The 44,789-nt window shown below is 44.0% G+C and carries 32 protein-coding genes and 1 pseudogene; 11 read left to right on the top strand and 22 right to left on the bottom strand.

The annotated features are described in order from the left end of the window. Positions 1-197: 197 nt before the first annotated feature. The 13 genes from F6K63_RS29050 to hemC form a co-directional block, all read right to left on the bottom strand. Positions 198-812 (bottom strand): class I SAM-dependent DNA methyltransferase, encoded by a 615-nt coding sequence (locus F6K63_RS29050; RefSeq protein WP_008180862.1) that lies wholly within the window; start codon positions 810-812, stop codon positions 198-200. Positions 813-863: 51 nt separating this feature from the next. After that, a complete protein-coding gene (locus tag F6K63_RS29045) occupies positions 864-1,775 on the bottom strand; it encodes a phytanoyl-CoA dioxygenase family protein (RefSeq protein ID WP_008180863.1) in 912 nt (303 codons plus the stop codon). Positions 1,776-1,911: 136 nt separating this feature from the next. After that, the gene (locus tag F6K63_RS29040) at positions 1,912-3,321 is read right to left on the bottom strand and encodes a flavocytochrome c (RefSeq protein WP_287293871.1); all 1,410 of its coding nucleotides are present in this window, start codon (positions 3,319-3,321) and stop codon (positions 1,912-1,914) included. Positions 3,322-3,336: 15 nt separating this feature from the next. Continuing rightward, positions 3,337-3,726 carry a pyridoxal phosphate-dependent aminotransferase family protein gene (locus tag F6K63_RS29035; RefSeq protein WP_008180867.1) on the bottom strand — a complete coding sequence of 130 codons (390 nt, stop codon included), beginning with the start codon at positions 3,724-3,726 and terminating at the stop codon, positions 3,337-3,339. Positions 3,727-3,978: 252 nt separating this feature from the next. Then, positions 3,979-4,650, bottom strand: a complete 672-nt coding sequence (locus F6K63_RS29030) for an HAD-IA family hydrolase (RefSeq protein ID WP_287313866.1) — start codon at positions 4,648-4,650, stop codon at positions 3,979-3,981. 74 nt (positions 4,651-4,724) lie between these two features. Next, positions 4,725-5,678, bottom strand: coding sequence for a tRNA epoxyqueuosine(34) reductase QueG (gene queG, locus F6K63_RS29025; protein WP_287313865.1), 954 nt, complete (start codon positions 5,676-5,678; stop codon positions 4,725-4,727). A gap of 66 nt (positions 5,679-5,744) precedes the next feature. Further along, on the bottom strand, positions 5,745-6,488 hold the full coding sequence (locus F6K63_RS29020; RefSeq protein WP_287293875.1) for a Stp1/IreP family PP2C-type Ser/Thr phosphatase: 744 nt from the start codon (positions 6,486-6,488) through the stop codon (positions 5,745-5,747). Positions 6,489-6,782: 294 nt separating this feature from the next. Then, a complete protein-coding gene (locus tag F6K63_RS29015; RefSeq protein WP_353813116.1) occupies positions 6,783-8,486 on the bottom strand; it encodes an ABC1 kinase family protein in 1,704 nt (567 codons plus the stop codon). Between the two features lie 169 nt (positions 8,487-8,655). Then, positions 8,656-9,012, bottom strand: a complete 357-nt coding sequence (locus tag F6K63_RS29010) for a DUF6825 family protein (RefSeq protein WP_287249223.1) — start codon at positions 9,010-9,012, stop codon at positions 8,656-8,658. 292 nt (positions 9,013-9,304) lie between these two features. Continuing rightward, complete coding sequence (locus F6K63_RS29005) at positions 9,305-10,594, bottom strand: serine/threonine protein kinase (protein ID WP_287263747.1); 1,290 nt, start codon at positions 10,592-10,594, stop codon at positions 9,305-9,307. Between the two features lie 166 nt (positions 10,595-10,760). Continuing rightward, positions 10,761-14,855: a CHAT domain-containing protein gene (locus F6K63_RS29000; protein WP_287313863.1), complete on the bottom strand. Its 4,095-nt coding sequence runs from the start codon at positions 14,853-14,855 to the stop codon at positions 10,761-10,763. Positions 14,856-15,038: 183 nt separating this feature from the next. Further along, complete coding sequence (glgA, locus tag F6K63_RS28995) at positions 15,039-16,466, bottom strand: glycogen synthase GlgA (protein ID WP_008180891.1); 1,428 nt, start codon at positions 16,464-16,466, stop codon at positions 15,039-15,041. Positions 16,467-16,789: 323 nt separating this feature from the next. Further along, complete coding sequence (hemC, locus tag F6K63_RS28990) at positions 16,790-17,758, bottom strand: hydroxymethylbilane synthase (RefSeq protein ID WP_287249229.1); 969 nt, start codon at positions 17,756-17,758, stop codon at positions 16,790-16,792. Positions 17,759-19,570: 1,812 nt separating this feature from the next. Between hemC and urtA the strand changes: the two genes are divergently transcribed. Continuing rightward, positions 19,571-23,833, top strand: coding sequence for an urea ABC transporter substrate-binding protein (gene urtA / locus F6K63_RS28985; RefSeq protein ID WP_287313861.1), 4,263 nt, complete (start codon positions 19,571-19,573; stop codon positions 23,831-23,833). Here urtA and F6K63_RS28980 read toward each other — a convergent pair. Both F6K63_RS28980 and F6K63_RS28975 read right to left on the bottom strand, forming a co-directional pair. Continuing rightward, positions 23,805-24,074, bottom strand: coding sequence for a hypothetical protein (locus F6K63_RS28980; RefSeq protein WP_287313859.1), 270 nt, complete (start codon positions 24,072-24,074; stop codon positions 23,805-23,807). The genes urtA and F6K63_RS28980 overlap by 29 nt on opposite strands. An 85-nt stretch (positions 24,075-24,159) precedes the next feature. Continuing rightward, positions 24,160-24,288, bottom strand: coding sequence for a hypothetical protein (locus F6K63_RS28975; protein WP_008180894.1), 129 nt, complete (start codon positions 24,286-24,288; stop codon positions 24,160-24,162). On the opposite strand from F6K63_RS28975, the gene F6K63_RS28970 reads away from it, so the two are divergent. From F6K63_RS28970 to F6K63_RS28960, 3 genes are all read left to right on the top strand, one after another. Beyond that, entirely contained in the window at positions 24,287-24,700 is a 414-nt protein-coding gene (locus F6K63_RS28970) for a hypothetical protein (protein WP_287295579.1), read from the top strand. The two genes, F6K63_RS28975 and F6K63_RS28970, sit on opposite strands and share 2 nt — an antisense overlap. Positions 24,701-24,853: 153 nt before the next feature. Continuing rightward, positions 24,854-26,080: a SpoIID/LytB domain-containing protein gene (locus F6K63_RS28965; RefSeq protein ID WP_287313858.1), complete on the top strand. Its 1,227-nt coding sequence runs from the start codon at positions 24,854-24,856 to the stop codon at positions 26,078-26,080. An 84-nt stretch (positions 26,081-26,164) separates the two neighbouring features. Continuing rightward, a complete protein-coding gene (locus F6K63_RS28960; RefSeq protein WP_008180902.1) occupies positions 26,165-27,367 on the top strand; it encodes an argininosuccinate synthase in 1,203 nt (400 codons plus the stop codon). A 73-nt stretch (positions 27,368-27,440) separates the two neighbouring features. Here the strand turns inward: F6K63_RS28960 and F6K63_RS28955 are convergent, their stop codons facing one another. Together F6K63_RS28955 and F6K63_RS28950 are read right to left on the bottom strand one after the other, a co-directional pair. Next, complete coding sequence (locus F6K63_RS28955) at positions 27,441-28,070, bottom strand: DedA family protein (RefSeq protein WP_287249241.1); 630 nt, start codon at positions 28,068-28,070, stop codon at positions 27,441-27,443. A gap of 226 nt (positions 28,071-28,296) precedes the next feature. After that, positions 28,297-28,545, bottom strand: coding sequence for a Ycf34 family protein (locus F6K63_RS28950; RefSeq protein WP_044492409.1), 249 nt, complete (start codon positions 28,543-28,545; stop codon positions 28,297-28,299). A gap of 212 nt (positions 28,546-28,757) precedes the next feature. On the opposite strand from F6K63_RS28950, the gene F6K63_RS28945 reads away from it, so the two are divergent. Continuing rightward, positions 28,758-30,035, top strand: coding sequence for a tRNA nucleotidyltransferase/poly(A) polymerase-related protein (locus F6K63_RS28945; protein ID WP_008180908.1), 1,278 nt, complete (start codon positions 28,758-28,760; stop codon positions 30,033-30,035). Positions 30,036-30,177: 142 nt separating this feature from the next. On the opposite strand, the gene F6K63_RS28940 is transcribed toward F6K63_RS28945, so the two are convergent. The 3 genes from F6K63_RS28940 to F6K63_RS28930 all read right to left on the bottom strand — a co-directional run bounded on the left by F6K63_RS28940 (position 30,178) and on the right by F6K63_RS28930 (position 35,486). Continuing rightward, positions 30,178-31,857: a hypothetical protein gene (locus F6K63_RS28940; RefSeq protein ID WP_287313857.1), complete on the bottom strand. Its 1,680-nt coding sequence runs from the start codon at positions 31,855-31,857 to the stop codon at positions 30,178-30,180. A 135-nt stretch (positions 31,858-31,992) separates the two neighbouring features. Continuing rightward, positions 31,993-32,331, bottom strand: a complete 339-nt coding sequence (locus F6K63_RS28935; protein WP_287313855.1) for a hypothetical protein — start codon at positions 32,329-32,331, stop codon at positions 31,993-31,995. Between the two features lie 20 nt (positions 32,332-32,351). Continuing rightward, positions 32,352-35,486 (bottom strand): CHAT domain-containing tetratricopeptide repeat protein, encoded by a 3,135-nt coding sequence (locus F6K63_RS28930; protein WP_502708374.1) that lies wholly within the window; start codon positions 35,484-35,486, stop codon positions 32,352-32,354. 284 nt (positions 35,487-35,770) lie between these two features. On the opposite strand from F6K63_RS28930, the gene vapB reads away from it, so the two are divergent. The 4 genes from vapB to F6K63_RS28910 all read left to right on the top strand — a co-directional run bounded on the left by vapB (position 35,771) and on the right by F6K63_RS28910 (position 37,088). Further along, positions 35,771-35,998: a type II toxin-antitoxin system VapB family antitoxin gene (gene vapB / locus F6K63_RS28925; protein WP_008180922.1), complete on the top strand. Its 228-nt coding sequence runs from the start codon at positions 35,771-35,773 to the stop codon at positions 35,996-35,998. Then, positions 35,998-36,387 carry a type II toxin-antitoxin system VapC family toxin gene (locus F6K63_RS28920; protein WP_008180924.1) on the top strand — a complete coding sequence of 130 codons (390 nt, stop codon included), beginning with the start codon at positions 35,998-36,000 and terminating at the stop codon, positions 36,385-36,387. The genes vapB and F6K63_RS28920 overlap by 1 nt, the downstream gene beginning before the upstream one ends. A gap of 183 nt (positions 36,388-36,570) precedes the next feature. After that, positions 36,571-36,771, top strand: coding sequence for a hypothetical protein (locus tag F6K63_RS28915; RefSeq protein WP_008180926.1), 201 nt, complete (start codon positions 36,571-36,573; stop codon positions 36,769-36,771). 167 nt (positions 36,772-36,938) lie between these two features. Continuing rightward, a complete protein-coding gene (locus F6K63_RS28910; protein WP_154659699.1) occupies positions 36,939-37,088 on the top strand; it encodes a hypothetical protein in 150 nt (49 codons plus the stop codon). 242 nt (positions 37,089-37,330) lie between these two features. On the opposite strand, the pseudogene F6K63_RS38070 reads toward F6K63_RS28910, so the two are convergent. Next, positions 37,331-37,534: pseudogene (locus F6K63_RS38070) on the bottom strand (type II toxin-antitoxin system HicB family antitoxin). Positions 37,535-37,590: 56 nt separating this feature from the next. On the opposite strand from F6K63_RS38070, the gene F6K63_RS28905 reads away from it, so the two are divergent. Further along, positions 37,591-37,725, top strand: coding sequence for a hypothetical protein (locus F6K63_RS28905; RefSeq protein WP_287251481.1), 135 nt, complete (start codon positions 37,591-37,593; stop codon positions 37,723-37,725). Between the two features lie 4 nt (positions 37,726-37,729). Here F6K63_RS28905 and F6K63_RS28900 read toward each other — a convergent pair whose 3' ends face one another. Beyond that, entirely contained in the window at positions 37,730-44,098 is a 6,369-nt protein-coding gene (locus tag F6K63_RS28900) for an ATP-binding response regulator (protein WP_287263872.1), read from the bottom strand. Between the two features lie 194 nt (positions 44,099-44,292). On the opposite strand from F6K63_RS28900, the gene F6K63_RS28895 reads away from it, so the two are divergent. After that, positions 44,293-44,535 (top strand): hypothetical protein, encoded by a 243-nt coding sequence (locus F6K63_RS28895; protein ID WP_287313852.1) that lies wholly within the window; start codon positions 44,293-44,295, stop codon positions 44,533-44,535. Positions 44,536-44,789: the final 254 nt, after the last annotated feature.

The raw sequence follows: 44,789 nt of genomic DNA, 5'->3' as shown, positions 1-44,789 counted from the left end.
ATCAATTGAAGAATTAGAATGTTTGTTAAATCATCTTTTAAATGAAGGAGGGTTAATTATAAAATGGGTACGAAAAATAAAAAACAAAGGCAATGCTGTTATCACAGTTTAAATGCGCAACAGCTTACAACCTATTGGATTGGCTATATATAGACTCCAAGCTTGATATGACAAGCATTTAGTCCTCCACAGTCACCTCATGACGCGCCGTTTACCGAAAAGATCCAGTAATGGCCGTCGGCTTCAGTTCCCAAATAAGGCTGATCCATACGGCAATCAACGAGTTTAATCTTATCCTCAGATTGCAACTGTTTGTAGTAACCCTCAAAGTCGTAGGTGTTGTAATACGTTGTTTTGGTACTCATGATAATAGTTCCTCCTGGCTTTGTGACCTGTGCTAACCATTTCAGAGATTGAGGTTCAACAAAGTCCAGGGCAAACACACCACAGCAGAGGGTTAGGTCATACTGTCCATGCAGAAAAAATGGCAGTGGATGGTTTAAATCAACCCATCCAATTAAGGTTTGGTAGGCTCCAGTTTTATGGGCTTCTACAATCATGCCCTGGGATAAATCTGTCCCATCAATATGCCGAAAACCCTGCTCCTGTAAGCCTTTGCCAACCAACCCTGAGCCGCATCCCACATCAATGACCTTAAAATCAGGATTTGTTGGATTGATCAACACTTTGCCACTGTTGACTATTTCCATCAGATAACGAACGATGTATTCTGGCCCATCGTAGTTTCTGGCTGCAACATCTCGGTTGTAGTCCGGTGCCCATTGATCATAGCGTTCTTGGTGAGTCTGCATAACGGTAGACCTGCTTATCTAGAGAACAATCAAAATTGGTATCAAACATCCCTATTGCTTAACTGGGATCAGTCTTTGAGCTTTTGTCGTATTAAACAATGGACTCTCCATAATCAATTCACCCTCTTCCTTACAGACATCTAGGGCAAAAGTAGTGAAAAAGCCGTAGCCCAAAATGTCGATAAAGGGTTTAAGTTTTTGAACCCTATCTAAATCATAGGTTGAATCTGCTGCGATAAATCTCATCACAAAGGCTCTTCTCCTATTAATGGGACCCTCGGTCAATAGACAAGTCCGATGCATCACCTCCTTGTCAAACAAAAGTGCATCGCCTAATTCAAAGTCATCCGTTTCAGCCTGAGTTCTGAGAATTGTATCAACCTCAGGTGAGTTAACCATCAAAGATTCTAAACGCCCCATTTCCTCTTTCGATGGAGCTGCATCTTGTGCTTGCAAGCCTTGTACATAAGAAGAAAGGATTAATGCATAGTCATAAAGAAATCTTCCAGAAAATTTTTCCTTTGAGACATAGCTCATCCCTCCTGCTTGTGCATTTGTATCTATCTTGGTTAAGGGAATCCAAAGGGTACAGCCAAAATCTTCTAATTGCTGGCAGGCAAAACTCAACATATCGGCGTGCCACTCGAATCCTGAATTGGTGTTTTTCTCTATTTCATAGGCCATGTGTTGAGTAGAGAATAACGAGCATTCGCAAAGCTTCGCGAATGTTGATTGAAATAGAGGATGCTGAATTATTTCGATATCTTCATTGTTTTCCATATCAAATTTATACTTTGAAAATGCATCTTCATAGGCTATTTTTGCATCTTCAAGCTCCTGTGATAAGATTCCATCAAGACATTTTATTGCCTCTGGTGCAAGAAAACCTTTCAGCTTGACAAATCCTTTTTTTTTAAAATTGGCAATATCTTGCTCTGTTAATTTGAAGGATGAAGAAATCATTTTTGGTTCTGTTTAAATTCAAAAAAAACCATCAATATCTTACAAAGATTGAGAGGAAAAGTCAATCATTTTTACCATTAGGTAAAGTTAATTATTATTACGATTGAAAAATGGATCTGATTGGTCACTGAGGCTTCTAGGAAGGGACTTGAGTGTGGCTTGCAGCTTCTCTACCCGCGATTCGCCCAAAAACCAGACATTCCGTGATGGCACACCCCCCTAGACGGCAGGCTCCGTGAATACCGCCTGTGACTTCTCCTGCGGCATACAGCCCGATAATCGGGCGATCGCCTTTCCCCAGAACCCGCCCGCGAACATCAATTTTAAGGCCTCCCATAGTGTAATGCACTTTAGGCCATAATCGAACGCCATAAAAGGGGGAACTCAAGGGCTTGGCATAATCCCGTATAAATTTACCAAACTCTGGGTCTTGATGCTGTTCCACAAAGGAGTTATATCGACTGATGGTTTGGTTGAGTTTCTCTAAGGGAATCTGATACGTGCTTGCTAAAGACGATAGGGTCTCAAATTTTTTCACCACGCCTCGATCTAAATCAGGTTCGATCTCAATGCCAGAATTTTGCATTCCCGCAGTATCCGCAATACCAATACAAGGATGACCAATTTCTAACCACTTATCTGTCCACCTTTTGCGATCAGCGAGTTCATTAATAAAGCGTTTTCCAGTAGCCGGATCAACCGCTAATCCATAGGCTAGCACCGTATAGCTAGCAAAGAGTGGAGCAATGCCATAGCCTGTTTCATCTGGAGAGACCCAGGGAGCAAGCTGAATCTGATCCAAATCGAGGCACTGGGCACCAATTCTGATGGCTTCTACCAAGGCTTCTGCGCTGGTATTGGGGACATTGGTGTGATCCAGATTGGGGGGGAGATGGGGAGCGTATTGCTGCCGAAAACCGGTATCTCCGGAGAAGCCCCCTGTTGCTAAAACGACTCCCTGGTTAACGTTAATCTGCTGGATCGGAGCTGATGGCTTGGTTGTTTGCACTTCTACTCCTGTGAGGATCGGATGGGTATCTCTCTGGGAGTTTACCAGTAATTTGCTCAGGCGAGTTTGGGTTCTAATTTCGACCCCGAGTTGCTTGGCTTTAGTCAACAGTGCAGTGATCATGGCGGCACCTGACACGTCTTCTGGTGTGTGGTTGCGAGGTACAGAGTGGCCACCATACTGATCCACTCGATCCTTGAATTTCACACCAAGTTCATTCGTGAGCCACTCAAAAGTGGGGTAGGATTGCTCGATCACCTGTTGAACCAAGCGCGGATTGTTTCTCTGTTGTCCTGCCTGGCACATATCTGATTTCAACAGGCTGAAAGAGTCTTGGATGCCTTCTCTGGCTTGAATCGGAGAACCCACAACGGTCACAGTTCCTCCACTAACAACTGAGTTACCGCCGAGGCTGTTTTCCTTCTCCAAGACAATGACTGATGCGCCAGCTTGGGACGCGGAGATCGCCGCACTCAGACCAGCAAAGCCACTCCCTACCACTACAACATCAGCGATCGCGTTACTAGTATCAGCCATATCATTCACTTGCTCTCAATATATGACTTTTGCCCAAGGTTTTGCTCCATGACTTGCATTGACTGCCGCACTCTTTCTGCCTGGCTGCTGTAGGGATAGTTCTGATTCCAGCACATAGCCTGCTAGCCGGGTTAAACCGGTTTCAATTTGATGGGCAGGGCAGGCAAAATTTAATCGTAAAAAGGCATGATCGTGCTCATGAAAATCAATGCCAGGAGTGGAACTCAGAGCATAATTCTGAGCCAGATGCAGCGATAATTCCATGGCATCTTGTTCTGCCTCTGCCACATCTACTAGCGCAAAAAAGCCAGCTTGAGGGTGAGTTCGCAGTTTTAATCCAAGGCGTTTGGCTGTGCGCTCAAACAGCAACCAATTGTAGCGCAACAGATATCGGTGTTTGCTCACCAATTCATCCCAGTGTTGTATCAGGTTCTCCGCAATCAGTTGGCTGGGTCAAAATGCAAGCACAGTAAGCTTTTAGGGATTGATAGTACACCTGTATGGGGTAACTTCAGTCTTGACAGGACTTGATTTACTCGCGGTGGGATTTTCATCCCTGGCTGACTATGGTTAGTAGTGCAAGATGTGATTTAAAATTGGCTGATATCAAATTATCATTGGTAAATTAACAAGTAATAAGTAACCAGTAAATAATTACTAATAACAAAATACTTTTGATTTAACTTTTGAGTTATCTAAATTAGATACTACTTCAGATAACTCCTGGGGTTCGTCGATCAAAAAATCGGGTTGATATTGAGCTAGGGCTTCTTTATAATTAAATCCCCAACTCACAGCAACTACTTTAATAGTATTTTTATTAGCTGCCTCAATATCCCTAGTTTCATCTCCGACATAGATCACATCAGCAGGATTTAAATTATGTTTTTTGAGGAATTTACGAATAACTTTTTCTTTCCCCAATATGGGACTCCCTGAGTCAACAAAATCAAAAAGCTTTACCCAAGAATTATGGGTCAGAAAAAGGTTAACGTTTTCTGCCGAGTTAGATGTCAATATCCCTAATTGGTAACCTTCAGATTTTAAATCATTTAAAACGTCAATTATTCCAGGAATAGGAGTTAAACTTTGAATATCTTGGCGTAATAGTTTTTGCACCTTTTTTAACAAAAACGGTATTTTAAACCTCGAAATACCCGATTGCTTAATAATTTCCCTAGAGCTTAAATGTCTAACTTGCTCCAATTTTTCAGCTGATGTGGGCTGATATCCAAATTCTTCCGCTAAGTTATTGGTAATCTTGACAATGGCAGTAAGGGTATCAGCCAGAGTCCCATCAAAATCAAAAAGAATTACTTTTACACTCATTGAGCAATTAACAATTAACAATTAGCAATTCGCAATTCGCAATTCGCCACCCAAGTCATCAATGACTAGTCAGACTAGTCAACGGATTTTTGAGATGCATCAATATTAGCTTGGGCATTGCGCCTTAGCATATTTGGCTTAATACGCCGCAGCGCCGAAGCTGGAAACCGTCGATTCCACTCCTGATCAGATATAGTAGCTAATTCCGTGAGTCGAGGAGCCACATTCCAAGGGTAGGGCTGAAACTCTACCACATCAGTTTCTTTAGCAAAACGTTGGTTCCAGGGGCAAACATCTTGACAGATGTCACAACCAGCAACCCAGCCTTCTAAATGGGGTTTAATCGATTCCGGCAAGTTTGCAGCCCGATTCTCAATGGTATGATAGGCGATGCAGCGGTTGGCATCAACGACAAACGGTTTGGTAATAGCACCCGTTGGACAGGCTTGAATACAGCGGGTACAGCTACCACAGTGTGAAGTGTGAGGGGTATCTGGGGTCAAGGCTAGGTTAGTCAACACTTCCCCTAAAAATACCCAACTGCCATACTCCCGCGTAATTACATTACCATTTTTAGCAATCCAACCAATACCGGAGCGCTGCGCCCAGACTTTATCTTGTACTGGCCCTGTATCAGCATAGTAACGCACCTGGATTTCTTCTGCTTGTGCTTGTAACCAAAAGGTCAATTGTTTCAATTTTTTATGCATGACCTTATGGTAATCTCGCCCCCAACCGTAACGGGAGATTTTCCCATACTCAGGGCTTTCCGGACGCTGGTGAGGGGTGTAGTAGTTGAGAGCAACAGAAATTACTGACTCCACCTCTGGCATACAGGCACGAATATCCAAGCGTCGAGGATTTGCCATCCAAGCCATGTCTGCTTGATACCCTAACCCTAGCCAAGCATTCAAGTTTTGCTCTGCTGAGTCATGATGATCAATATCCACAGCTGCAATTCCCACCTTATGAAAGCCCAGCGAGCGAGCTTTCTGTTTTACCTCAGTGCTAGTAACTGGTATATCCAACAGCTGTATTTACCAAGTAACTCTACCTCTAGGGTGTGTTAATAAGGCACCTTCACCCAAGATCCTTCATCCAACAGTTTTCATCCTTTCCCCAATCTCTACTATAACCACAGTAATGTTATCCCTACCGCCTTGGTCTTTAGCCGCTTCAACCAGGATAACCAGAGCCTGATCAATACTTGAACTCTCTTGGAGAGAGGAAGCAATCAATTCATCGGAAAGTTCTTCGGTAAGTCCATCGCTACAAAGCAAAAGGCGATCGCATAATTTAACCTCTATCGGATAGACATCGACTTTAGGTAAATCCTTTCTGCCTAGACATTGAGACAGAACATGACGCCAGGGATGCATCCGAGCCTGTTTAGCTGTCAGTTCTCCCAACTTAACGGCTCTGGCTACCCAGGTGTGGTCTTCTGTAATCTTCTCTAACTTAGAATTTCGGAACCGATAGAGGCGAGAATCTCCTACATGAGAAAACCAACACTGGTCTTGACGGAACATCACCACTACGGCAGTGGTTCCCATATCTGACCGTTCTGGATGAGTTTGCTGATCGTTGAGGATAGCCTGATTGGCTTGATAGATCGCTTGTTCTAGTAACTCATCAGAAGGGGTTTGAGAGTTCCAATCCTTATTCAAATAAGTCTTAATCGCCTCAGTGGCGATTTTACTTGCCTCTTGTCCACCGGCATGACCACCCATGCCGTCGGCAACAATAAAGAAGCGACCGTCCGGGTCTATGTAGTAGTCATCTTGGTTAACTGTACGTAGTAAGCCCGGATCTGTAATACCGGCGAAGCAACTTTTCATCACATCGGTTGTTTACTGGCTTGATGCTTTAGACATCTCCAGAAACTCGGTTTTGACCCAGGCAGTGCAAGGGTTTGAGGTTAATTTTTGGAGATGTCTTTTCTGCTCGTCCGTGAGCTTCAGTTTGGTTTTGATGGATAGAAGCATAATTATTATCGACCTAATTCAGTTTAATTAAGGAAATGTCCAAAGATGTCCGGATAAATGCCGAAATATCCAACGATTTAGCCTCCTAGTACTTGCTAGTACAGTGGATAGATCGTGGGATAAGCAGTTAATACGACTTTACAACAACTAGAACATCCGATCAAACCGGTCAAGCCGTCGGAGCAACCTAATTAAGGCAAATCCTAACATAGCTGCCACCAAAACGACTACCAAGGCTAGTACAACATTACCATTGACAAATAAAATAGTAGCCGAAAGGGTGAACGCACTGATTAATAAAGTATAGTTGGTTCCCAACTGAATACCACTCAGCCGTCGTAAAACCCGGTCTGATTCAATAGAGCGCACTCGAATGCGCAGGTCTCCTCTTTCTAATTTATCAAGAGTACTTTCAATGCGCTGGGGCAAACCTAATGCTGTACTACTCATCTGTGCGGCTTGGCGTCCCAGTTCATTAATAAAGCTATTGTTGTCGGGAGTGTTGCCGTTGGTCATAATCTCTAGTGCGAAAGGTTTTGCAACTTCCATAAAATTAAATTCGGGGTCTAAGCCTTTACCCACTCCTTCCAGTGTAGAAAAGGCTCGCATGACAAATGTGAACGTTGCTGGGAATCGAAAAGGCTGGCCATAGGCAATTTCGTAGAGGTCATCGCTGATGTTACTGACCGATTGCTCCTCAAAGGGCTTATCCATGAAATTATCCAGCATGTACTGAACTGAGCGCCTTACCGGTCCCATATCACTCACTGGTGAGAGCGCACCCAATTCAATTAGGGAAGTCACCACTCGGTCGCCGTCTTTTTGGGCAATGCCAAACAGGGTTTCCATCAGTTGCTCGCGCACATTGGCCTTAATCTGCCCCATCATGCCAAAGTCGTAAAATATCAGGGAACCTTGATGACTAACCGCAATATTTCCCGGATGGGGGTCAGCATGGAAGAAGCCATCATTTAGCAACTGCTGTAGGTAAGCTTCTGCTCCCAGACGAGCGATTAATTTGCGGTCTAGACCAGCTGCTTCTAGAGCTTCGTAACTACTAATCTTAATCCCTGGTAAAAATTCTAGGGTCAAAACTCGTGATGAGGTATAGCGCCAGTAGACACGGGGTACCTTCACCCAGTCATAGCTGCGGAAGTTGCGCCGAAATGTATCTGCATTTCGACCTTCATTGAGATAATCAATTTCTTGCCAAAGAATGCGACAGCACTCTTCATAAATCCCGCTCCAGTCCCGACCACGCCCCCAGTCTGGATGGTTTTGAAAGTAATAGGCGATCCCCTTGAGAATTTGTAAATCAATGGTAAACAGTTTTTTTAAGCCTGGTCTTTGGACCTTAATCGCTACCTCTTCACCACTGCGAAGTTGAGCTTTGTGAACTTGCCCTAAGCTAGCCGCCGCCAGAGGAATTGGGTCAAAACCACTGAACAGTTCCTTGATGGGCTTGCCTAAATCTTCCTGGATGATCTGCTCAACTTGCTCGTAACTAAAGGCAGGAACCCGGTCTTGTAGTTTGCTAAGTTCTTCTACGTACTCACTGGGGAATAAATCGGCACGAGTGGAGAATAACTGTCCAACTTTGATAAACGTTGGTCCGAGATCTAAGAATGTATCTCGAATCCAGATAGCTTGTGTTTTGCGTCTATATGCCTGCTTTTGCTCCGTATATCCTCCCCGATAACTCCAAGGTTTCCCATCAAGCCACAACCCAGTCATGAGGGTCAAAACAAAACGCCAAATATCAATAAAACGCCTTTGACGGGAGTAATTTTCTTGATTCCACCGATAAGCTTTTTCGCTGTATGGCTTACCTATAGAACTTTGGCTAGACACATTGCGTTCCTGATCTAGTGTAAGGTTAATAGAGTTTTGAGAAAGAGCAGACACTCGGATTTCTCTGTAAGGTTTTTATCAAAAAAATAGCAGGTTATTAAAAAAAGATTAAAAAGCCTCGAAACTACTCCCTTTTGTAAATAATTTAGGGCAGTAACGATTAATCTTATCAAGATTGCTTGCGATAGTTTTTTAATTCAGTACGCAAGCTGGCAATTTCTGCTCGCAGCTCATCAATCATCGCTTGCAGATCAGCTGGCTTGGATCCTGTTTTCCCTGTGTTACTACCTGTGTTACTACCTGTGTTACTACCTGTGTTACTAATAGTAGAATCAGCTGCTGCTCCGGCTTCCCGATTGGCACTTTCTATTACCTGATCGGTAAACTGCCGCAGTCGATCACGCTGCTCAGCATCAAACTTGCCTAACTCACTCAGGGCATTGGTCAGAGCATCCTCGAGCTGCCGATTAATGGCTTGAGCTGCAGCCCTACCCAGAAAAAAGGCATGAATTACAGAGTTACTCATTGATAAGTTTCTTTAGCTTACGTAACAAATTATAACGTACTTGCCCAGGATTATGACTGAATTCAAATCTAGTTACTTGCCTCGTATATCCTCAGTTTGTCCAATCTGCCATGTCCTTTTAATTTAAAAATTTATTATTATATCACTTTATGTATTTAAATCTAACAGGACTTAGGAAGTAACTTTTCCTTAGTCGCCCTACTACTTATTAAGCGCGTTTGGTGGCCAGTGTGCTGTAAGTCCTGTACAAGTATGAATATGAATAAACCACCTTGATGAGGTTGAAGGTGTTTCAGAGTTGGGGTTCTGACAAAGGCCAATTGCTGCGAGGAGGGAAGGATTGATCGGTGTGGAAGATGGTAGAACCAGGTTCTTTTTGAGAGTTCATTCGCAGTGCGAAACCAAATCCTAATCCGGCTGAGGCGGCAAGAGCACCGGTCATCAGTAGGGCTTTCAGTGGGAATCCAGCTTTGGTAGTTTTGAGTTTTGAGGTTTGAGTTTTGAGCTTGGCGTGGACAGTTTTGAGAACAGCTAAGGTCTGAGTGCTCAGTTTTGAAGGCTGAGTGCTCAGTTTTGAAGTCTGAGTCTTCAGTTTTGAAGGCTGAGTGCTCAGTTTTGAGGGCTGAGTCTTCAGTTTTGAGGGCTGAGTCTTCAGTTTTGAGGGCTGAGTGCTGAGTTTTGGGGAAATTAATGACTTTTGCTGAGGACTCAGCACTTTCAATTGAGAACTGCTTTGAGGAACTTTCTCCTGAGTTGGCAGCAGCGATAACCAAGCTTCTACAGTTTGAGGACGTTGATTGGTGACCATGTGCAAGCCACGCCAGACTGCTTGTTTAACTACTGGAGTTAGGTTTTGTGGACATGGTGGTAAGTCCGGCAGGAAAAGAATATAGAAACCTTCCTGGGCATGCAATACTTCCCTGACTGGTGCGGGTAAGGGTGGGGTTCCAGTTAGCAAGCAGTAAAAGGTTGCGGTTAAAGAGTAGACATCGGTTGCCTGGGAAAGTTGCCCTTTAGAAATGTACTGTTCTGGGGCGCTATACCCAGCAGCAATTAAACTGGCGTGGGTTTGCCTGACTCCTAGGGTGAGTTGACTAGTAATCCCAAACTCACATAGCACTAGTTTATCGGTATCTTGACGCAGAATTATATTTTCCGGTCTAACATCTAGATGCAGCAAACCCTTTTGATGTAATATGCTAAGGGCATCGCCAATTTGACGAATGTATGCAATAGCTTGAGCTTCTGGAACCAAATTGGCTTGGATGAGTTCAGCTAACGTCTGCCCCGGAATATATTCCATGACTAGGTAAGGTCGTCCGGCAGCTTCAAAGGATTCGATTACCCTGACTAAATGCTGATGCTGACAGCCGCTCAAGAGCCTACCAAGGGCAATAAATTGCCGCTTGAACTGGTCACCATGGGGATGGTGGCACAGATTGTCGCTGAGGGTTTTGATCACCACGGTTTGACCAGACTCAGCGTTGATAGCTAGGTAGGTTATGCTAAAGACACCTTTGCCGAGCTGGCTATGAAGAACATATTTGCCGTTGTGCAAGACTGTGCCTGCCTTTAAGTCCATGAAAGTTCAGTTCAACTCCCACCTATGCTAACCTTAAGTGGTGCAGAATGGTTGACACGCCCTAGGTTTTTGAGCAATCTTGGATCAAGGAAAAACCAGGATAACTATCAGCTAAATTATTCAGCTTCATTATTCTATGCTAGGAGTCGTTAATCAGGAGCAAAGATTACCAAGGGTTCCCAATTAGGGTAAAAGCGCTCCAATAGTAGGGATGTCGTAACTCCACATCTGGCAACTTGGCTAAGGCTGGTGGTAAAGGAAAACTGCCCTGATCCGTTACCAACTGCCCTCTCTCCAGACGGACTGTACCCCTGAGCAGATTTAACTGAGCTTTCCGTATCGCCTCGGCTTTCACTGGGACTTCCTGTAATTTTTCGTAAAACGTTGTCATTAGCCCCAGGGTACCCTCATCGCTGACATACCAGAGACTTCCCAATGCGGACTTGACCCCCGCTAGCACTGCTAGACCGGCAAATCCTAATTCGGCTTGCTCGTCTCCTAAGGCAGTACGACAGGCACTTAAGACCAACAACTCTACCTTAGGCTTACTTAAGCCTAGTTTATGGAGCTGGTTAAGTTGCAGCTTGGTATCCCACAGCTGGATGTAGGAATTACTGGGCTTACCGGCTAGGAATTCACTATGGGTAGCCAAATGAACGATCCCAAAGGGTTGTGAGGCACGAGCTTTTCTCAAATTTGCTACGGTGAACGCTTCGTTAAGTAATGCCTTTCCTGACCAGAGTTTTTCTGTAACCATCGATAACTCTACAGGAACGGCTGGTAATGGGTTTTTGTTCTTAAAGTAGGATGCTCCCATGGCCAAGACTTGAAATTTCCTAATGTCTACATAGTTCATGTTGGTTAATGATAGAGTTGGCATTAAACCAAGGCTATATCGTTCTACAATAAAACCAGTGCCATCATGGAGTGCTGCCATGGGTAAGGAGCGCAAACCAACGTCCATGATAAAGGCAAGATTATTTATTTTTTGGGCTTTTAGCTCCTGCTCTACCGGACTAATCAACCAACGATACAACTGCTGAGCCAAGGGTAGGTAGACATTTGCGCTTTCGAAATTGGTGATACTCTTTTGGAATTCCCGAGCAACAGAGAGAACTTGCGATCGCGTTGCTCCCTGCACCTGTTTTCTAATTACTGTTCCCGAAGCCGTAACGACTAGTAATTCGAGCTGTGTATCGAGATTTTCTTCCCAGTGTGACCTAGTCTTTTGCCGATTTTCCGTTGTCTCTCGTTCCGGTTTGGTTGACGTCAATCCCTTGGAATTAAATGGCTTTCCCTTGGTAGTTTCCGCTTTAAATCCCGGTTTAAAGAACAGGTAAATTAGGGCAGGTTTGAGTCCAGTAATAGTTTCAATTTTGCCTAGGTGGGCTTGGGCTTCTTCCAGGGTAACTATGGGAGTTTTGCTAATGCCTAGATGTTTTTCAAACGCATAGGTGAAGCCTCCCTCAAGTTGTTTAACATCAGCTTCTGCTTCTAGGGTAGAGTTAGATAATTTCCTGGTAACTAGCCGTGGTTCCGATTGTGCCGGGGATTGACTACTATTAGTATTAGGAATCTCTGCTTCTAGGGTAGAGTTAGATAATTTCCTGGTAACTAGCCGTGGTTCCGATTGTGCCAGGGATTGACTACTATTAGTATTAGGAATCTCTACTTCTAGATTAGAGTTATATAATTTCCTGGTAACTAGCTGTGGGTCCGATTGTTCCAGGGATTGAATACTATTAGTATTAGGAATTTCTGCTATAGGATTTGTTTCTATTGGATTGAAATTCATTTTGTTTAAATTCAGATCAGCTTCTCTTTTAGTAGACTGCTCTTCTATTTCATTGGAGTCGGTTTGAGTTGGCCTATTGGAATTTGGAATCAAATTGGTAGCCATTGCTTGACCTTGGCTAGTCAAATTTGAAGATGGCTCCCCAGTCTTAATTTCTATATCACCTGAATCTGAGATCGTCGAAGTCAAAAAGGATCCTGGGGGAAGAATGGTAGAATCACCTGTAGAAATAGCTCCCTCTGTACCATTAGTACTGCTATTTCCCACCTCAAAGGGGGTTTGCCCGTTTCCCCCATGACCGATGGTGATTTTTCCTCCACCATCTCCCCCAACTGTAGCAATGCTCACTGCTGTTTCTTTGCCCTCGATTAAGGTATTAAAGGTATCAGTGGCTGTAAACATATCTTCTGTGGTAATTTCCACATTCCCGCCTTTGCGATCGCTACCACCTTGGGCATTGATCCAGCTAACCTGAATATTACCGCCATCGAGGGTAACATCCCCTCCCTTGCCAACTGTTGCTGATGAGTTAAGCTCTTCCGTGCTCAGAGTCTCAGACGCTGTGATTGTAATCGCTCCACCATCTGTGTTGATATCACCTACAGTGACATTAACGCCATCAATGGTGATCTCTCTACCCAAAGTAGTGATCGATTGGGTAGGATCCATTGAAAAATCCCCACCGTCAATGCCATCAGCATTAGCAGTAAACTTTAGGGATAGGGGATTAGCACCACTAACCCCTTGATCAGAGAAGTTCAGAGAGACGTTAGGGGCAATGGTAATATCATTACTAGCGTTGAGAACAATGTTGCCCAAGACTTGTTCTAGGGCATTCGCGCTAAGGCCAGGTGTCCCCCCATCCCCGGACAAAATTTCCATCACATCAAAACCAAGGGGATTATCCCCTAGCTGCTGACCAGCAATCCCTGTCCCAGGTACAATAGTAATGTTATTGTGGTCGAATGTAATCGTGCCGTTTTGACCAACAGGGGCGGTGAGATCAACTTTTTTGCCATCAAAGATTAAAGTCTGTTGGCTAGATATCTCAACTGTCCCACCATCTGGTGTTTTATCACTTCCGGCCTGTGAAGTTTGCTCTTGAGCGCCACGGGCAGTAATATCCCCGTAGAATGCTGTAGTTTCCTCTGACCAGACAGTAACTCGACCTCCGTCTCTATCTGCCGCTTGTCCATCAACCTTAATCACGGAATCACGGCTGACAAAGGTGCGATTGGCATTTAATTTCACATTGTCTGGATTGTCTTGGGGGTTCTTCCCAATCCACACCTGGCCACCATTACTACCGGAAGAGTTAATCGTGGCATCAATTAGAGCAATGCGATCGCCTAATACTGTTACACTGCGTCGCCTAAGTTTTTGGTTGGAAACATCTAGGGTACCGGACACAATGGTTGTTCCTGTCTCAGTGGGAACTATGGTGCCAGAATCCGTCAGCTGTACTGTTCCATTGGAATTGGCACTGAGTCCGGTCTCAACGCCTTGGGCTGGTCCTGTGAGTAGCTCTGGTATATCTAGTGCGGTAATTAATGGTTGCCCATCTAGTGTACGAGGGGGGTCAATCTCTAGATTCAACAAATTTCCAGATTGAGAAATCTTAACCAAACTTTGCCCTGGTACAGCAGCGATAGTAATATTGCCTCCCGGTGCGTTCAGTTGCCCAGTGTTAATCACACTACCCCCGATCAAGGCGATCCGTTGATTGTCTGGCACTTCCAGGTCACCAGCGTTAATGATACTTCCAGGTTGGGCTAAATCAAAGGCAAAGCTAGTGGGCTCACCAATTAAGTCCTGGTACCTCTTATTGTCACCAAAGGCATCAAACCAATTCCCGTCCTCAAAGCCAATCCCAGTTGCTGTGGTTGCTGTAAAGGAAGCAGGGACATTCAGTCGAGCATCAGCCCCAAAAATAATCCCTGCTGGGTTCATTAAGTATAAGTTAGGGCTCCCATTACCGCTTATGATTTGAATTAGACCATTAATAATTGAGGGATTACCGCCTACGACTCGCCCCAAAATATTCCTAACCTGGGGATTATTAGAGATAAAATTGGCAATCTGACCGGAATCGAGTCCAAATTCCTCAAAACTGTGGAACAGATTCGGTTGATTGCTATTAGAGAGGCTACCACCAGTGATCTCGAAGCTTTGACCATTAGGAGTTACAATTGTCCCTGCACTGTCTTCTGCTGAAGTGATTTGTGCTATTGCTGGTAGCCCACTTGGGGAGAGCAACATGGCTACCCCCCAGGGCATGACTTGAGCTAGAGATAAGCGGTTGAGGAATGAAGGAGAGATTTTTCCCTTAGAGCCTTGAGGGGGGAAAATCTTGCCCTCTAGGGGACTGCACCGCCCTTGGTACTTAGAATTGCTGGGCTTGGGTCTTACTACCGGTTTCCCCATAATCTTCATAGCAACCCCTAACGTTCTCTGTCTATTAGTCATGCAGTGTAGTGTTCATGCACCTAGTTGGAAACAGCTGTAGCACCGATCCACTAGGGTAAGGCCATGGTAATTTTACTAATTTAAAACTAAAATAGCCATGGTAAAATAGCCATGGTAGGATAGCCATCCTTAGTGATCACTGATCACAGTAACAGAATAGGTGTAACTTATGGGATATTCTGTCTAGCTGACAACAGCTAAATGGTTGTCTTGTGGTACCTGCTGAGGTGCTTCTGCAGGTAATCCTACAATATCTTGGTACATATTGATATATTCCCTGGCTGACTTCTCCCAACTAAAGTCTTGGCTCATAGCTCGTTGCTGCAAACTTCGCCATTCTTTCTTGTAGCGGAAACCTTCCCAAGCCCGAACCATACAAGTATATAAATCTAACGGTTCGTAGCGGTCAAAGCAGTAACCCGTTCCAGTTTGGTTGATAGGATCATGGTGGGAAACCGTATCCACCAAACCGCCAGTACGTCGTACAATGGGAATACAGCCGTAACCCATGGCCAGCATTTGGCTAATCCCACAGGGTTCAAAGCGGGAAGGCATTAAGAATACATCACTACCAGCATAGATCCGTCGAGCTAGAGGATCGTTATAGAGGATTTGAGCAGACATTCGTCCTGGATAGCGGGATGCGATTTCCCACAGTTGGGTTTCATAGTAGCGCTCTCCCGTACCTAGGACTAAAAATTGACAATCGGTGTAAGCTAGGAAACCCTGTAAAACTTGCACGAGCAGGTCAATCCCTTTCTGTTCCACTAAGCGGGAAACCATACTGATCAGACAGGTATCGGGATTGATGGCTAAGCCGACTTCTTTCTGGAGGGCTACTTTGTTTTTGCTGCGGATGTCGAGAGTATCAGCGGTGAAGTTGTGAGGAATGTAGTTATCGGTTTCGGGATTGTAACTTTCTGTATCAATCCCATTGACAATTCCAACAGTTTTACCACTGATAAATGACAGCAAACCTTCTAAGGACTCACCGTATTCAGCAGTTTGAATTTGTTGAGCGTAGGTGGGAGAAACAGTATTTACCCGGTTAGCATACTGTACAGCTGCCGCCATAGTATTATGACCTTGCATATACCAGGGACACCAAGTCATTTCTTCTAAGCGCCAGCGCTGGGGGCCTTGATAAGCCAGGTTGTGAATTGTGAAAACTGTGCTGATATCTGATGATTGGTTCATCCAAACGGGAATCATGCCCGTGTGCCAATCATGACAGTGAATAACATCAGGCTTCCAGTAGTTCCAAGCAAACTCAGCTGCACCATTGGCAAATAGAGTGAATCGCCAGTCTTCATCATCTCCAGAGTAGATTTGGCGACCAGCAAAGGCAGCATGACCAAATAAATATAAGGGGACATCAGTCTTGGGTAGTAGGGTTTCAAACACATTGAAGTGTTGAAACATAGCATCACCGGACCAGACTGGTTCCTCTTGAATCTCCATTTTATCGGGCAAAAAGCCGTAGTAAGGCATGAAAATTCGGACATCCTGTCCCAATTGCCTCAAGGTTTTGGGTAATGATCCCACTACATCCCCCATACCGCCAATTTTCGCGATGGGAGCTGCTTCCGCCGCAACGAATAGAATCTTCATCTGTTAGTTGTAAATTATTGGTTGTTAGTGCCTAGGAAATAGCTGCAAGCTTGAAGGATGAAGTGCATTTGATCAAGCCTGAAACATGGAGCAGAACTTTTCAGGAATTGACCTTGAACTCCTATCAGACTTGATCGAAGAACCTTCAGCTTTCCGGCTATCAAGGCTTACTGTAGCCTGAGCAAAAATTCTACGGGAAAAGAAAAAGGCTATGGCTTAAAAAACCTTTTCCTTAGCCTTTTCCTACACTGAAAGCGGATCAGGAAAATTATAAAATCTATAACGCTTGGCACAGGAATTGAATTGACTTTTCAGCTATATTCCTATTCCCGCTCGATTTGAGCCAAAATTTCAGCCAAAATCTCTTGTGCTCCTTGTTTTTTGAGCTGTTCGGCAAGTTCGAGTCCCAAATTTTCTGCCTGACTCTGCTCCCCTTGAATGGTATCTTTGACAAGTTTTTGCCCATCCACACTAGCCACTATAGCTGTTAGGGTTAGGGTATTGCCTTCCAACTGAGTGTCTACACCGATGGGAACTTGACAGCCACCTTCGAGCGCCCTTAATAATGACCGTTCCGCGTAACAGCGTTGAGCAGTGGGGGGATGTGCGATCGCATTGAGCAGTTCTAAGACTTCTTGATCATCCTCACGGCATTCAATTCCCAAAGCCCCTTGTCCCACAGCATGGAGTGATATCTCTGGTGGTAAAATTTGGTGAATGCGATCGCTCATGTCCAGTCGTTTTAGCCCAGCTACTGCTAAAATTAGTGCATCGTAGTCACCAGCATCCAGTTTGGCCAGTCTGGTGTTTAGGTTACCTCTGACATCTTTAAAACTCAGATGGGGAAAATGGTAGCGCAGCTGAGCCAGCCGTCTGAGGGAGGAGGTTCCAATGATCGAGCCTTCTGGCAACGTTTCTATCTGTTTATCTTGGTGCTTTTGGTGCATTACTAAAGCATCGGCGGGGTTCTCCCGTTCTGTGACGCACCCTAACACTAACCCTTCTGGCAATCTGGTTGGCAAGTCTTTGAGGGAATGCACTGCAAAATCGATCTCATCCCTAAGCATTCCCAATTCCAGTTCCTTAGTGAATAACCCTTTATCCCCAATCTTAGATAAAGCCACATCCAGGATTTTATCTCCGTGGGTACTCATGGTCTGGACTTCAAACTCTCGATCTGGAAAATGCTTTTTCAGTTGCTCTTGTACCCAGTAAGTCTGAATCAGAGCAAGTTGGCTTTTCCGAGAACCGATGCGAATTGTCCGGGCAGGACTGGTAACGGTAGAGGTCATAGGGCTGTCAATTTCTACAAGGCAGATCAATTTACTTGTTCTAGACTACCGCAGAAGGTGACGTTTCCGTTTCCATTTCTGTAATTAGCTATTTGTCATTTGTCATTTGTCAAAAACTAAGGCGTAGTATATAGCATTTATCAAATAGGTGAGGTACACAAGTTTGAGATTTTAGGGAACTCGAATCCACCCTACCTTATTAAGGGTGGCAGGGAACTCAGAAGAGGGAACTTCGGATCAGGTAAAAAATCCTGTCTACCTCATTAATATGACAGCGGTATTCGCATCTTATTTTGAAATGCCTACTGGATATGAGAGTCATACGATTAGTATTTTTGCTTAGAAATTTTTAAATCTTTGTTAGGTGCGCTTTCCGGAGACGAAACCTTGAAGAGGGTCGCCTTATTACAAAAGTTTTAACCCTTTTACGTATAGCCAGTAACCCATAAAGGCGACCCTCTTCTTACGGTAACTTCGTTCCCGCATTAAGAATTTAATTCGCTACGGGTCGCACCTTTTGATGCAAAGCGCGAGTGGGGCAAACCACGGCAGTTGCTCATGGTTTGAACGCGCCCCGCGTCGGCAGGCCTTGAAGTTACCGTAAGAGAGGGTGGCCTTATTAAAAAATATTTAACCCTTTTCTGCATAACCTACTGACATTAAAGGCGACCCTCTCTAAGGTTTCGTCTCCGGGGGAACCCCCAAGACCGCATTGCCTCCCCGTGAGGCTACTGCATCGCTTTTGAGTAAGGCTTCTATAATTTAGATACCTTTGCATTGATTAATATGAGAACCACTATAACTCAATACTAATGACTCAAAATTTCACTACTTGAGTGGTGGGATGAGTTAACCTTTATCAGCGACGCCAAAATTTTTTTCAGTGATAGTATAGCGCTTTTTATCCTCATGAGGTACACATATTTTTTTACCTCTTCCCTCTTCCGAAGTCCCTGCTCCGAACGAGCACCGCGTGGCCTACGGCCTCAGTCCCTGCTCCCTAAAACCCAAAAACTTGTACCTTACTAGATTAAAAACCGCTATATTCAAACAGACATCATGGCTTTGTAAACAATTGTATAGTCGCTGAGGGGGTGACATGCAAGCTGAAATCCTTACTGGGTAATATTTTCAGCCGATGTGTTACAAAAAGATACATGCTGTTTTGGGCTGACCTTGGATGTAGTTATAAGGGTTTGAGCTTGCCATTAAATCACAGGAGGGTCAATTTGGGAGTTTATCTTTTCTAAGAGAATTGGAATCAAAGGCTTATCTAGTAAGCTTTTCAGGGCTCATGTCACCCCCTCAGGTATAGTCGTTATGTTGAAATATATTGAGTTCACAGTAAATTTTAAGTTACTTATACTATTGTTGTACTAATTGGTTGAGGTGCAGTGTAATTGACTTAATCGGGAAGAGGTAAATGGTGGGAGGGAAAGAAAGGTGGAAATTACCACTAAACTTTCGAAATTTTTCCTAAATTTTGCCAATTTTATCTTGATTATCTAAATTTTACTTCTATGACCACAACTGCCCCAGAAACCAAGGCATATTCGAGTCTAAGTAATAGTGGTTTGTGTAAATAGTTAACGGGTTGACTCGAAAATATTTCCTTTACCCCCACGGAAATTCCTCCCCTAAAACGGTTTTATCCTGACTTAATCAGGGTGCTCGCTAGATTCGCGCTTATATAACATTGATTATTTAATAGTAGGTCACGTCGCCTGCGGTTGCTGAGGAAAAGGACCGTGAGAGGCTGATGGGTGCTTAAAAGTTAAAGATTTGCAAATAAATATTGCAGGAATTTAAGCAATGCCAAGTTTCAACACTGATAACCCCTGTATGCGAGTTGGTATATTGCATTCCTTAAGGGGAACTATGGCAATTAGCGAAGCCGCCCTGGTGGAAGCTGAGCTGATGGCGATCGCAGAAATTAACCAAACCGGAGGAGTTCTTGGTCAATATATCAAACCGATCGTTGAGGATGGGGCATCGAAGTCAGCGGAATTTGAGAGCAAGGCCAGAAAACTGATTCAAGAGGATCAGGTAGCCACAGTCTTTGGCTGCTGGACGTCTGCTTCTCGTAAAGCAGTTTTGCCCGTATTTGAGGTGTTAAATTCTCTGCTATGGTACCCCCTACAATATGAGGGTCTGGAATGTTCCCCAAATATTTTTTATACCGGGTCTTGTCCAAATCAACAAATTGAGCCAGCGGTGAACTGGCTGGTGAAAAATTACGGTAAGCGATTTTATCTGATCGGTAGCGACTATATTTTCCCCCTGACTGCCAACAAGATTATTAAAGCGCAACTGAAACAACTGGGGGGAACAGTGGTTGGGGAAGATTACATTCCTCTAGGCACTCAAGATATGGGTGAGGTGATCACCAAAATTAAACAAGTTCGACCAGATGTGGTCTTCAACACCCTTAATGGTGACAGTAATGTAGCCTTCTATCGCCAGTACAAATCCTCTGGAATTACAGCTGATCAGATTCCGATTATGGCAGTGAGTGTGGCTGAGGCGGAACTGCAAAGGATAGGGGATACAGCGGCGGGACATTATGCCAGCTGGAGCTATTTCCAGAGTCTGGACACTCCTAATAATCAACGGTTTGTCCAGAATTTTCAGCGTCGTTACGGAGCTAACCGAGTGACTAGTGACCCCATTGAAGCTGCCTATGCTCAGGTTTACCTCTGGAAACAAGCCGTGGAATCCGCTCAATCATTTGAGGTAGACCGGGTAAGGGTGGCAGCTTATGGTCAGAAATTTGATGCTCCGGGAGGATTAATCCAAATCGAACCCAATCACCATATTGGCAAAGAATGCCGGATTGGACGGATTTTGCCGACTGGACAATTTGAAATTCTGTTTACCAGTGAACGTCCGATTAAACCCCTACCCTGGTTAGGGGTTGAAACCTGTAACTGTGCCTCAGATGCACGAACTCACCAATACAATGGGTCGGCTAGGGCCACACCATTGATCGAACCCTACAGCACAAATGTGGTGATTGAATTATTGGCTGAGGTTGCTCAATGGATTGAAAAAGCTAGGTATCTAGAGACCAATGCACAAGCATTAGAAATGGCAACGGAACAGTTGAAACATGAAATAGTTGAGCGGCGACGAATTGAAGCAGAACTCCAGAAAGCCTTCGATGAGCTGGAGCTCAAGGTTGAACAACGCACAGCTGACTTAAAAGCATCTAATGCTCAGCTTATGATGGAGGTGCGAGAGCGTGAGCAAGCTCAAGAAGAACTCAGGGCAGCTAAAGATCAGTTACAGGCAGTGTTGGAAGCGGTACCAGGGATTGTCTCTTGGATTAGTTCGGATTTGCGCTACTTGGGTGTGAATCGCCATTTAGCCAAAACTTTTAACTTGTCCTCAGAGGGGTTTGTGGGTCAAGACATTGGGTTTCTTCAGGCTAGCTCAGAGTTTAATGACTTTGTCAAGGAGTTTTTTGCTAGCCCAGAGCAAGATGCTTGCCGAGAGGTTTTTGCTATTGTTAATGACGAAAAGCGAAACTATGTAATTGTTGCCCAGAAGTACCATCAAGGCTCAGCCGCTTTCACCGTTGGGATTGATATTACCGAACGTCAGCAGGCTCTTGATGACCTGCGCAAGACCAAAGATCAGTTACAGGCCGTGTTGGAGGCAGTACCGGGAATTGTCTCTTGGATTAGTTCGGATTTGCTCTACTTGGGTGTGAATCGCCATTTAGCCAAAACGTTTAACTTGTCCTCAGAGGGGTTTGTGGGTCAAGACATTGGCTTTCTTCAGGCTAGCTCAGAGTTTAATGACTTTGTCAAGGAGTTTTTTGCCAGCCCAGAACAAGATGCTTGCCGAGAGGTTTCGGCTATTGTTAATCACAAAAAGCACAATTATGTGATTGTTGCCCAGAAGTACCATCAAGGCTCAGCTGCTTTCACTATTGGGATTGATATTACCGAGCGTCGGCAAGCTGAAGAAGCCCTGAGGCAAGCTGAAGCGAAATATCGCAATATTTTTGAAAATGCTGTAGAAGGCATCTTCCAAACCACCCCCTCAGGACGTTACCTCAGTGCTAACCCAGCCTTAGCTCGCATCTATGGTTATGAGTCCCCAGAAGTATTAATTAATACTGTCACGAATATTGAGCAGGAACTTTATGTTGATCCGAACCGTCGCTCCCAATTCATCCAGTTGTTGGAAGAAAATGGTACCTTAGTGGATTTCGAGTCCCAAGTCTATCGCCAGGATGGCAGTTTGACTTGGATTTGCGAAAATGCCCGTGCCATTAAAGATGAGCATCGCAATCTGCTCTATTACGAAGGTACTGTGGAAGACATCTCTGAGCGTAAGCAAGCTCAGGAAGCCTTGCAAAGAGCCAATGAAGTGTTAGAAACCCGAGTGGAGCAACGGACAGCAGCACTACGGGACGCCAATCATCAACTACGGATTGAGATTGTAGAGCGCAAACACATCGAAGCAGCACTACGTAAATCCGAAGCTGAGTTGCGGGTGCTATTTGGGGCGATGACCGATGTGATTACCGTTTTTGATGCTCAAGGACGATACATGAAAGTAGTCTCCACCAATTCTGAAGTTTTATATAGTCCAACGACCGAACTACTTGGTAAGAGTGTCTACGAGGTTTTTCCCCCCAAGCAAGCTGAACTTTTTGTCACCCATATCCGGCAAGTCTTAGATACTAAACAAACCCTGAATATAGAATACAGCTTACCTATAGGAAATTATCAAGTAGGAAGTATTAAGGATGAAATTAGTTCTAACTCAGACTTGAATGGCCACAAACTTTCGGACTTCGATTCCAAGAATATAGGGCATCACACTAACAAATATTATCACAATTCATCCGATTATGAAAAATTTTCGGAATTCAATGGCCAAAAGCTAGTGGAGCAAACTGAAAAACCCTTTCATACTTCACACTTTAGAGGTGATAATTCCCAGGTGTGGTTTGCTGCGAGTGTCTCACCCCTGCCAAACAATTGTGTGATTTGGGTCGCTCGTAATATTACAGAGCGCAAACGGGTTCTAGATGCACTTCAGGAAGCTGAAGAGAAGTATCGTAGCATCTTTGAAAATGCCGCTGAGGGGATTTTTCAGATTACACCAGATGGGCGGTATCTCAGTGTCAATCCAGCTTTAGCTCGGATGTATGGCTACTCTTGCCCAGAAGAAATAGTGGCTAAAGTGACCGATATTGAACAGCAACTCTATGTCAACCCCAACAGCTATGCTGAGTTTATTGCTGCGGTTGAGGAGCATGGTGCTATCTCTGATTTTGAAGCTCGGGTTTATCGACAAGATGGCCAAATCATCTGGACGTCTCAGAATGCTCGTGTTGTGGGTGATACTCAAGGGAAACTACTATACTACGAAGGCACTGTAGCCGACATTACCAAGGGCAAACAGGCAGAAGCAGCACTGAGAGCTGAACAAGAAAAGTCGGAACACTTGTTGTTGAATATTTTACCTCACTCCATCGCCCAACGATTAAAACAAGAGCCAAAAGCTATTGCGAATCGCTTTGACGAAGTAACAATTCTGTTTGCTGATATTGTGGAGTTTACCAAGCTTTCTGCTTGCATCTCTCCCACAGAATTGGTTAATCTACTTAATCAAATTTTCTCAAGCTTTGACCAACTAGCGCAGCACCATGGATTAGAGAAAATTAAGACCATTGGAGATGCCTACATGGTGGTTGGTGGTCTACCAAACCCTAGGGATGACCATCCAGAAGCGATCGCAAACATGGCATTGGATATGCAACAGGAAATTAGTCGTTTCCAGCGGCATGATGGAGAACCATTCCGCCTGCGCATCGGGATTAACACTGGTCCTGTAGTAGCTGGGGTGATCGGTATCCAAAAGTTCATTTATGACTTGTGGGGGGATGCGGTTAATGTGGCATCTCGGATGGACTCTCAAGGGGAACCTGGGAGAATTCAAGTTACTGCTAACACTTACGAGCGTTTACGAGACAAGTATTTGTTTGAAGAGCGAGGGATTATTAATGTTAAGGGCAAAGGAGAGATGATCACCTATTGGCTGACTGGAAGAAAGTAAGTGATTGTTGAAGGTTGTTCGCCCTTGGCGTCCGAAGTAGGGTGGGTTGAGGGTTGAAGGTTGTTCGCGTAGCGTGGCCGAAAGGCCAGGGTTGAAGGTTGTTCGCGTAGCGTGGCCGAAAGGCCAGGGTTGAAGGTTGTTCGCGTAGCGTGGCCGAAAGGCCAAGGTTGAAGGTTGTTCGCGTAGCGTGGCCGAAAGGCCAAGGTTTAAGGTTGTTCGCGTAGCGTGGCCGAAAGGCCAAGGTTGTTCGCCTTTGGCGTTCCCGTAGGGTAGGTTGACCGCCTGCCGATCTTTGGGGGGATCAAAGCTTGACTGTTAACTAGCCCTTACCTTATTAATCCTCCATCTGCTTCTGCTTTTGGATAGAAATTTTTAGCCAGGTGTTCCTTGACGGAGTCTGATGGGAATCCTAGAGGAATAAATATTTCTGATTTACTAAAATCTAGGTTAACCATGAGCAGAGTTTCTGTTACCCAACAGATTGGTTTGATGTTAGGTATCTCCCTGGTGTTCGGTAACTGTTTGGCCAGTCGCAGTCTTGCCCAAACACTGTTTGAACTTGATGGTCGTGCTTACTTGGTGGGAGCTGATGGTGCTTTCCTGGGTTTAGTGTCTAGTAACCCTGTGGATGAAAAGTCGATTTGTAATCAGCTAGGGGATTATGGTAATCTGTCGGGCGTTGATAGTGTGTGGAATCGGGAGGGAAATTATGGCAGTTCTCACTCACACCTCAGTGCCTATAACCCCAGCACAGAATTACCCCCTGCAATTTATTACAGAAAGGCTCAAATCGGTTTTTTGACGGTAAACCCACAAATCGAAAATTCTTTTGATCCTGATCTGTTATTCCAGGCTTTCTGTCAGTGACAGTAAACGGCGGTTTTCAGGAATCACCCTTGCTCCCCTTCTTTAACAAACTAAGGAGGGGAGAAACTATCTCTAACTGTCCAGAATCCCAATAAGACCGCTGTATTATATAGTGTAATAGCCGGTGAAGCAAGTGTTTAATTTTACTTACGAATGAAGAAATCAGTGTTGTGGTCAATTGCCCTATTTTCAATTGCCCTATCTGTACCTTTAGTCTTAGCGAAATCTCTGTCACCTGGCTCTGAGTTAGAAACATCTTCCTCAACCTCTTCTGCTCCAAATTCCCCAGATCAAGTTTCCCCTGAATCGGATGGGCTGGCTAACAACGAGGAGACTCCCACATCCGAACTAACCTCTACCGCCACAGATCCAAAACCATCCCAATCTCCTACCCCCAAGGATGAGAATTCTACTGCTTCTAACTCACCACCCTCACCAACCCTAGCCCAAACTAAAGCTACCCAAGCATCAACCGCTAGCAACCAGGGCACGAAACAAGCTACTGCTACTACCAAGGATAAATCCCAGGATAAATCGGATAAATCAGCCAAGACTGAGTCTTCTAATCACAACAACCAGCCGCCCAGCCAGTCTGAAGCGGCTACCAAAAATCAGCAACCAGCAGCAAAGCCATTGAATGATGCTCCGATCCTAGAAATGCGAGTTGCTGTAGCCAATGGTGTTAAGTCTCTGGTAGTGGCTACCTCAACACCGGGTGAGTTGCTGGATGCTAGGGGTCAGCCCCTCGGTAAACTAACCGCCAATCAGGGAAGTAATGTTAAACCATTAGGGGACTATATTCAAATTGGTAACTATAAGACCCCGGCAGGGGTTTGGGTGAAGCCAACTAACGGAGGGTATGTATTAGTAGGAAATCGGTGGTATCGAGGGGATTTGCTATTGATTTCTAAGGGAGATAGCATCTTGGTAGTAAACTACGTTGACCTTGAGCTTTACCTGACTTCGGTGGTGGGAGCGGAAGTGTATCCTAGTTGGCCAATGGCAGCTCTCAAAGCACAAGCCATTGCTGCTCGCTCCTATGCTTTGGTTCATGCGATTCGACCCGCTAGTAAATTCTATGATTTGGGAAACACTCAGCGTTGGCAAGTTTACAAAGGAATCAAATATGAGTGGAACACCACGGCTCAGGCAGTTCAAGAAACTCGCGGCATTTTTCTAAGTTACAAAGGTGGGGTGGTAGAATCCTTGTACGCGGCTTCTGACCATATTGTCAAAAATGTATTTGGTGGTCAGGGTATGAGTCAAACCGGAGCTCGTGACTTGGCTAAGCAGGGTTACACGTATCAAGAAATTTTAGGCAACTATTATCCAGGCACTAGTTTGGCTTGGATTGATACTGTTGAGGCGGATTACGATTAGAGTTTTGTGGCAATTCAGCAACCATATTCTGGAAATATGTGGATAGAATAGATATTTTGTTGTTTTCCACAGGGTGAAACTATCATGAGCCGTGCTGAAAAAGTTGTTCTAGCATATTCCGGTGGCGTAGATACTTCGGTTTGTATCCCTTATCTTAAAGAAGAATGGGGAGTCAAAGAGGTGATCACCCTAGCCGCAAATTTAGGTCAGGGAGATGAATTAGAACCAATCAGACAAAAAGCTTTGGACGCTGGGGCAACAGAATCCTTGGTTGCTGATGCTACCTACAGCTTTGTCAAGGACTATGCGTTTCCAGCAATTCAGGCTAATGCTCTTTATGAAAGTCGCTATCCCCTCTCTACTGCTCTGGCTCGTCCCCTGATTGCTAAATTATTGGTGGAAACTGCTGAAAAATATGGTGCAGATGCGGTAGCTCATGGTTGTACCGGTAAGGGCAATGACCAGGTGCGTTTTGATGTGTCGATTATCGCCCTTAACCCCAACTTGAAAATATTGGCACCAGCTAGGGAGTGGGGGTTCTCTCGTGAAGATTCGATCGCATATGGTGAGCGCTTTGGTATTCCCTCACCAGTCAAAAAGTCTTCCCCCTACAGCATTGACCGTAACCTGCTAGGGCGCAGTATTGAAGCGGGGGTGCTTGAAGATCCGATGGTAGAACCACCAGAGGAAGTTTATGCCATGACAAAAGCGATCGCAAATACGCCAGATGAGCCAGAATATATTGAAATTGGCTTTGAGCGGGGTGTCCCCACTATTCTTAACGGTAATCTCCTTGACCCCGTGACTTTTATTAGTCAACTGAACGAGTTGGCTGGCAATCATGGTGTGGGACGGATTGACATGGTTGAGAACCGGGTAGTCGGTATCAAAAGCCGAGAAATTTACGAAACACCAGCCCTATCGGTGTTGATCCAAGCTCATCGTGACTTGGAAAGTCTGACCTTGACTGCTGATGTTACCCAGTACAAGCGAGGGCTTGAAGACACCTACAGTCAAATGGTCTACAAAGGCTTGTGGTATAGTCCTCTTAAGGAGGCTTTGGATGCTTTCATTCAAAAAACCCAGGAGCGGGTATCCGGTACAGTCAAGGTTAAACTGTTCAAGGGTAATGCCATAATTGTAGGGCGTCAGTCAGAGAATTCTCTCTACACTCCGGAACTGGCTACCTACACCTCGGAAGACCAGTTTGACCACAAGGCGGCTGAAGGTTTCATCTACTTGTGGGGATTACCGACTCGGGTGTGGTCAGCAAAAACCAGGAGTTAGTAATTTTGGGTTACGGTAATTGGCTAAGGTAATCCTTAACTACCAATTACCGATTGCCCTTAGCCAATCTCAATTAATCCCCGATCTCCAATTTCTGTCTACGAGACTCCAACCATTTAGGAACAACAATCGAGCCAATCACCAAGATCAGAGCAACAATCGCAAATTTAGATACCGAAGAGATTAATAGTTCCAGAGGTATCAAGCGTCCGCAAAAGTAGGATAAACTTACCATCACTGATGCCCAGATCGTAGCACCAGCGAAATTGCATAAGAGAAATTTCGGGTAAGGCATCTGAACAATCCCTGCCATTGGACCAGCAAAGATCCGCAGTACTGCCACAAATCGACCAAAAAAAACTGCCTTAGCAGCGTTCTTACGAAATTCGGTTTTAGCCTCTGTCAGTTGTGCTTCTGTGATCCGGACTAAACCCCCAATTCGCACTAGTAATGGCCAACCACCGATTTTCCCAATCCAGTAACCACAGTTATCTCCTAGGACAGCACCAGCGATCGCAGAGCATAGGACTACCCAATAATTGAGTTCGCCGCTACCTGCGAGGAAGCCACCTACCAGGGTAATGGTTTCTCCCGGTATGGGTACCCCAGCGTTTTCCAGGGCAATCCCAAAAAAAACTGCCCAGTAGCCATAGTCGTTAGCTATGTTCTGGACCGTTTCCAACGATAAAAGCTCAAAAGACATCCAGCGTTACAAAAATTAATCCTTTTTAATATCTTGGCTCGATCGTCTCTTTTGTGTCAATTAAAGCAGTATTATAGAAAATACTGGACAAACACAAACAGAAGCAATCCGAGCTTTTATCAAAAGCTTGCTCAGTAAAATTAAAACTTGACTGGCGATTAATCCCATGCTGATATTAGGTGCATAGTGGAGCTTCTCGCCAGAGTAGCTAAAATTCACAAAGATATCAGGTTGGTACCAGCTCACCAGGACGAAGCTTTGCCCACTTCCCAGTTTCCTGCTTAAAGCTATTACACCCCACAACGTCCCATTCCATTTCGATGATATCTTCAGTAGAACGGATATTGACATTGATGGTGGGCTCAACCGCTTCAAAGTTGGGAGATTCCGTCAGGTGAGGTACCTGATGCTGGGTTTCCACAGCATGGTATGTAGTACAGCGGTCTACGTAGTGGCAGTTAATGCAAATACACATTGCTTAAACTCCAATTCCTTTATTTTAGCATAGCTCAAACCAGACATTTCTTGAGTAGCTTATAGGATAAAATAGTTAACTATTAGCTACTTTGTTTGCTACTTTATTTTCCAAAAAATTTCTGTTTCCGATTCCGAAGTTGCGATGTTCTCTATTCGATTTTAGCACATATTGATATATAGTATTCATTCTGAGATTTCAGAAAATGACTAATGACTAATTATCAAACTGCTCTATCACCCCAAAATTGGCCGTTTAACTGGGAGTTACTCCCTTCTGACGCTTGCTTGGTGGGTGGTGCGGTTAGGGATGCTGTGATCAACCGACAGTCGGTAACCCAAGACTTAGACTTTGTTTTACCCACTAAAGCAGTACGGTCAGCCAGCAAGCTAGCAAGACGTTATAAGGCCGGATTTGTGGTGTTGGATGCCCAGCGTCAAATAGCTAGGGTAGTGTTTGGCAACGCAACAGTTGACTTTGCTCAACAGGACGGGGATAGCTTAGAGGCTGACTTACATAGGCGGGATTATACGATTAATGCGATCGCATTTAATCCCCACACCAAGGAATTCATTGATCCATTACAGGGTATCTTGGATTGCCGTAAAGGCATAATCCGGATGGTGTCACCAGAAAACTTACAAAAAGACCCATTACGATTACTGCGGGGTTATCGACAAGCCGCTCAGTTGGGTTTTCAGATTGACCCAGCCACCCAGTCAGTGATTAGAAAGCTAGCACCGTTATTGAGCAAAATCGCAGCAGAACGGGTACGGACAGAATTGGGCTATCTCCTCAAGTCACCTCAGGGTGTACCTTGGCTAAAAGCCGCCTGGGAGGATAATGTGTTACGACCATGGCTGCCTGATGCCACGGCTGAGGGTTTAGAGCACATGGCAGCAGTTGACCAATCCGCTGTGGTACTGGCAGAAACCTGGCCTAAGCTTGGGGTGGAATTGAAATTACAGGTGACTAAGCATTCTTTATCGTTGCTAAATCTGGCTAAGCTAGCAAATTTATTATCATCAATACCAGCAGTTGCTGAACAACAGCTGTTAGCTCTAAAGTACTCTCGTGTTCAGACTCGGATAGTAGTCAGGGCAATCCAACATTTGCCCCAACTGCTGTCTTATACTACTGCCAAGGATATCCCATTACGGGAGCAGTATTTCTTCTTTCTTAACGTTGGAGCTGTCTTTCCTGTGGTAGCGCTTTTGGCAGTTGCCAGGGGTATGGCTGTGGATACTATAGCACCGTTGATTGAGCACTATTTGAATCCCAATGACCAGGTTGCCCATCCGACACCACTAGTTACTGGTAAAGATTTAATCAAATCCCTTAAGTTATCCCCTAGTTCTAAAATTGGTGAGTTACTGACTGAGATTCAAATTGCACGGATTGAGGGCAATATCAATAGTATTAAAGGTGCTCTGGAATTTGCTGCCAAGCTCGACTCAATAAACTGTGGCTCTGAAGATAAAGACAAATAACACATGATATTAAATCCGATTAACTTATTATCATAAGCTATCAGCTATCAGCTATCAGCTTTTTAATAAAATCAGCTGACCGTTGACCCTTCTGTTGAAATCCTCAGCAAAGTTTTTAGTTAGAATTGGAGGCTATCAGCAGTCATTTTGACCGCCGATTGATAATTCGATCCAAAATAAACGCAGCGATCGCACCAACTCCAACACCAATCAAAATATGAAATACCACAAACACTACACTGTAACTCAAGCAAGGGTAGAATCCAGCTTCAGGGCAATCTAAGGATCCCTTCCGGTCTAGTTCGATCAGGATGGCTTCTAGAGGTTGTTTAGCGTCGGTTTGGGAAGAAATACCACTGACCGCTAGGCCAGTACCGACGAAGGTGATCCAAAGTTGTAGTCTTTTCTCCTGTTTCTCAGCTTGTTTGTCTCGGGCTCGATCAGCCTCTTCCTTATCTCTGAGGGCTTTTTCCAAAGCGCGATCGCGTTCTGCTTGTTCAATTTCCACAATACCTCTGATTGAGGAAATCGCTTTGTCTAACAGTGCGGAGCTATGGGCAAAATAGCTTAAGTTTATTTGAATTTGATTTTGATAAGTAGGGCTGATTTTATGCTCAAATACTGACAAAAAGCTTAAATCTTCATCCTTTGGTAATTTTGCTTTAATTTGTTGAAGCTTTTCGGAATAATTGTGAGCATTAATCTTCATTGTCAAGCTATAGCTTTCTAACTGTCTCAGCCAGTCTGAATAGTTCAAGTCTAGCTTCGGCAGTATTCTCAGCTTCTTCTTAAACTCCAACAGGTCAGCTTCAGATAATACAGCAACTTTCGCCCCCCTAGCCCCCCAATTTTGGGGGGAACTTGAGTTAAAGTCCCCCAGAATTGGGGGATTTAGGGGGCTTGCAGCTCTCGGTAGTGAGGTCAATTCATCTGGCTGTAAGCTCTGATTATCTTTACTTTGGGTGGTTTCATTGATAATTTGTTTAATGTCTTGATATCCTTGGTAAGCATCACTATACACTTCCCTGCTGATTTGATAAGCTTTAATTACTTTTTGGCGATCAAAAAATAAATCAATAAAGTATTGATAAAACCAGCAAAAATTTTCCTCCGCTCGGGCAGCATAGTTGCCATTGATATCTTCTCCTAAAAATAGCCAAACAAAAATTTGGCCATAGTCTTGAGATTGATCAGGAATGCCATATTCAAAAATCGGACTACCAAATAATTGACCTTCTTGATAAAGCGGTGGACATTTATCCTTATCGTTTTCCCCCAGAAAATTCTGCACACACTGATCAGCTATCTCTTTCCATAAATGGGAATCTTGCGCTTGCTTCTGGGGTAGCCAAGCAGTTAGCAACAGAATTTGTCCTAGGGAACTGTTAATGTTACTGGGAAGAAAGCACTGGTCTGGATTAAAATCCTTGAATACAGTCAGGTCTACGTCTTCGCTTTTCTGATTATTCTCACGTTCAGGAATCCGAATATTCAAACCCAGAGCATAACTATCATAGATCTGGAGTGGACAAGCTTGACCAGTAATCGTTATTCTTTTGCCATGATTGAGAGATAATTTACCCTCCAAAGGTAAGAGAATATTATCCTTGGTGGCTCCTGTTAGTAAAGCAATGCGGGAACCTTCGGCAACGTCTCTCAGGTCTAGCTTCTCTTGAATTTGGAATTTAGCACAAATCTGATCGTACTTGTGCCAAAGTAGTTCGTTGTCATAGTCCCTGTCTGCTTGGTAATCACTACTAGATTTATTTCTAAGATGGAAGGCAAAGAGATGAATATTAGGTGCGTAGATTTTGTGAGTCATTGTTTGAGATTTTTTTATTTAGGACTTACGAAGTTTAGTTGGTTTTGCCCCCCCTGCCCCCCAATTTTGGGGGGGGGGAATGATGTCAAAGTCCCCCAGAATTGGGGGATTTAGGGGGCACTTGCGTAAGTCCTGTTATTGCTGACTCTTGTCTTGATTAGTTTTAGCTTTAATAGTTTCTTTGAGGGTTTCTCGCAGTTCAAATAGGTTTTGAAGAATACTTGCTTCGGAATTAGGAGGAGGCTCGGGTGACTTCTTTAATTCCTGAGTAGTTTGAGCAAATTTGCGTATAGTTTCTGTAACTTTTGTATGGTTTTGGAACCAATTTTTGAGTAAATTAACTAATTCGCCTTCTGTTTGAGTGTCTAAAGCTGCTAAAACTTGGTCTAAGTCTTGCAAGTCTTCAAGTTCAAACTTTTCAGAGTGAGTTTTGAGTACTTGCGGAAAAACTTGGATAATTTTTTTAAATTTCATATTTTTTTTTGTTTACTTAACTAAATATATGATTCTCCAATGGCGCAGTAAGCCGCCCAATAATAAGGAGAATAAAAGGGTTTGTAGTCATTTTTAAATAACTCTATTTCTTCCTCCACTTCTTCCTTAAAGTTATTCTCCAAAGTCAACTGTTTAGTTAACTGTTCAGCCCAATTTCGCAAGTCCTGTACAGTGGCATCCCGCAGCCAGAGTTGGGCTTGATTCAGCGCAACTGCTAAGGACATCTGGTTTAGCAGATTCTGATAAAATTTAATCATCAACAACGCTGTAGAAACCTCCTCTACCTTCCATAGGCTACTAACTACTGCTGGACTTCCGGCAACTAAGAAACCACTGGGTAAACCAATGTATTCATCGCTGGTGTTATCAAAGTCGATTAATCCTGTTTCGCAAGCAGAAAGGGTGACAAGGCGACATTGTGCTAATTTCTGTTGTGATTTAAGGGCAAAGATGGCATCTAAGGTGAGGCATTTGTGTAAGTCAATTACTTCACCGTCATCCAAAACTAGATGTTGTTCTGGATTTAGTTCAGCCGGTGCAGAGTTGAGGTACGCATCTGCCAGGATTAAGGCGGATTTCTGAGGCTGGTTAAGATTAAAGTAACCGTGACAGCTAAAATGGACACAGTGGTAAGTGTTGAGAGGTTTGCTATCTATGGCAGCTTTGGTGGCAGCGTTTTCCACAAGAACCTCTGTATCCGCTGGATTGAAGTAGCTTTTAATCACTTCTACTCCGATGTTAGCGTAACTTAAGTCACCCGTGGGGTTTTGGACGGCAAACAGGTGGGTAAAGTTGGGGCGTTTTCTGGTTTGAGCAAGTTGGAGTAGTTGACAGCTAGGGGCATAACTTACCCCTGCTGGAAACCGATCCATAAGAATTTGAGATGTAGCTTCTCCCTGCTGACTGTTGATAGGTAAAGCATGAAGGGGGAACAAATGTAAAACCTGATGGGGGATTAAAATTAAGCGATCGCACTCTGGGGCTATTTGCTGAATGATGTCATCAATGTGCAGAATCTCAGCCAGCAAATGTAAGCGGTTACTCAGGTCGTTTTGCCAATCATATTTTTCGTTGTTGTAGGCTTGCCAATATCCATTTTCCCAATTTAGGAACTTGTCGAAGTGGGAAGATCCAAGTTTTTCACAAACATATCTCATTAAGCTGTAGGATCCTGATTCTACCGCCCACCTCAAAAAATATATTTGCCACAATGGGATGCTCTCTTCCAAGTCTTCTAACTTAGAATGCCAAACTATATGGCGGTTGAATAGGAAACACAGAAGCTTATTTCCTGTAATGTAAAATTCTGCAATGGTGGTGCGATCATCCAGCTTCTGCTGAAATTGCTTAAACTGAAAGGTAGAACCGATAGGTAAATATTGGTCTTGTAAATCATTGCGCTGCTGTCGCAACTGTTGGAGATGTTGTGCTAAGACTTTTTGATTTTCAGCTTTGCCATGTTGGATTTGATATTGTCCTGCCGCTATTTCATCCCTGTATGTTTCTAGTTCAGTGACAACATCTGTGGTAAAGATTGTTTTCAGGTCACGGCTGAGGATCTCTTCAACTAAATTGCGGGTTTTGCTCCGTTCAACATATTCAATTGCTTCTGTGATATTATTTAATTCTAGGCAAACTTCTACCATGCTCCTATAAAGTTTGTTCCATTCTTCTGCTTGCTTGCGTTTGCTTTCCTCACCAGAAACGATTTCCTCCCGCAAAGATTCTACGGTGTCAATGGCAAATTTAAATTTGGTGTAAGCTAAAGTAAACTGGTTACTACCTTTGTAAGTCAGCCCTAGGTTGAATAAAGTTTCTGCATGGTTTTGGGGAAAAGCGTCAAAGGTTCTTACTGTAAGAGCCTCTTGGAAACAAGCGATCGCCTGTTCTACATTCTGTGCTTTCTCCCCTATGATTCTGTCAGAGTAAGCAAGACCGAGATTGTTTTTAGTCCCTGCCCACTCTTTGGGAAAAGCTTCATGGGTGTGAACTTCTAAGGCCGATTGGAAGCAAGGGATGGCATCTTCAATGTTTTGTGCCTTCTGACCTTTGATTCTTTGATAGTAAGCAAGACCGAGATTGTTTTTAGTCCATGCCCATGTTTCGGGAAAAGTTTCACGGGTGTAAACGGCTAAAGCCGATTGGAAGCAAGGGATGGCATCTTCTATGTTTTGTGCTTTCTGACCTGTGATTCTTTCACGGTAAGCATTACCGAGATTGTTTTGAGTCATTGCCCACTCTTCGGGAAAAGCTTCACGGGTGCGAACTGCTAAGGCCGATTGGAAGCAAGCGATCGCTTCTTCGAGGTTTTGTGCTTTGGGACCTGTGATTCTGTCATAGTAAGCATTTCCGAGATTGTTTTGAGTCTGTGCCCATTCATAGGGAAATGCTTCACGGGTGCGAATTGCTAAAGCCAATTGGTAGCAAGCGATGGCATCTTCTAGGTTTTGTGCCTTCTCTCCTCTGATTCTGTCATAGTAAGCAATACCGAGATTGTTTTGAGTCATTGCCCATTTTTCCGGAAATGTTTCACGGGTGTAAACTTCTTTTGCCGATTGGTAGCAAGCGATGGCCTGTTCTAGGTTTTGTGCTTTGGGGCCTGTGATTCGGTCAGAGTAAGCATTACCGAGATTGTGTTGAGTCATTGCCCATTTTTCCGGAAATGTTTCACGGGTGCGTACTTCTAAAGCCGATTGGTAGCAAGCGATCGCATTTTCGAGGTTTTGTGCTTTCTCCCCTTTGATTCTGTTACAGTAAGCAAGACCGAGATTGTGTTGAGTCATTGCCCATTTTTCCGGAAATGTTTCACGGGTGCGTATTTCTAAAGCCGATTGGTAGCAAGCGATGGCAATTTCGATATTGCTGGCTTTGTCACCCAAGGGGAATTGCTGAATTAGATTGCTGAAAGTGCCAATATCTGCTGCTAGGGATTTTGCTTCATCTGTTTCCGCTTCCGCCAGTTTACTTGTTGCCCAAACCCGCAATAATTCTGCTAACTTCTGATTAAGTTTGTCTGTATTTGCTGCCAGTAATCGGTAAATTACCTGCTTATTACCCCTACTGTTTGCGGTTGCTTGTAGTACCTGCTTGAGAAAGTCAAGTTGGGCATCAGATGTATTGTCAGGCATTGCCATCAACTGCTATACAATAGCTATTAAAATATTATACTATTTGAATTTAAATGGAGCATTTATATTTGAGTTGTGAACATAATCTCTTAGGTAAAGGCAAGAGGCAAGAGGCAAGGTCAGCTATCAGCTTAAGCGCTACGCGAACAGCTATCAGCTATCAGTTATCATTTATCAGTTATCACCAAACGTTTGACTGCTGATAACTGACCACAATTCAACGATAAATGCTATACTATTTTATATATTTAAATCAAATTTATTGGAAATAAAATAAACTAGTAAAACCCATGACTATTGACCAAGAAATTTTTCAAACAGTTGTGATAATGCCAGAATCCCTGAAACAAGAACTGCTGCATTATGCCAAGTATCTGATGGAAAACTACTCCCAAGATGTTTCCCCAGAGCAGCATTCTGTCAAGAAACGTCGTTCAGGTATCTTAAAAGGAACCTTTGTTCTACCATTGCCTGATGATTTTGATGAACCATTAGAAGATTTTAAGGAATATATGTAATGACTTTTTTTCTGTTAGACACCCATACCTTTATCTGGTTATCTGAAAATGACCAAAATTTGCCAAAGAGACTAAGAGATATGATTGATGTCGCAGATAGCGTTTATCTTAGTATTGCTAGTCTCTGGGAAATTGCGATTAAATTGAATCTTGGTAAGTTATCACTGCAACGAAGTTATCAAACCATTGAATCTGAACTTCAATCATCAGATATTAGTTTACTACCTATTGCATTTATCGACACTCTGCAAATTTCTAATCTCCCCCTACATCATCGTGATCCATTTGATAGAATGTTGATTGCTCAAGCCATGAATAGATCCCTGGTTTTGATTAGTCGGGATAATAAATTTGATGCTTATCCAATTCAAAGGTTATGGGCTAGTTAACTGACTGATAAGGCTGTAAGCATTCAGCCGTTTACCATTTTTAAGAGCATTTTAGCGATTATTATACAGATAATCGCTTTTTTTTTTACTCCTAAAAATCCCCAAAAAAAATTTTTTAAAACCCTTGACAATCAAAATTATAATCATTACAATAATCAATGTAACAAGTTTAGTTTTTGACCTATGCCAGAAGAATTTACTCGGAACTTCAAGAAACAACCTGCTCAACAAACTCTCAAGGGTTCTCGTGAAGCAGTAATTTATAGCATGCAGATGCTTTATTCATTGGGCTATGCGGAGATTGCCGAGTGGACACCTCTGGAGCCTACTGATGTTCCAGGCGAAGTGATCACAACCATGACCAAGTATTGGTTGTTGCCATAACACCTTGTCTTGATGCAGTCGCTCATGGGGGAAACCCCCAAGACCGCGCTGCATCGCTAAATTTCTGGGGGGGTTTCCCCCCCGGGAGCCTTGGGTTTGGTCTGATAGCATAGGATCACATCCGAATGGTTTCGGGTATTCTTCTGACATGAATCATTGAACTAGCCGTGGATAGTATTTCTACGGCTATTTTTTTTTGCTTTTGGGATGTATATATAAAGGGAATCGGGAATTGGGAATCGGGAATCGGGAATTGGGAATTGGAAGAGTGTAGGGAGTGTGGGGAGTTTGGTGAGTGTGGTAATTCTCTTATTTAGCGTTATGTAAGCATTCAGCTTCGATGTAAGCTAACATTTCATCAAATTGTGAATCGTCTTGATATTTTCCAGCCAATTTTAACCAAGGATTTTATTGAAATTAGAATTCCTTATGGAGTACCTTAAATACAGCTTTCTTTCCCTCTAAAGGTAATTGCTTTACTAACATGATGACTTGCTCAACTGTTATATCTAAGGTAGGCATACCGATGACGTCACTTTGTAAATTTATACTTGTTTTATTATAGTTTGACCCGGTGGTGCGTTACTGTTTCTTGATAAGCTATTACCAAAGATTCTAACGCTTCAGTTCCATTCTTAACCGCTTCTTCATAAGAATCGCCATGATTCCGCCATTTTTGTCCTGGTAAATCGGGAAAACCAACTAAAAAACAATTATCTTATTCTGACCATTGAATTATCATTTGATATTTAAGTTTGATCATCATTAAGATTACCCTCTACTTCATCAATAGCTTTTTGTACAGCGGTTTCTATTCTAATGAGATACACAGATTTTTTTCACTCTTGCCTCTTGCCTCTTGCCTCTTGCCTCTTCCCTGTTCCCTACTCCCTACTCCCTACTCCCTACTCCCTACTCCCTACTCCCTACTCCCTACTCCCTACTCCCGACTAATAGCTCAATTAATATAACTTTCCACTAAAGTCAAAATCGCTTGTTCTTGAAATCCATCCGCTAAATCTTTGAGCTTATTAGCAAAAGGCCGATAGTTTTCATGGAGATGTTCTATGAACATAGCGCGATCGCGAATCTTTCTCATACTGCCGAGCATGGCCAATTCGTAGAGTACTTCCATTTCCTCAGGGGGCGGCGGGATAATTGCTGCTGTCTGACTTGAGATAGTGCCATTTTTGCTCAAACCCATGTCATCAATTGGTTCATACACCCACTCAATCGGTAAATATTGCTCCAATAAAGCGAATAATTTATTCTGGTCAATGGGTTTGGACAGAAAAGCTTGACAGCCAATTATCTTACTCTTGTTATGATCCATATCCAGGAAGCTAGCTGAGACAGCAATGATGGGTATGTCTTTAATTTCAGGAATTTGTCGGATTTCGTTAACCGCTTCAAAGCCAGTTTTAACTGGCATGACTAAATCAGTCAAAATCAGGTCGGGGTGAAGTTCAGCCGCCATATATACTGCTTGTTCACCATCCTCGGCGGTGACGATATCAAAGCCGATCGGTGCGAGCATGTTGAGCAAAACTAAGCGATTTTCCAGTTGACCATCCACTACCAATATTTGGCATCGTTTACCCTTGTAGCCCTTAATTTTACCCACTATTTCCGGTTGAGCTTTGGTAACGGTTTTGACCACAGTAAAGGGGATCTCAAACCAGAAGGTAGACCCTTTACCGAATTCACTGGTTACCATCAGTTGACCCCCCATTAACTCCACCAGTTGTTTAGAAATGGCTAAGCCTAAGCCAGTGCGAGCAGAGCGCCGTTGGGTATCACCCACTTGTTCAAAGGGTTGGAAAATTGTTTCTAACTGTTCCGGGGACATGCCAACGCCGCTATCAATGACTTCAAAACGGATAACTGAAGTAGTCTGTTGTTGCTCAATTACAGCAAGTTTCGCCCCCCTAGCCCCGCAATTCTGCGGTGCGACCCGTGGCGAATTTAATTCCCCTACGGAAAGCGCACCGGTGGGGGAAATTGAGTTAAAGTCCCCCAGAATTGGGTGATTTAGGGGGCTTGCAGCTGTCTGTAGTGAGGTCAATTCATCTGAAAACGGCTGTAAACTAACTCGCAACGTTACTTGACCATGGTCAGTGAATTTAACAGCATTGCCCAAGAGATTAATCAAGATTTGTCGCAACCGTTTCTCGTCAGCTTGAATCCCATTGGGTAAATTCCCCACAGGGTCGTATTTGAACAAGATATCTTTTTCTAAGGCTCGCATGCGAATAATACCTACCACACTTTCGATGAAAGTTGGAAAATGTAAGTCACTGGGGTAAAGTTCAATTTTGCGAGCTTCAATTTTAGATAGGTCTAAAATATCGTTGATCAGAGTCAACAAATGGTTGCCGCTTTCCTCAATAATACTTAAACCATCGATTTGCCTGGTGCCTAGGTACCCGTCTTGCTTGAGGATTTGAGAATAACCAAGAATGCCATTGAGAGGAGTATGCAATTCATGGCTCATATTGGAGAGGAATTCGCTTTTAGCTTGGTTAACCGCATCAGCTGCTTGTTTGGCTTGTGCTAATTCAGCAGTGCGTTCGGCAACTTTCTCTTCTAAATTGCTGTAAAGTTGAGCATTTTCTAGGTAAATAGCAGCTTGGGATGTGAGCAGATTTAAGACTTCTAATCTATCTGAAGTAAAGGCTCCAGTGGTGAGATTATTTTCTAGATAAAGTAAGCCAATTAGTTTACCTTGATGGATGATCGGAGTACACATCAGACTCCGGGGTTGCTGACTAATAAAATAGGGGTCAGCAGCTAAGATAGTCTCAACCGTGATATCATTGATAACTAAGGTTTCCGATTTCCGTTTAACATAATTAATCGCACTTTGGGGAATATCTGGGCTTTCTTCCACTGGCATAGATTCAACGAAAGCCAGTTGATTAGAAGTTTCCATAGCCTCGATCACTAACCGGTCACCTTTAACCAAAATTAGAGCGCATTTGTCAGCTCCAGCATTCTCCATCACCACTTGCATCAAAGTCGAGAGCAACTGATCTAGCTGGATTTGCCCAGATAGAGCTTGGGATGCTTTGATCACCGTAGCCAAGTCGAAAGTGGTTGAACCGTTAGTAGTGGTGGTATTAACTCCTTGAGTGGTGAGGTTGGTGATCGTCTCCCCGGTGCTGATATTGATAGTTTTCTCGGTAAGAATAGAACTGAGAAATTGGGGATAGCGAATTTCCAAATCCTCCACCTTAGCCAATGCGCCCCAGCGACTATAGCCATAGTAGGCACAACTCAGGTAGGCTTGGGCAATAGTTTCAAAACCCCACTCCAAGTAGAATTTAGCAGCCAGTTCATTAGCCAGGGCTTCCTCTTGGATGTATTGATTTTCCTTTGCGCCAGCAATGGCGCGCTCATAATACTCCATAGCCTCAAGCTTTTGACCCAAAACACGATAGCGTTCGGCTTCTACTAAATAAAATTTGTGCAAATAATTCATCGGGGCATGGTCTGCCCATTTTTTTATTTTGTCTTGATTGTGGGCTATCTTATCTAAACTTTGTTTTTGTTGAGCGTGATTCTGTTGAGGATAGAGAGCTAAGCGAGTTAGAGAATCGTACCAATAGAAAACTGCAAAAACGAAAACGGCTGGTGCTCCATCTAAATAATTTTCGGTAATGATGGCATGTTGCCAAGCTTGCCGATAATCCTGAAATAGATAACAGAGGAATAATTTATTCAGGTGTAGGGTGTAAATTGCCCTGAGGTTATTGAACTCCTGATGGAGTGGGAGCATGATCTGTTCGTCGTAGACTTCACCCCTTAAACAACAATAATTTTCAGCCTGTCCTAGCAAGTTTAAGACCAATTGCCAGGTGATGGCCGTAAACTGACGTGGCATCTCTTGCTTGAGTTGATCAATCCCTTGATAATATTTAGCACAGGTCTGGTCAAGCTCAGCCAGCTCTTTGCCAAGCCAAAAGGAATGTTCTAAGTAGAACATTGCACAGAAGGCAGATTGGTCAAAATCTCCAGTTTCTACCCCTACAGAGTAAGCTTCTAGCAAAGGGGTTAATGTTTCTTTCAGATGCACTTTCCAGGGCTTTGTTCCGAAATTGACCAGCAACATTACTCCAGATTTAAGCTGTTTCGCATTGAACCGTGCTAATAACTTCAGAGCCAGTTGACCGAATCGATTGTTGCCATCCATATCTCCACAAAGCTGCCAGAGAATGACTGCGTAACCTGCATAGGACACAGCAGACAAAGGACAATTGCCATTTTGGAGGGAGAGATTGACCTGTTTCAAAACGACTAACGGAAACAGTAGAGGATTGGTCCTATAAGCAACTGGCATCAGTCGCCAGAGGATACTCATCGCCGCTAGTTTTTCGGGTGCGGTCATCACCGGCAAATCAATTAAGTCCTCAATCTCTTTACCTTCTAAACCTGACTGTGTCTGGTGTAGTGCCAGCCCAATCTCTTCTGGACTGGGCTGTTGGGGCAGTTCTATCCCCAATAACTTCAGGACTTGGAGCCCGGTGGTAATGGCTTGCTCACCGTGGCTTTGAGCTTTATAGGCTTCAATCGAGACTTCATACGCTGTGATTTTGTCCAGTAGTGTTTTCCCTTGTGCCAACACCACCTGGACCATTTGCTCCATCTGCTCAAAGTCTGTATTGAGGTATGCCACCTCGGCGGCAGCTTGAGATAGGGCTAGGCTTAGGTCATACTGACGTTGCCAGCTATTTTCTCCTAGCAGTTCCAGACCTACTGTTAAATATCTCAGAGCAGCCCCATAGGCCGTCGCCGCCTTCGCTTTTTCTCCAGCAATACGATTTAATTGAGCTAATTCATCTCGCTGAGCTTGATCGGTGATTAACTCCACACCATAATTCAACTGGTTGACAATATCAAAAATCTTCTCTTCTCGTTTTGCTGTCGGGATATTTTTCAACAGCAGTTGCCCAATGGTTAGGTGGGTTAACTGTTTCTGGTCTTCCGGAATCAGAAAATAAGCCGCTTGCTGCACTCGGTCATGTAAAAACTTGTAAGTTGGGGATTGGTGTTCGCGTAGCGTGGCCAATTGCTGATTGCTGATTGCTGATTGCTGATTGCTGATTGCTGATTGCTGATTGCTGATTGCTGATTGCTGATTGCTGATTGCTGATTGCTGATTGCTGATTGCTGATTGCTGATTGCTGATTGCTGATTGGGATAATTTGGCCTCAGTGCTTGATGGTGAATTACTATTAACGGTGAAGAACTTGTAAATTTCAGTGGTGGGTAACACCAACCCTTCTTGCAGGGATTTCCATAAATAATTCGCCGTATCGATTGGGGATTTATCATGAATAATCGCCAGGGTATCCAAATCAAATTGGTGGCCAATACAAGCCGCTACTTTCAAGACATCCTGAGTTTCTTTTGGCAACTTCTGTAACTGAAGTGCCATAAATTCTACCACATCATCCGTGAGGGCCAAGGGTCTAATTTGAGCAATATCACACTGCCAATACCCTTGATCAAAATTAAAGGTGATTAATCGGTCGTGATGGAGGGATTTCAGGAATTGGGTAGCAAAAAACGGATTTCCTTTAGTTTTCTGAGCGACTAGTTCGGTCAGGGGTTCGGCCAGTTCTATCCCACAAGTCAGGGTATCGGCAATCAGATGGTTTAAGTCGGATTTACTCAGGGGGTCGAGGGTAATTGTATTGAGTGAAACGCCAACGTTGGCCATCTCGGACAACGTGAGCATCAATGGATGAGTAGGATTTACCTCATTATCTCGATAAGCACCAATTAGCAGTAGATAGGAGGTATTAGTTTCTGCCATCAACACTTGCAGCAACTTCAGGGAAGCCGAATCTGCCCACTGCCAGTCATCGAGGAAAATCACTAGGGGATGTTCCTTAGTGGTGAAAACTTGGATAAATTTACTAAAGAGCAAATTAAACCGATTTTGGGCCGCCGTACCGGAAAGTTCGGGAGCAGGAGGCTGTTTGCCGATAATCCCTTCTAATTCTGGAATCAAATCCACCATCACTTGACCATTCTCACCCAAAGCAGACAGAATTTGTGCTTTCCACTGCATAAGTTGGCTATCAGTTTCCGTGAGTAATTGCTCCATCAAGTCCCGGAGTGCTTGGACGATGGCACTAAAGGGAATATTACGCTGGAACTGGTCAAACTTACCTTGGATGAAGTAACCCCGCTGCCGCACAATTGGTTTTTGGACTTCATTGACCACAGCGGTTTTACCAATCCCGGAAAAGCCAGCTACCAGAATCATTTCTGTAGATCCTTCACTGACTAGCTCAAAGGCGACCAGTAAGGTATTTACTTCGGCTTGACGCCCGTAGAGTTTTTCCGGAATTACGAAGCGATCGGACCTAGGAGCCGCTACGCGATCGCAAATATCTCGACTGCCCAACTTAATGTCAGCGATCGCGCCAAATCTTTGCAAGTGATAGGAACACTGTTCTAGGTCATACTTGAGTCCCAAAGCACTCTGATAACGGTCTTCAGCATTTTTAGCCATCAGTTTACTGATAATTTGGGACAGGAGTGGGGGAATAGCGGGGTTCAGCTGGTGTGGAGCTAATGGTTGTTTAGCAATATGACAGTGAACCAACTCCATCGGGTCAGTAGTGCTAAAAGGTAACTCTGTGGTGAGCAGCTTGTAGAAGGTTACCCCAGTAGCATAAAAGTCACTGCGGTAGTCAATTCCCCGATTCATCCGTCCAGTTTGTTCCGGAGACAGGTAAGCCAGGGTACCTTCGAGGCAGTTAGGACTAGTCAGGATTTGGCTTTCTTTCGGGAGTAGGGAGGCAATACTGAAGTCAATGAATTTGACTTGACTGGTGGTGGGATTAATCAGGATATTCCTAGGCTTGATGTCTTTGTGGATCACTCGGTGGCGATAGAGTTCATCCAGGATGGAGGCGATTTGAATCGCGATGTGGAGAAATTCCTGAAGTGACTGCTCACGGATCATACCGGGATGCTCTAGCTGATCCGTTATCCGTCTTTGGTGCAAGCTATCAGTGGTATACTCTTCCAGGGAGATGCCACCAAAGTCTTCCATCACCAATACCAAGGTATTGTGGTAGGACTCCAAGCTATAGATTTGGATAATTCCGGGATGGTCAAGATTTTTGGCAATAGTGTACTGATTGCGGAACTGGACAAGTTCCTGGAAGCTGGGATAGGGATTATTCAGCAGTTTGAGTACTACTGGTGTGTGGTCTGAGTTCCTAGTGCCACGATAAACTAGGGTTCTCGACCCATGGTAGACCAGGTCAGTGATGCAATAGCCTTTAATGTTGGGAGCAGTTGTGTTCATGGGTGACATACCTACGTGAGGGTATAGGGCATCTGGACCAATTCAAGCGGACTCACTTTATAGATTTCCCGTTTCCGCCAGACTAGGTAACATTGAGCCAGGCACTCAGCAGCTAGGTGCCATGGAATGCTATCGGATCAAGAAAGCTAAACTAAGGAAAATTACCCAAGTGAAGCTAGCGGGGAATCTCAACCATGCTCAAACCCAAATTTACCTTAATTGCTTTCCTATCAACTACTGGAATTGCCAGTGCTGTTTTGTTGGGTTCAGTTAGTCCAGCTGAATCTTGTATGTACAAGAAGTCGATTAACTACATAAGATCTGAGCAAGTGAATTGGTTACGCTCTCCTTGGGCAGCGGTTATTACCTTGCCAGGACTAGCTATGGCAGCAGCTTTGTACCTGGGTAATCGCTATTACTTAAGCGATCGCCAGTGAGCTTGTAAGCATATGCGCTACAGATGGTGCTACTTGAGGTGCCCTCAGCCCTCAGCCCTCAGCCCTCAGCCGTCAGCGGTCAGCGGTCAGTGGTCAGCCATTCGTGTAGCGTAATTCTTGGCCTTTGGCTGATAGCTGATAGCTGATAGCTGATAGCTGATAGCTGATAGCTGATAGCTGATAGCTGATAGCTGATAGCTGATAGCTGATAGCTGATAGCTGATAGCTGATAGCTGATAGCTGATAGCTGATAG

The organism is Moorena sp. SIO1G6 (assembly GCF_010672795.1).
Lineage (GTDB): Bacteria > Cyanobacteriota > Cyanobacteriia > Cyanobacteriales > Coleofasciculaceae > Moorena > Moorena producens.
Note: the sequence above shows the minus strand (reverse complement) of the source record. Positions and strands in the feature narration are given on the sequence as shown.

Coding starts and splice junctions, on each gene's coding strand:
- F6K63_RS29050 (WP_008180862.1), bottom strand. CDS start 812: ATGCAGACTCACCAAGAACGCTATGATCAATGGGCACCGGACTACAAC.
- F6K63_RS29045 (WP_008180863.1), bottom strand. CDS start 1,775: ATGATTTCTTCATCCTTCAAATTAACAGAGCAAGATATTGCCAATTTT.
- F6K63_RS29040 (WP_287293871.1), bottom strand. CDS start 3,321: ATGGCTGATACTAGTAACGCGATCGCTGATGTTGTAGTGGTAGGGAGT.
- F6K63_RS29030 (WP_287313866.1), bottom strand. CDS start 4,650: ATGAGTGTAAAAGTAATTCTTTTTGATTTTGATGGGACTCTGGCTGAT.
- F6K63_RS29020 (WP_287293875.1), bottom strand. CDS start 6,488: ATGAAAAGTTGCTTCGCCGGTATTACAGATCCGGGCTTACTACGTACA.
- F6K63_RS29010 (WP_287249223.1), bottom strand. CDS start 9,012: ATGAGTAACTCTGTAATTCATGCCTTTTTTCTGGGTAGGGCTGCAGCT.
- F6K63_RS29005 (WP_287263747.1), bottom strand. CDS start 10,594: ATGGACTTAAAGGCAGGCACAGTCTTGCACAACGGCAAATATGTTCTT.
- F6K63_RS29000 (WP_287313863.1), bottom strand. CDS start 14,855: ATGACTAATAGACAGAGAACGTTAGGGGTTGCTATGAAGATTATGGGG.
- glgA (WP_008180891.1), bottom strand. CDS start 16,466: ATGAAGATTCTATTCGTTGCGGCGGAAGCAGCTCCCATCGCGAAAATT.
- hemC (WP_287249229.1), bottom strand. CDS start 17,758: ATGACCTCTACCGTTACCAGTCCTGCCCGGACAATTCGCATCGGTTCT.
- urtA (WP_287313861.1), top strand. CDS start 19,571: ATGCCAAGTTTCAACACTGATAACCCCTGTATGCGAGTTGGTATATTG.
- F6K63_RS28970 (WP_287295579.1), top strand. CDS start 24,287: ATGAGCAGAGTTTCTGTTACCCAACAGATTGGTTTGATGTTAGGTATC.
- F6K63_RS28975 (WP_008180894.1), bottom strand. CDS start 24,288: ATGGTTAACCTAGATTTTAGTAAATCAGAAATATTTATTCCTCTAGGA.
- F6K63_RS28965 (WP_287313858.1), top strand. CDS start 24,854: ATGAAGAAATCAGTGTTGTGGTCAATTGCCCTATTTTCAATTGCCCTA.
- F6K63_RS28960 (WP_008180902.1), top strand. CDS start 26,165: ATGAGCCGTGCTGAAAAAGTTGTTCTAGCATATTCCGGTGGCGTAGAT.
- F6K63_RS28955 (WP_287249241.1), bottom strand. CDS start 28,070: ATGTCTTTTGAGCTTTTATCGTTGGAAACGGTCCAGAACATAGCTAAC.
- F6K63_RS28950 (WP_044492409.1), bottom strand. CDS start 28,545: ATGTGTATTTGCATTAACTGCCACTACGTAGACCGCTGTACTACATAC.
- F6K63_RS28945 (WP_008180908.1), top strand. CDS start 28,758: ATGACTAATTATCAAACTGCTCTATCACCCCAAAATTGGCCGTTTAAC.
- F6K63_RS28940 (WP_287313857.1), bottom strand. CDS start 31,857: ATGACTCACAAAATCTACGCACCTAATATTCATCTCTTTGCCTTCCAT.
- F6K63_RS28935 (WP_287313855.1), bottom strand. CDS start 32,331: ATGAAATTTAAAAAAATTATCCAAGTTTTTCCGCAAGTACTCAAAACT.
- F6K63_RS28930 (WP_502708374.1), bottom strand. CDS start 35,486: ATGGCAATGCCTGACAATACATCTGATGCCCAACTTGACTTTCTCAAG.
- vapB (WP_008180922.1), top strand. CDS start 35,771: ATGACTATTGACCAAGAAATTTTTCAAACAGTTGTGATAATGCCAGAA.
- F6K63_RS28920 (WP_008180924.1), top strand. CDS start 35,998: ATGACTTTTTTTCTGTTAGACACCCATACCTTTATCTGGTTATCTGAA.
- F6K63_RS28915 (WP_008180926.1), top strand. CDS start 36,571: ATGCCAGAAGAATTTACTCGGAACTTCAAGAAACAACCTGCTCAACAA.
- F6K63_RS28905 (WP_287251481.1), top strand. CDS start 37,591: ATGAGATACACAGATTTTTTTCACTCTTGCCTCTTGCCTCTTGCCTCT.
- F6K63_RS28900 (WP_287263872.1), bottom strand. CDS start 44,098: ATGAACACAACTGCTCCCAACATTAAAGGCTATTGCATCACTGACCTG.
- F6K63_RS28895 (WP_287313852.1), top strand. CDS start 44,293: ATGCTCAAACCCAAATTTACCTTAATTGCTTTCCTATCAACTACTGGA.